Genomic DNA, 57,671 nt, shown 5'->3' with positions numbered 1-57,671 from the left:
GCCCCGCCGTCGAGGTGGACCGTCGTCCGCAGTCGCACGTCCTCGCTGGACGCGCCGGCCAGCAGCTCGTACGGCCCCTCCTCCAGCAGCCACCGGCCCTGCGCCACGTCCCAGAACTCGAAGGCGGACAGCGGGACTTCGAAGCCCAGCTCGGCCCGCTCGCCGGGCGCGAGCGTGACCCGGCGGTGCGCCAGCAGCTCGCGGCGCGGCCGGACCACCGACGGGTCCACGGCACGGGCGTAGAGCTGGGCGACCTCGTCCGCCGTGACATCACCGGTGTTGGTGACCGTGAACGACACACGCGCCGTGCCGCCCTCGACGCTCACGGCGAGGCCCGCGTAGGCGAAGGACGCGTAGGACAGGCCGTGGCCGAAGGGGAAGAGCGGTACGCCCTCGAAGTACAGGTAGGTCTGGCGGCCGCCGATCACGTCGTAGTCGAGCAGGTCCGGCAGGTCGGCGTCGGCCGCGTACCAGGTCTGCGGCAGACGTCCGGCCGGGGAGACGTCACCGGCCAGCACCCGGGCCAGGGCGGTGCCCGCCGCCTGCCCGCCGTGCGCGGTCCACAGCACGGCGGGCAGCCGCGTCACGTCCACCGCGTACGGGTACGCCGACACCAGGACCAGCACGGTGTTCGGGTTCGCGGCGCGCGCGGCGCGCAGCAGCCGCTCCTGGTGGGCGGGCAGGCCCAGGGTCGTACGGTCCTCGGTCTCCCGGCCGTTGATGTGCGGGTCGTTGCCCGCGACCACCACGACCACGTCGGCCTGCCCGGCCACCCGGCTCACCGCCTCCTCGCCCCGCTCGGCGAAGACCACCTCGAAGATCTCCGGGTCCTGCCCGGCAACCCGCACGCCGTCGGCGGCGACTGAGACGTGGCGGCCGGTGCCGAGATGCCTGAGGAGGTGACCGTTCCCGTGCGGTTCGAGCCGGAAGGTCTCCTGCACGACCCAGCCGCCGGGCTGGTCGGCGGAGGCGCGCACCCGGCCGTCGTCGGCGACCGAGAGGTAGCGCCCGTCGGGGGCGCGCAGCGTCAGCACGCCCTCGCCCCAGTCGACCAGCGCGAACTCGGTGCCGGTGGCGTCGGTGGTGAGCGGGGGCAGGTCGGTGCGGCCGGCCAGCAGGGCGGGGTCGAGGGCGCCCGCGGCGCCGCGCACCTCGTCCGGCGCCTCGGGGGCGGGCGGTACGTGCAGGAACGTACCGGCGGCGGTCTTCAGCAGGACCCGGTCCACGCCCTCCGCGAACTCCACCCGCTGCGCGCCGAAGCGCTCGTACAGGCCCTCCAGCGGAGTGGACCTGTGGATCAGGCTGCCGCTGTACCAGTCGAGCTTGCACTCGTCGGCGAGCAGGCCGACCACGGCGACGCGGGTGTCGGGGGCCAGCGGCAGCAGTTCGTCGTTCTTCAGCAGGACCAGCGCCTGCTCGGCGCTCTCCCGGGCGAGCGCCCGGTGCGCCGGGGTGTCGAACTCGCCGGTGCCCAGGTGCGGGTCGTGGTGCGGGTCGAACTCGCCGAGCCGGAAACGGACCGAGAGCTGGCGGCGGACGGCGGTGTCGATGTCGGACTCGGTCAGCAGGCCGCGTTCCAGGGCCCCGTGCAGCCGGGCGGTGATCGTCGAGCCGTCCGTGCCGTGGTCGGTGAAGCTGTCGACACCGGCCAGCAGGGAGGCGGCCGTGGCCTCCTCATGGGTGTCGAAGTAGTGTTCCAGATCGACCAGGTTGGACGGCGCGCTCGCGTCCGAGCAGACCAACAGGTCCTCCTCGGTCCAGACGCGCAGGTGTTCGCGCAGAAGCGGGGAGACGTGGTTGGGGCGGCCGTTGACCAGGTTGTAGGCGGGCATCACACCGGCCACCGCGCCCGCCTCCACGGTCTCCTTGAAGGCCCGCAGGTCGTACTCGCGCAGCACGCGCGGCCGGACCGAACTCGACGTGACGGCCCGGTCCGTCTCGTTGTTGTGGGCCAGCCAGTGCTTGAGGACCGGCGCGGTGCGCCAGTACGTCGGATGGTCGCCGCGCAGACCGCGCGTGTACGCGGTGGCGATCGCCGAGGTCAGCTTCGGGTCCTCCGAGTAGCCCTCCTCGTTGCGGCCCCACAGCGGATGGCGCAGCAGGTTCACGGTCGGCGACCAGACGTTCAGGCCGACGCGCTCGTCGCGGGCGCGCATCGCCCGGACCTCCCTGGACACCGCCTCCCCGACCCGGCGGACCAGCTCCGGGTTCCAGGTCGCGCCGAGGCCGACCGCCTGCGGGAACACCGTCGCCGGGCCCATCCAGCCCACGCCGTGCAGCGCCTCCTGGCCGGTGCGGAAGGCGGCGATGCCCAGTCGCTCGACGGCGGGCGCGAACTGGTGCAGGAAGGAGACCTTCTCGTCCAGGGTGAGCCGTGCCAGGAGATCGTCGATGCGCTTCGCGAACGGCAGATGCGAATCGCGGAAAGGCGGCGTGGGCGGCGTTGGGTCGGTCACGGGCAGTTCCCCTTGCGATGGAGCGACGAGGCGCTTTCGAAGCGCTTCGATGCTCATTCGCCCACCGGTGAGGTGTCAAGCCACTACGACGAAAGACCTTCGACTTCTCGCCGACACCTCAAGGGGTAGAGGCTGCCCGGGGGTTCCGTGACACAACCGGGGAATCTTGGAAGCGACCCTTGTGCACCCCCAGGTGTTCACTTAACCTCGCAGCAACATCGAAGCGCTTCGACTCAGCCTTCAGGGTGTCGGCGGACCGCTTCGGCTCAGCCAGTTCCACTCGAGACACCGCAGCCGACGGCCTCCCGCCGGGTGTCCTGGTGCGCCATGAAGGGTTGACGCAATGACGCCGAACGCCTCCTCCGCCTCCTCTCCCAGCCGGAGAAGCTTCCTCGCCTCGACCGCGGTCGCCGCCGTGGCCGTGGCCGGGGGGATGCCCCTGCTGACCGCCTGCGGCGGCTCGGACAGCGGCTCGGGCGGGGGCAGCAGCGCGGGCAAGGGCGCCAAGAAGCTGCTCCCGTCGTACGTGGCCAGCAACGTGGTGACCCCGGACATCCCCTCCAAGAACGGCTCCCCGATCGGCTTCACCGCCAAGCTCGACCTGGCGACCCTGAAGACCTCCGTCCCCAAGAAGCTCGGCAAGGGCGGCAAGATCACCGTCATGTCGCCGTTCTGGGGCTCACCGCCCAAGCAGAACAACGCCTACTACCAGGCGATGAACGACATGATCGGCGTCGACGTCGTCTGGCAGAACCAGGACGGCAACACCTACGACCAGAAGCTCGGCGCGGTCCTCGCCTCCAGCGACGTACCGGACGTCGTGGTCGTCCCGAGCTGGAACATGGGCGGCAAGATACCCACCGCCATCATCAGCAAGTTCGCCGACCTGGGCCCCTACCTCGCCGGGGACGCGGTCAAGGAGTACCCGAACCTCGCCGCCATCCCGACCGACGCCTGGCAGCGCTGCATCATCGGCGGCAAGCTGCGCGGCCTGCCGATGCCCCAGTCGTACGTCACCGGCATCGTGCCCCTCTACCGCAAGGACCTCTTCGACAAGCAGGGTTACCAGGTCCCGCGCTCCGCGGACGAGTTCATGTCCCTCGCCAAGGAGATCACCAACGCCAAGGCCAAGCGCTGGGCCTGCCTGGACATGAAGTGGACCGCCTGGCAGATGTTCGGTGTGCTCTCCGGCAGCGAGAAGCCGCTCGGCTGGAACCTCGTCGACGGCAAGATGATCAACCGCGTCGAGACCGACGAGTACCTCGAAGCGCTGGAGTGGACCCGCAAGCTCTTCGCCGCCGGTGTCGTGCACCCGGACGCGATGATGGGCAAGAACGCCCCCGACCCGGGCCCCAAGTTCGCGGCCGGCGAGTTCCTGATCTACTCCAACAACATCACCCAGTGGTGGGGCCGCACCGCCGAACAGGCCACCCAGAACCCCTCCTTCAAGATCTGGGGCATGGACGTCTACGGCCACGACGGCGGCGACCCGACGGTCTGGGCCGAACAGCCGGCCGGGATCTTCGCCTTCATCAACAAGAAGGCCTCGCAGTCGGTGATCCGGGACGCGCTGGCGGTCGCCAACGTCACCGCCGCGCCGTACGGCACCAAGGAGTACATGGCCACCAACTACGGTGTCCAGGGCGCCGACTACACCGTCAAGAACGGTGTGCCCGTCAAGACCAACCAGGGCAACAACGAGGTCTCCAACGCCTACGTCATGATCGCGAGCCCGGCCGCCACCGTCGCCCACCCCGACTTCCCCGACGTCGCCAAGGCACAGGTCGAGTGGCAGCAGCGGATGGGTGGTTTCACCAAGAAGTCCAGCTTCTACGGCCAGATGATCACCGAGCCGTCCCGCTACACCAACCTCAGCAACGACTTCGAGCAGCTGGAGGACGACATCACGCGCGGCCGCAAGAAGATCAGCGACATGCAGCAGGCCGTCGCCGACTGGAAGTCCAAGGGCGGCGACAAGCTGCGCGACTGGTACAAGAAGCTGCTCGACGAGAACGGCACGGCGGCGGGCTGAGGCGAGGCACGAGGCGAGGAGAACGGCCGTGTCCCACAGCACGGTGCCTCGGAGCAGGGCCGAGGCCGAGACGACGGGGAAGACCCCGGGGGCGTCCGGGGACGCCACCGGCTCCGGGAGGAAACGACACCCCGGCAAGCTGAGCCTGCGGCTCAGGTTCAGACGCGACCGTGTGCTGCTCCTGATGACGCTGCCGGCGGTCCTGCTCATCCTGGTCTTCAACTATCTGCCGATCCTCGGCAACATCGTCGCCTTCCAGGACTACGACCCGTACGTCAGCGACAACGGCATCGTCTCGATGCTGCACAGCGCCTGGGTCGCCCTGGACAACTTCCAGCAGATGTTCGGGGACTCCGCGTTCTGGAACGCGGTCAAGAACACCCTGGTGCTGTTCCTCCTCCAGCTCGTGCTGTTCTTCCCGGTCCCGATCCTGCTCGCGCTGCTGATCAACAGCGTGATCCGGCCCAGGGTGCGGGCCGTCGCGCAGGCGGTCCTGTACCTGCCGCACTTCTTCTCCTGGGTGCTGGTCATCGCCGTCTTCCAGCAGATCTTCGGCGGCGCCGGGGTGCTGTCGCAGGTGCTGCGCCGGCACGGGTACAACGGGCTGGACATCATGACCAACCCGTCCACCTTCAAGTTCCTCGTCACGGCGGAGGGGATCTGGAAGGACGCGGGCTGGGGGATCATCATCTTCCTCGCCGCGCTGGCCTCGGTGAGCCCCGACCTGTACGAGGCCGCGGCGATGGACGGAGCCGGGCGCTGGCGCCGCATGTGGCACGTCACCCTGCCCGCGCTGCGCCCGGTGATCGCCCTGCTGCTGGTGCTGCGGGTGGGGGACGCGCTGACCGTCGGCTTCGAACAGATCCTGCTCCAGCGCGACGCCGTCGGACCCGGCGCGGCGGAGGTCCTCGACACCTTCGTGTGGTGGAACGGCGTCCGCAACCAGGACTTCGGCTACGCGGCCGCCGCCGGTCTGATCAAGGGCGTGGTCAGCCTCGGTCTGGTCCTCGCCGCGAACAAGGTGGCCCATCTCATGGGCGAGCAGGGGGTGTACAAGAAGTGACCGCCGTCATCGGCAAAGCCGTCACCGACCCGTCCGAGCGGGCACCCCGCTGGTGGGAGGCCCCGCCCCGGCCGGTGTGGGAGGAGGAGCCCGGCAAGGCCGGGGTCGCGGGCAAGGGGCTCGTCCTCACCCTGGCCTGTCTGGGCGTCCTGTTCCCGCTGTGGATCATCGTCGTCACGAGTCTGTCCTCGCGCAGGACCATCGACGAGGCGGGCGGTCTGGTGATGGTGCCCAAGGGCATCACGTTCGTCGCCTACCGGGAACTGCTCAGCGGCGGCCAGGTGACCCGGGCCACGGTCATCAGCGTCCTCATCACCCTGGTCGGCACGGCGTTCTCGATGTCGGTGTCGGTGCTGTGCGCCTACGGCCTCTCCCGTATCGGTTCCCTCGGCCACCGCGGGATCCTGATGCTGCTGATGGCGACCATGTTCTTCAGCGCCGGGCTCATCCCGACGTACCTGCTCGTGCAGTCCCTGGGCCTGACCGACAGCTACCTCGCGCTGATCCTGCCCAGTGCGATCAGCGTCTTCAACATCCTGGTGCTGCGCGGCTTCTTCATGGGTATCTCGCAGGAACTGATCGACAGCGCGCGCATCGACGGGGCCGGTGACTTCCGGATCCTGTGGCAGATCGTCATACCGCTGTCCCGGGCGGTCCTCGCGGTGATCACCCTGTTCTACGCGGTGGGGTACTGGAGCGCGTGGTTCAACGCCTCCCTGTACCTGAACAACCAGGACATGATGCCGCTGCAGAACGTCATGATCCAGCTCGTGCAGAAGCAGCAGGCCCCGGTGGGGCTCGGCCAGGCGATCAAGACCGGCCAGCTGTCCGGGCTCGCGGTGCAGATGGCGGTGATGGTGATGGCGCTGCTGCCGGTGGCCGTGCTGTCGCCGTTCGTCCAGAAGCACTTCAAGAAGGGGATGCTCACCGGAGCGGTGAAGGGCTGAACTCCGGGCCGGGGTGCCACCGTCGGGGCGCCCCGTGCCCCGGCGGGACGGCAGCCGCCGGAGCCGTCACCCCAGGAGCTTCCCCCTCGCCAGTGCCACGAGGGCCCGACCGGGCCCGGCCCGTCGCAGCGCCGGGCCGTGCCGCCCGCCCCGGCGCACCAACAGCACCGGCACCAGCGCTGAGCATCCAGGACCACGAATCCAACCCACCCCGCGAGGTACCCCATGCACGCCTCCCCCCTGAGCCGCCGAGCCGTCCTCGCCGCAACGGCAGCCGTCGCGGCCGTGAGCGGCCTCCCCGCGATGCCGGGCCGAGCCCAGGCAGCCGAGGAGAACGGCAGCGCGGGCCCCGCCTACCGCTGGCGCACCGCGGTGATAGGCGGTACCGGCTTCGTCACCGGCATCCTCTTCCACCCCACCGTCCCCGGCCTCGCCTACGCCCGCACGGACATCGGCGGCGCGTACCGCTGGGACGCGCGCACCGCCCGCTGGATCCCGCTCACCGACCAGCTGGGCTGGGACGACTGGAACCTGCTCGGCGTGGAGGCCGTCGCCGTCGACCCGGCCCACCCCGACCGCCTCTACCTCGCCCTCGGCACCTACGCCCAGCCCTGGGCCGGCAACGGAGCCGTCCTGCGCTCGGCCGACCGCGGTGCCACCTGGAGCCGTACCGACCTCACCGTGCGGCTCGGCGCCAACGAGGACGGCCGCGGCACCGGCGAACGCCTCCTCGTCGACCCCCGGGACAGCGACACCCTGTGGCTCGGGACCAGACACGACGGCCTGCTCAGGTCCACCGACCGGGGCGCCACCTGGGCGGCGGCCACCGGTTTCCCGCCCACCCCCGGCGCGTCCGGGCAGGGCGTCACCTTCCTGGTCGCCGCCGGTCGTGCCCTCTACGCCGGCTGGGGCGACGCCGACGGCGGCCCGGGCGCCGCCAACCTCTACCGGACCACCGACGGCAGCACCTGGGAAGCCGTCCCCGCACAGCCCGCCGGCACCGCCGCGAAGGTCCCCGTGCGGGCCGCGTACGACCGGCACGCCCGCGAGCTGTACGTGACGTACGCCGACGCCCCCGGCCCGGGCGGCCAGTCCGACGGCAGCGTGCACAAGCTGGCCACCGGCACCGGGAAGTGGACCGAGGTCACGCCCGTGAAGCCCGGCGGGACCACCGCGGACGGCTCCGCCGACACCTTCGGCTACGGCGGTGCCGCGGCCGACGCGTGCCGGCCCGGCACCGTCGTCGTCTCCACCAACAACCGCTGGGCGGACGGCGACACCCTCTACCGGACCACCGACGGCGGCCGCACCTGGACGTCCCTGAAGGACTCCGCCGTCCTGGACGTCTCCGAGACCCCCTTCCTCGACTGGGGGAACGCCCAGCCGAAGTTCGGCTGGTGGATCCAGGCCGTGGCCGTCGACCCCTTCGACTCGCGTCATGTCCTCTACGGCACCGGCGCCACCCTCTACGGCACCCGCGACCTCACCCGCTGGTCCCCGAGGATCCGGGGCCTGGAGGAGACGTCCGTGCGCCAGCTGATCTCGCCCCCCTCCGGCGAGGCCCATCTGATCAGCGGGCTCGGGGACATCGGGGTGATGTACCACGAGCGGCTGACGGCGTCCCCCTCGCGCGGCATGGCCACGAACCCCGTGTTCGCGTCGGCGACGGGACTCGCGCAGGCCGCGGCCAGGCCGTCGTACGTCGCCCGCGCCGGCTTCGGCGACCACGGCAACGGCGCGTACTCGAACGACGGCGGCCGGACCTGGGCGCCCTTCGCGGCCCAGCCCGCCATCGCCAAGGACGCACCCGGGCCGATCGCCACCAACGCCGACGGCAGTGTGCTGCTGTGGTCCTTCGTGCACTGGGACGGCACCAAGTACCCCGCCCAGCGCTCGGCGGACAACGGCACGACCTGGTCCGAGGTCCCCTCCTTCCCGAAGGGAGCCACACCGGTCGCCGACCCGGCCGACCCGACGCTCTTCTACGCGTACGACACCGACACGGGAACGCTGTACGCCAGCACCGACAGCGGCCGGTCGTTCACCGCCCGCGCTGGCGGTCTGCCCTCCGGGGACAGCCAGTTCCAGCTGGCCGCGGCCCCGGGGCGGTCCGGTGACCTGTGGCTCAGCGTGAAGGGGAACGGGCTGTACCGGTCCACCGACGGGGGCGCCGCCTTCACCGGGGTCGCCGGCTGCCGGGCGGCGTACACCCTCGGGTTCGGCAGGGCGGCCCACCGCGGCGGCTACCCGGCCCTCTACCTCGTCGGCTCCACCGGGCCCGGCACCGCCGTGCACCGTTCCGACGACGAGGCGAGGACCTGGGTGCGGATCAACGACGACGCCCACCAGTGGGGCTGGACCGGCCAGGCCGTCACCGGCGACCCGCGCATCCACGGCCGCGTCTACCTCGCCACCAACGGCCGGGGCATCCAGTACGGGGAGCCGGTCTGATGTCCGGGCGCGAGGCGCCCTCGCTGGGCGACGCCACCCGTGGCCGCATCCTCTTCGGCGGCGACTACAACCCGGAGCAGTGGCCCGAGCGGACCTGGCACGAGGACGTCCGGCTGATGAAGGACGCCGGCGTCAACTCGGTGACCATGGGTGTTTTTTCCTGGGCAAAGCTCGAACCCCACCCCGGCGCACGGGAGTTCGGCTGGCTCGACCGGCTGATGGACCTGATGCACGAGAACGGCATCGGTGTCGTCCTCGCCACCCCCACCTCCTCCCCGCCGCCCTGGATGGGCCGTCTCCATCCCGACACCCTGCCCCGGGACGAGGACGGCCGCACCGAGTGGTGGGGCGGCCGGCAGCACTTCTCGCACTCCAGCGCCACCTACCGCCGTTACGCCGCCGCCATCACCGAGGACCTCGCCGCCCGCTACGCCGGCCACCCGGCCCTCACCCTGTGGCACATCAACAACGAGTACTGCACCTACGACTACGGCGACGAGGCCGCCGCCGCCTTCCGCCGCTGGCTGCGCGGCAGGTACGGCACCCTCGACGCCCTGAACACGGCCTGGGGCACCGCCTTCTGGAGCCAGGGCTACGACAGCTGGGACGGCATCCTGCCCCCGCGCCACGCCCACTACCTGAAGAACCCCGCGCAGGTGCTGGACTTCCGGCGCTTCACCTCCGACATGCTCCTGGAGTGCTACACGGCCGAACGCGACATCGTCGCCCGGCACACCCCGCACATCCCGGTCACCACCAACTTCATGCCGCTCTGGTTCGGTCAGGACGCCTGGCGGTGGGCCGAGGAGGAGGACGTCGTCTCCGTCGACCTCTATCCGGATCCGCGCGATCCGCTCGGTGCCCAGCACGGCGCGCTCGTCCAGGACCTGACCCGGTCCCAGGCACGCGGCCCCTGGATGCTGATGGAGCAGGCGGCCGGACCGGTCAACTGGCGGGGCGTGAACCACCCCAAGCCGCGCGGCCTCAACCGCCTCTGGTCCCTCCAGGCGGTCGCCCGGGGCGCGGACGCCGTCTGCTACTTCCAGTGGCGCCAGTCCCGGCAGGGCGCGGAGAAGTTCCACTCCGGCATGGTCAGCCACGCGGGGGAGGAGGGCCGTACCTTCCAGGAGGTCAAGCGGCTCGGCGCCGAACTCGCCCGCCTGGGACCGAAAGTGACGGAACGCCACATCAAGGCCGAGGTGGCCGTCCTGCACGACTGGCACTCCTGGTGGGCCGGCGCCCACGAGGGCCGGCTCTCCACCGAGGCCGGCCTCCCGGCCGTCCTGCACTCCTGGCACCGGGCCCTGTGGGAGTCGAACATCACCGCCGACTTCGCCCACCCCGAGCACGACCTGCGGGCCTACAAGTGCGTGCTCCTGCCGCAGCTCTACCTCCTCACCGACACCGCCGTCGACAACCTCCTCGGTTACGTCCGCGGCGGCGGCACCCTCGTCTGCGGCTTCCTCACCGGCATCGCCGACGAGGACGACCGGGTACGGCCCGGCGGCATGGACCCCCGGCTGCGCGAGCTGTTCGGCATCCGCACGCTGCACGAGTGGTGGCCGCTGGAAGCGGGGGAGAGTGTCGAGTGCGACGGCTTTCGCGCGGCCCTGTGGTCGGAGGAGATCGAGGCCGCCGACACCGTCACCGAGACGATCCCCTACAAGGGCGGGGAACTCGACGGCCTGCCCGCCGTCCTGCGCACGGACCGCGCCTGGTACCTGTCCACGCTCCCCGAACCGGAGGCGCTGCGCGGCCTGCTCGCCCGTATCACCGCCGAGGCGGGCGTCCGGCCGGTGCTCGACGGGCTGCCGGCGGGCGTCGAGGCGGTCCGGCGCGGCGAACTGCTGTTCCTGCTCAACCACGGGCGCGAGCCGGTCACCGTCGAGGTGCCCGGCACCCACCGCGACCTGCTCACCGGGACCGCCGTCACCGGCCGGACCACGCTGGGACGCTACGGAACGGCGGTACTGAAACCATGACGCGCCGAGCCCCCACGCACGAAGCCCCGGGAAAGGGATCCCCGGGACCGGAAGCCGCGACGGGCGAGGCCCCGTCGCACCCGCTCGTGCACGGGACGTGGGAGCCCGTGCCCGCCGCCCGCTGGGAGGACGGCTTCCTCAGCGGAAACGGCCGGCACGGCGCCCTCGTGTTCGGAGACCCGCACGACGTCCGGGTGATCGTCACCCATCACACCCTGGTCCGCCCGGACGGCGGCGCACCCGCCCGCCCGCCCCGGCTGGCCGCCGGACTTCCCGCCCTCCAGGACCGGTTGCTCGCCGGAGACGTCACGGCCGCCGAGTCCTTCACGGACGGCCGCCCGCTGCGATGGGTGCAGCCCTTCCACCCCGCCTTCCAGATCCGGCTGCGCCGCCCGGCCGGCGCACCGCGCGGCTACCGCCGGTCCGTCGACTTCGCCACGGGTGAGGTCACGGCCGCCTGCGACGGCTGGACCAGCCGGGTCTTCGTCTCCCGCGCGGACGACGTCGTCGTCCAGCAGGTCACCGCCCCGGACCTGGGCATCCTCCTCGACCACCGACTGCCCGGCGCGCCCCCGGGCCTGAGCGTGGGACACGGAGCCCTGCTGACCCCCGAGGGCGCCCTGCTCACCCTGCGCGCCCGCTACCCCGGCAGCGACCGCGCCTACACCGGCGTCACCCTCGTCGTCGTCACCGGCGGTACGACCGCCCTCACCACGCCCGGCGTGCGGACCGAGGGCGCGGAATCGGTCCTGCTGCTCACCCGGGTGCGCCGGCACACGGGCGAGCTGGACGTCGTACCGGAGGCCCGGCAGCTGCGGGACCTGTGGGGCGGGGAGTCGTACGAGGCTCTCCTCGCCCGCCACCTCCCCCGGCACCGCACCGCCTACGAGCGCGTCACCCTCGACCTCGCCGCCGATCCGGCCGAACGCGCCCTGCCGGGCTCCGGACTGCTCGCCCGCCCGCGCGGCGCGGCCCTGCTGGAACGGCTCTTCGCGGCCGGCCGCTACCACCTGCTGTCCGCCGCCGGACTGAACCCGCCCCGGCTGACCGGCCTGTGGACCGGCGACTGGGACACCGCCTGGTCCGGAGCGTTCACCCTCGACGCCAATCTCAACCTGCAGACCGCCTCCGCCCCGGCCGCCGCCCTCCCCGAGGTCACCGAGGCACTCGCCGGCTTCATCCGGCGCCAGCTGTCCGACTGGCGGGAGAACGCCGCCGCCGTGTTCGGCGCCCGGGGCGTCGTCGCCCCGGCGCACAGCGACGGCGAGTCCGGGTTCGCGTACCACTTCAGCCGCGAGTACCCGCTGCACCTGTGGACCGCCGGGGCCGACTGGCTGCTCAAACCGCTCGTCGACCACGACGAGATCCGCGGCGCCCACGACCCAGGGACCGCCGCCGCCCTGGCCGAGGTCGCCTCGTTCTACGAGGACTTCCTCACCCGCACCGACGAGGACGGCCGGCTGGCCGTCGTCCCCTCCTACTCGCCCGAGAACCGGCCGGCCAACGGAAGCTGGGGCGCGGTCAACGCGGCCATGGACCTCTCGGCCGCCCGCCACGCCCTGCTCACCGCGGCCCGCTACCACCCCGAACGGGCCGAGGCCTGGCGGGCGTTGGCGGACCGCCTGGCACCCCACCGGATCAACGCCGACGGGGCGTTGGCCGAGTGGGCCTGGCCGGGGCTCGACGACACCTACGACCACCGCCACCTCAGTCACCTCTACGGTGTCTGGCCGCTCGACGAGATCAACCCGTACGACACCCCCCGCCTGGCCGCCGCCGCGCACCGCGCGCTGGAGCTGAGGGGCGCCGAGAACGACTCCGCCCACGGCCATCTGCACCACGCCCTGGTGGCCGCCCGGCTCAGGGACGGCGACCGCGTCGCCCGGGCCCTCGCCCACGTCCTGGACGGCGACTTCTTCCACGCCTCCCTGATGAGCGCGCACTACCCGAACCGTGACGTCTACAACGCGGACGCCGCGCACACCCTGCCGGCCGTCCTCATCGAGATGCTGGTGCAGTCCACCCCCACTCGCCTGGTCCTGCTGCCCGCGCTCCCGGCCGACTGCCCGGCGGGCGAGCTGCGGGGCGTGTGGACCCGGTTCGGCGCCGCCGTCGACCTCACCTGGACCCCCCGGGGCGCGCGAGCCGTCCTGCGCCCCGGGCGCACCCTGCGCGTGGAACTCCACACTTCCTCCGGCGCACAGCCGCTCGACCTCGTCGCCGGAGAAGACCGCGTCCTCACCCTGGGGCCGCGGTGACCCCCACGATTCCCCCCACCCATGGAAGGGACACCATGGCAACAACCCGCACACTCGGCAGGGTCGCCAAGGCCCTGCTGGCCCCCGCCCTGGCCATCGGCGCCACCGTCGGCCTCGCCTCCGCCCCCGCCTCGGCCGCCGTCTGGAACTCCTGCGCGCAGTACGGCAACACGAGCCTGAACGGTTACACCCTGTACAACAACATCTGGGGCTCCGGCGCGGGCAGCCAGTGCATCTGGGCCAACTCCGGCACCAACTGGGGTGTCTGGGCCAACCACCCGAACACCGGCGGCATCAAGTCGTACCCCAACTCCGACAAGGTGATCAACAAGTCGATCACCTCACTCGGTTCGCTGTCCAGCAGCTACAACGTCAGCGTGCCGTCGTCCGGCGCGTACGAGACGGCGTACGACATCTGGGACACCAACCACCAGTACGAGATCATGCTCTGGATGAACAAGACGGGCCCCGTCGGCCCGCTCGGCACCTCGCAGGGCAACGTCACCCTGGGCGGCCACTCCTGGACCGTCTACAAGGGCACCAACGGCTCCAACCAGGTGTTCTCGTTCGTCCGCACCTCCAACTCCGGTTCCGGCACCGTCAACGTCCTGCCGATCCTGAAGTGGATCAAGGACACCAAGGGCTGGTACGGCAACGTGACCATCGGCGACTTCCAGTTCGGCTTCGAGATCACGTCGTCGTCCGGCGGTCTGAACTTCACCGTCAACAGCGAGAGCGTCAGCAGCAGCTGAACACCATGAAGGGCCGGTCCCCGGAGACTTCCGGGGACCGGCCCTTCTCCCGCGCTCACCGCGCGATCGACAGCTCCGCCCCGTCCCGCAGGAACAGCGGGATGCGGTCCAGCGGCGCGTCGACGGTCACGGCCGTACCGCCCTCGTAGGTCTCACCCGTCCACGCGTCCGTCCAGCGGGCACCGGCCGGCAGATACGCCGTGCGGGTCGTGGCGCCCGCCGTCAGCACCGGGGCGACCAGCAGGTCCCGGCCGAAGAGGTAGGCGTCGTCGACCGACCAGGCCGCGCGGTCCTCGGGGAACTCCAGGAACAGCGGGCGCATCACCGGCAGGCCCTCCTCATGGGCCTGCCGCATGACCGTCAGCACATACGGCTTCAGGCGCTCGCGCAGCCGCAGGTACCGCTCCAGGATCGCGCCGGCCTCCTCGCCGTACGACCACACCTCGTTCGGGCCACCGGTCATCTCCGGGCCCAGCGGCATGCCCGGGTCGCGGAAGCCGTGCAGACGCATCAGCGGGGACAGCGCGCCGAACTGGAACCAGCGGACCATCACCTCGCGGTAGGCCGGGTCGTCCGGGTCGCCGCCGTGGAAGCCGCCGATGTCCGTGTTCCACCAGGGGATGCCGGACAGGGCCGTGTTGAGACCGGCCGCGATCTGCCGGCGCAGGGTCGCGAAGTCGGTGCCGATGTCACCGGACCACACGGCGGCGCCGTAGCGCTGACTGCCCGCCCAGGCCGAGCGGTTGAGGGTGACCACCTCGTCCTCGCCGGAGGCGCGCAGGCCCTCGTAGAACGTACGGGCGTTCTCGGCGGGGTAGCTGTTGCCGACCTCCAGGCCGGGGCCCGCCCAGTAGCGCAGGTTCTCCTGGAAGCCCGGCTTCAGCTCCGGTTCGCAGGCGTCCAGCCAGAACGCCGTGATGCCGTACGGCTCCAGGTAGTTCTCCCGCACCCGCGACCACACGAACTCCCGGGCGTCCGGGTTCGTGGCGTCGTAGAAGGCCACCTGGACGGTCGAGGCGACCCCCTTGTCCGGCCAGTCCGCGTGCGCCATCGGACCGTACTGGGTGCCGATGAAGTAGCCGCGCTGCTCCATCACCGGGTGGTTCTCGGACAGCGGGGACACCGACGGCCAGACGGAGACCACCAGCTTGACGCCCATCTCGTCGAGTTCGCGGACCATGGCCGCCGGGTCGGGCCACTCCCGCGCGTCGAACTTCCACTCGCCCAGGTGTGTCCAGTGGAAGAAGTCGCAGACGATCGCGCTGAGGGGCAGCCCCCGGCGCTTGTACTCCCGGGCCACGGCGAGGAGTTCGTCCTGCGTGCGGTAGCGCAGCTTGCACTGCCAGAAGCCCGCCGCCCACTCGGGCAGCATCGGCGAACGCCCGGTCACCGCGCTGTAGTTGCGCTGGCCGTCGGCGGGGGTGCCCGCGGTGATCCAGTAGTCGATCTGACGGGCCGAGTCGGCCACCCAGCGGGTGCCGTTGCCGGCCAGTTCCACCCGGCCGATCGCCGGGTTGTTCCACAGCAGGGTGTAGCCACGGCTGGAGGACAGCACCGGGATGCTCACCTCGGCGTTGCGCTGCACCAGGTCCAGGACCAGGCCCTTCTGGTCCAGGCGTCCGTGCTGGTGCTGGCCGAGACCGAACAGCTTCTCGTCCTCGTAGGCGGCGAAGCGCTGCTCCAGGCGGTGGTGGCCGTTGCCGACGGCCGTGTAGAGGCGGGAGCCGGGCCACCAGAAGTGGGCGCGGTCCTCGGCGAGCAGCTCGGTGCGGTCGTCGGTGCGCAGGAAGCGGATCAGGCCCTCGGCGTCGACCTCCACGGTCAGCGCGCCGACCGTCAGCTGCCCCTCCCCGTCACCGGTCTTCACGGTGCTCTCGGTTGCGGGCGGGCTCTCCAGCAGGGCGCCCGGCAGTCCTTCGAGGACCGGGCCGCCGAGCCGGGCGCGTACCCGGACCGCGTCCGGGCCCCACGGCTCGACGCGTACCGTCTCCTGGCGGCCGCTCCACTCCAGCCCGCCGTCCCGCTCGCGGAACGTGCCGACGGTGGGGGACGACTGCGCCAGGCTGACCTTGGGCTGGATGTCGGCAGGCTGATTCACGGGGCGGCTCCTGAAGGAGTGCGGACATGGGGGTGCCCTGACAGGAGGGAGGGCACGGAGACGGAGAGGTGTGGTCAGGACCCGGCGGGCGCCGGTCCCGTACTCGCCCGCACGGTCAGCTCCGGGGCGATCAGCACGACCTCGTCGCTGCCGCGCCCGTCGAGCTTGGCCACCAGGTGCTCCACGGCGTACCGGCCCATCTGCTGGGCCGGGATGGCGACCGAGGCCAGCCGCACCGAGGCCTGGACGGCGACCTGCTCCGGGCAGATCGCCACCACGGACACGTCCTCGGGCACGGCCCGGCCCTGCTGGCGCAGCAGGGCCAGCAGCGGCTCCACCGCGGACTCGTTCTGCACCACGAAGCCCGTGGTGCCGGGACGTTCGTCGAGGAGCCGGGCCAGGGTGAGGGCCATCGCGTCGTACCCGCCCTCGCACGGCCGGTGCAGCACCCGGACGCCCAGCTCCCGGGCGCGGTCGCGCAGACCGGCGAGGGTGCGCTCGGCGAAGCCGGTGTGCCGTTCGTAGACCGCGGGTGCCTCCCCGATCACCGCGACATCACGGTGTCCGAGCCCCGCGAGATGCTCGACGCACAGCGCGCCGGTCGCCGCGAAGTCCAGGTCGACGCAGGTCAGGCCGGTGGTGTCGGCGGGCAGGCCGATGAGGACCGACGGCTGGTCGGTCTGGCGCAGCAGCGGCAGCCGCTCGTCCTCCAGCTCCACGTCCATCAGGATCATCGCGTCGGCCAGACCGCTGCCGGTGACCCGGCGGACCGCGTCCGGCCCCTCCTCGCCGGTGAGCAGCAGCACGTCGTACCCGTGCGTGCGCGCCGTGGTGGCCACCGCGATGGCGATCTCCATCATCACCGGCACGTACATGTCGGTGCGCAGCGGGACCATCAGCGCGATGATGTTCGACCGGTTGCTGGCCAGCGCGCGGGCGCCCGCGTTCGGGTGGTAGCCGAGGTCCCGGATGCTCTGCTCGACCCGCTGCCGGGTGGTGGCGGAGATGGACCGCTTGCCGCTGAGGACATAGCTCACCGTGCTCGCCGAGACTCCGGCGTGCTGGGCGACCTCGGCGAGGGTGACCATCCAGCTCTCCAAGCTTTGTGAAGCGCTTCGACAATGCGCATTGCTGACAGGGGCGAGTGGGGGTGCATTGACACTAGCTTCAGCCAGGGTGGGGTGTCCATAGGTTGTCGAAGCGCTTCGACAGTTTTTCCGATGGCTCGCTCCAGGGGCGGTACACGAACCGTCCCCCGGACGGGCCCGGGACGCAACACCGCTGGAGGGTGTGCCCGGCGGAGACCGGCGGGCGGGGCGATTCGGCCGTTCGGACGCGCGAGGACTGGTGGGGGCGGCCCGTTTCGGGTACCAACGATCCAGTAGCACGGGTCGGTAACGAACGGTCCGCAATCATCCCTCTTCGCGGTGAGGTGAGCCTCATGTCCGCCCCCACCACCCAACGCACCGTCACCGAGCGGGAAGCCCGCCAGGTGGCGGAGGCCGCCCGGGAACAGGACTGGCGCAAGCCAAGTTTCGCCAAGGAACTGTTCCTCGGGCGCCTCCGGCTCGACCTCATCCACCCCCATCCCCTCTCGGCCGACGAGGACGTACGACGCGGCGAGGAGTTCCTCGCCAAGCTGCGCGACTTCTGCGAGACGAAGATCGACTCGGCCCTCATCGAGCGCGAGGCACGGATCCCGGACGAGGTCATCGACGGGCTCAAGGAGCTCGGCGCCCTCGGCATGAAGATCGACACCAAGTACGGCGGGCTCGGCCTCACGCAGGTCTACTACAACAAGGCCCTCGCCCTGGTGGGCTCCGCCAACCCGGCGGTCGGCGCCCTGCTCTCCGCCCACCAGTCCATCGGCGTACCGCAGCCGCTGAAGCTCTTCGGCACCCAGGAACAGAAGGACACCTTCCTGCCCCGCTGCGCCCGCACCGACATCTCGGCGTTCCTGCTCACCGAGCCGGACGTCGGCTCCGACCCCGCCCGCCTGGCCACCAGCGCGGTCCCGGACGGCGACGACTACGTCCTCGACGGGGTGAAACTCTGGACCACCAACGGGGTCGTCGCCGACCTGCTCGTCGTCATGGCCCGGGTACCGAAGTCCGAGGGCCACAAGGGCGGCATCACCGCCTTCGTGGTGGAGGCCGGTTCCGAGGGCATCACCGTGGAGAACCGCAACGCCTTCATGGGCCTGCGCGGCCTGGAGAACGGCGTCACCCGCTTCCACCGGGTCCGGGTCCCCGCCGCCCACCGCATCGGCCCCGAGGGCGCGGGCCTGAAGATCGCCCTCACCACCCTCAACACCGGCCGTCTCTCCCTGCCCGCGATGTGCGTCGGCGCCGGCAAGTGGTGCCTGAAGATCGCCCGCGAGTGGTCGTCGGCCCGTGAGCAGTGGGGCAGGCCGGTCGCGCTGCACGAGGCCGTCGGCTCCAAGATCAGCTTTATCGCGGCCACCACCTTCGCCCTGGAGGCCGTCCTCGACCTCTCCTCGCAGATGGCCGACGAGGACCGCAACGACATCCGTATCGAGGCCGCCCTCGCCAAGCTCTACGGCTCCGAGATGGCCTGGCTGATGGCCGACGAGCTGGTCCAGATCCGCGGCGGCCGGGGCTTCGAGACGGCCGACTCCCTCCGGGCGCGCGGCGAGCGCCCTGTCCCGGCCGAGCAGATCCTGCGCGACCTGCGCATCAACCGGATCTTCGAGGGCTCCACCGAGATCATGCACCTGCTGATCGCCCGCGAGGCCGTCGACGCCCACCTCTCGGTCGCCGGTGACCTCATCGACCCCGACAAGTCCCTGTCCGACAAGGCGAGGGCGGGCGCGAACGCCGGCGTGTTCTACGCCAAGTGGCTGCCGAAGCTGGTCGCCGGGCCGGGGCAGCTCCCGTCGTCGTACCCAGAGTTCAGGCAGGGCGTCGACCTCTCCGGGCATCTGCGCTACGTCGAGCGGCACGCCCGCAAGCTGGCCCGCTCCACCTTCTACGCCATGTCCCGCTGGCAGGGCCGGATGGAGACCAAACAGGGCTTCCTCGGCCGGGTCGTGGACATCGGCGCGGAGCTGTTCGCGATGAGCGCGGCCTGTGTACGGGCCGAGCTGCTGCGCAGCCAGGGCGAGCACGGCCGCGAGGCCTACCAGCTCGCCGACGTCTTCTGCCGCCAGGCCCGCATCCGGGTCGACGAACTGTTCAACCGCCTGTGTGCCAACACCGACGACGTCGACCGCAAGGTGGTCAAGGGAGTGCTCGGCGGCGCCTACGAGTGGCTGGAGCAGGGGATCGTCGACCCGTCGGGCGAGGGCCCGTGGATCGCCGACGCGACCCCGGGCCCGAGTCAACGCGAGAATGTGCGCCGCCCGATCAGGTGAATCAGCGGTACCTGTCGCTCGGATCCCGCGTCGTCCAGGAACAGGAGTCGACCTCGGTGCCGCTCGCCTTGGTCGGCGTGGCCGTGTCGCTGGTGTTGTTCCAGACGTAGGCACGGCGGTTCTGGTACTTGTCCGACGCGGTGTCCGTGACCCGGCCGGTGTGCGTCCTATTCGGCGACGAGAACTGATAAGGCACCCTCCTGAGGGACGCGCTGTCCTCACGGCCGACGGTTGCGGCAACAATGGAGGGATGACCGACAGCCCCGCCAGTCCGGCACCCCTCGCCGACCCGCACCTCGTGTACGACCCCGTCGCCGGGGACGGTCCCAAGGACGTGGTGATCCTCGGCTCCACCGGATCCATCGGCACCCAGGCCATCGACCTCGTGCTGCGCCACCCCGACCGCTTCCGGGTCACCGCCCTGTCCGCGAACGGCGGCCGGGTCGCCCTCCTCGCCGAACAGGCGCACCGGCTGCGGGTGCGGACCGTCGCGGTCGCCCGCGAGGAGGCCGTACCGGAGCTGCGCGAGGCGCTCGCCGCGCGCTACGGCGCCGGGGAGCCGCTCCCCGGGATCCTGGCCGGACCGGAGGCGGCCACCGAGGTCGCCGCCTCCGACTGCCACACCGTGCTGAACGGCATCACCGGCTCCATCGGCCTCGCGCCCACCCTCGCCGCCCTGGAGGCGGGCCGCACCCTCGCGCTCGCCAACAAGGAGTCGCTGATCGTCGGCGGTCCGCTGGTCAAGGCACTGGCGAAGCCCGGTCAGATCATCCCGGTCGACTCCGAGCACGCCGCGCTCTTCCAGGCGCTGGCCTCCGGCACCCGCGCCGACGTGCGCAAGCTGGTCGTCACCGCCTCCGGCGGCCCCTTCCGCGGCCGCACCAGGGCCGAGCTGGCGCGGGTGACCGTCGAGGACGCCCTGGCCCACCCCACCTGGGCCATGGGCCCGGTGATCACCATCAACTCGGCGACCCTGGTCAACAAGGGCCTGGAAGTCATCGAGGCACATCTCCTCTACGACATTCCCTTCGACCGCATTGAGGTGGTCGTGCATCCCCAGTCGTATGTCCACTCGATGGTTGAGTTCACCGACGGATCCACGATCGCCCAGGCGACGCCCCCCGACATGCGCGGGCCCATCGCCATCGGTCTGGGCTGGCCCGAACGCGTCCCCGACGCGGCACCCGCCTTCGACTGGAGCACGGCCTCCACCTGGGAGTTCTTCCCGCTGGACAACGAGGCCTTCCCCTCGGTGAACCTCGCCCGGCACGTCGGGCAGCTCGCGGGGACCGCGCCGGCGGTGTTCAATGCCGCCAACGAGGAGTGCGTGGAGGCGTTCCGCGCCGGCGCGCTGCCGTTCAACGGGATCCTGGAGACCGTCACCCGGGTCGTCCAGGAGCACGGCACCCCGGTCACCGGAACCTCGCTCACCGTGCCGGACGTCCTCGAGGCGGAGACCTGGGCACGGGCCCGGGCCCGTGAACTGACAGCACAGACGGCTACCGCGGAGGCGCGTGCATGACAGCCCTGATGATGATCCTCGGCATAGTCGTCTTCGTGATCGGCCTGCTGGTCTCGATCGCCTGGCACGAGCTGGGGCATCTGTCCACCGCCAAGCTCTTCGGCATCCGGGTGCCGCAGTACATGGTCGGCTTCGGCCCGACCATCTGGTCACGGCGCAAGGGCGACACGGAGTACGGCATCAAGGCCATCCCGGCCGGCGGCTACATCCGGATGATCGGCATGTTCCCGCCCGGCGAGGACGGCCGGATCACCGCGCGCTCCACCTCGCCCTGGCGGAGCATGATCGAGGACGCCCGCTCGGCCGCCTTCGAGGAGCTGAAGCCGGGCGACGAGACCCGCCTGTTCTACACGCGCGCGCCCTGGAAGCGCGTCATCGTGATGTTCGCGGGCCCCTTCATGAACCTGGTCCTCGCGGTCGCCCTGTTCCTGACCGTCCTCATGGGCTTCGGCATCTCGCAGCAGACCACCACCGTCTCCTCGGTCTCCCAGTGCGTCATCGCCCAGAGCCAGAACCGCGACACCTGCAAGAGCGGCGACGCGGCCTCCCCGGCCGCCGCGGCCGGACTGAAGGCCGGCGACAAGATCGTCTCCTTCGACGGGGTGCGCACCGACAACTGGAACCGGCTCTCCGACCTCATCCGCGCCACCCCCGGCAAGCAGGTCCCGATCGTCGTCGAACGCGGCGGCCACCAGCTGACCCTGCACGCGAAGATCGCCTCCAACCAGGTCGCCAAGAAGGACTCCAGCGGCCAGATCGTCCAGGGCCAGTACGTCACCGCCGGCTTCCTCGGCTTCAGCGCCGCCACCGGCGTCGTACGCCAGGGCTTCGGCGAGTCCCTGACCTGGATGGGCGACCGGCTCGGCGAGGCCGTCGACTCCATCGCGAGCCTGCCCGGCAAGATCCCGGCCCTGTGGAACGCGGCCTTCGACGGCGCCCCGCGCCAGCCCGACTCCCCGATGGGCGTGGTCGGCGCGGCCCGCGTCGGCGGCGAGATCTTCACCCTCCACATCCCGCCCACCGAGCAGCTGGCCATGGCGCTGATGCTGGTGGCCGGCTTCAACCTGTCCCTCTTCCTCTTCAACATGCTCCCGCTCCTCCCGCTCGACGGCGGACACATCGCGGGCGCCCTGTGGGAGGCGCTGCGGCGGAACCTGGCGAAGGTGCTGCGCCGGCCCGACCCGGGCCCGTTCGACGTCGCGAAGCTGATGCCGGTGGCCTATGTGGTGGCGGGCATCTTCATCTGCTTCACCCTGCTGGTCCTGGTGGCGGACGTCGTCAACCCGGTGAAAATCACCTAGTGCTGTGACCGGAAAGGTTTGCCGAGAAGCTCGCGGCGTCCGGTGCTGGGGGCACCTCCCACGCGGTTCAGGCAGTGGGGGAGCATCGCAGGGCGGAGCGTCCGCCCGCGTACTGGATGTACTCGGGTGATGCGACAACGCGGCGTGGGGGTACCCCCGGCCGAAGGCTGGGGGAGTGCCGTGCCGGGCGTCGCGAGCCGGGGAACCCTTCCGGTCGCAGCACTAGCCGTGCGACGTTCGAGGCGGCCCGGCAGCGCGTGCTCCGGGCCGCCATCCATTGGGTGGGTTTGCCGGACGGGATGTGCCCGGGCTCGGGCCGGTGCCGTAATCTCGAAGCCTGGAGCCCGCCGGTTACGGGACCGGACCTTGATCCACGACTTGGGGTTGCACAGCAGATGACTGCGATTTCTCTCGGCATGCCGTCCGTTCCGACCAAGCTCGCCGAGCGGCGGAAGAGCCGGCAGATCCAGGTCGGATCCGTGGCGGTCGGCGGGGACGCGCCCGTCTCGGTGCAGTCGATGACCACGACCCGTACGTCCGACGTCGGCGCCACCCTGCAGCAGATCGCCGAACTCACCGCGTCCGGCTGCCAGATCGTCCGTGTGGCGTGTCCCACGCAGGACGACGCGGACGCCCTGGCCACGATCGCGCGGAAGTCGCAGATCCCGGTGATCGCGGACATCCACTTCCAGCCGAAGTACGTGTTCGCCGCGATCGAGGCCGGCTGCGCGGCCGTGCGCGTGAACCCGGGCAACATCAAGCAGTTCGACGACAAGGTCAAGGAGATCGCGCGCGCCGCGAAGGACCACGGCACCCCGATCCGGATCGGCGTCAACGCCGGCTCGCTGGACCAGCGCCTGCTGCGGAAGTACGGCAGGGCGACGCCGGAGGCGCTCGTCGAGTCCGCCCTGTGGGAGGCCTCCCTCTTCGAGGAGCACGACTTCCGGGACATCAAGATCTCCGTCAAGCACAACGACCCGGTCGTGATGATCGAGGCGTACCGGCAGCTCGCCGCCCGGTGCGACTACCCGCTGCACCTCGGCGTCACGGAGGCCGGCCCCGCCTTCCAGGGCACGATCAAGTCCGCCGTCGCCTTCGGGGCGCTGCTCTCCCAGGGCATCGGCGACACCATCCGCGTCTCCCTGTCGGCCCCGCCGGTCGAGGAGGTCAAGGTCGGCAACCAGATCCTGGAGTCCCTCAACCTCAAGCAGCGCGGCCTGGAGATCGTCTCCTGCCCGTCCTGCGGGCGTGCCCAGGTCGACGTCTACAAGCTGGCCGAGGAGGTCACGGCAGGCCTGACCGGCATGGAGGTCCCGTTGCGGGTGGCCGTCATGGGCTGTGTGGTCAACGGCCCCGGCGAGGCCCGCGAGGCGGACCTCGGCGTCGCCTCCGGCAACGGCAAGGGCCAGATCTTCGTCAAGGGCGAGGTCATCAAGACCGTCCCCGAGTCGAAGATCGTGGAGACCCTCATCGAGGAGGCCATGAAGCTGGCCGAGCAGATGGAGGCGCAGGGCGTCCCGTCCGGCGAGCCGTCGGTGTCGGTCGCCGACTGACCCACGGCACGAGTCGCCGGCCGCCCGGGCCGTGCCGGAGCGGGTGAACGGGCCCTGCGCCCGCGCCCGCTGCGGCGTTCTCGCGGGGGCGGCGCCGCGCGGCGTCGGCAGGTACAGTGCGGAGATCAGCACAAACCCCTCCGGATGAGGCCCCGCATTTGTTGACGCAGACCACCTCACGGGTGCTCGAACCGAGTGACCTGGACGCCGCGCTCGCCGTCCTCGACCGCGAGCCGGTGGCGAACGCCTTCGTGACGTCCCGGGTCCAGGTCGCCGGCCTCGACCCGTGGCGGCTCGGCGGCGAGATGTGGGGCTGGTACGAGGACGGCATGCTGACCTCCCTGTGCTACGCGGGCGCCAACCTGGTCCCCATCTGCGCGGGTCCCCGGGCCGTACGGGCCTTCGCGGACCGGGCGAGAAGGGCCGGCCGCCGCTGCTCCTCCATCGTCGGCCCCGCCGAACCCACCGCCCAGCTGTGGCGCTTGCTGGAGCCGCACTGGGGCCCGGCCCGCGAGGTCCGCGCCCACCAGCCCCTCATGGTCACCGACCGCATGCCCGCCGGCATCGCCCCGGACCCCTACGTCCGCCGCATCCGCAAGGACGAGGTGGAGACGATCATGCCGGCCTGCGTGGCGATGTTCACCGAGGAGGTGGGCGTCTCCCCGCTGGCCGGGGACGGCGGCCTCCTCTACCAGGCACGGGTGGCCGAACTCGTCGGCGCCGGGCGCTCGTTCGCCCGCCTCGACGACAGCGGCCGGGTCGTCTTCAAGGCGGAGATCGGCGCGGCGACGCCCCAGGCCTGCCAGATCCAGGGCGTGTGGGTGGCCCCGGAGTACCGGGGCCTGGGCCTGGCCGCCCCGGGCATGGCGGCGGTCCTGCGCTACGCGCTCACGGACATCGCCCCGGTGGCCAGCCTGTACGTCAACGACTTCAACACCGCCGCGAGAAGGACGTACAGGAGGGTCGGCTTCCAGGAGGCCGGCGCCTTCATGAGTGTGCTGTTCTAGCCCCCTGTAGTCTCCCCGCATGGACTTCGTGATCGGTCCCCTGGACCTCTCGTCCCACGTGGACGAGGCACTCGCCGTCCAAGCCCTCGCTTTCGGGCTCGGCCCCGACGAGGTGGCCGTCCGCCGCCAGATCGTCCTGCGCCACATGCAGTACCCGGGCGCCCGAGCCCTCGGCGCCACCAGCGACGGACGACTCGTCGGATTCGTCTACGGCATGCCCAACGACCGCACCCACTGGTGGTCCACCGTGGTGGAGCCGTACCTGCGCGCCCTCGGCAACGACGACTGGCTCGACGACACCTTCGTGATCACCGAACTGCACGTCCACCCCCACCACCAGAACCGCGGCATCGGCAGATCCCTGATCACCACCATCACCGACGACGCCGGCGAACCCCGTTCGATCCTCTCCGCGATCGACACCGACAGCCCGGCCCGCGGCCTCTACCGCTCCCTCGGCTACCAGGACCTCGCCCGCCGGGTCCACTTCCCCAGCGCCCCCAAGCCGTACGCGGTCATGGGCGCCCCCCTGCCCCTGCGCCGCGGTTAAGGATTTCCGGGCACGGCGGCCCCCCGGCTAACCTCCTAGCCACCACCCTTTCCCCGGCAGGAGTACGAGAACCATGGCGAACGCACCGGTCCAGCGCATGTCGAGGTTGATGGCGAAGACGCTGCGCGACGACCCGGCGGACGCCGAGGTCCTCAGCCACAAGCTGCTCGTCCGCGCCGGCTACGTCCGCCGTACCGCCGCCGGCCTGTGGAGCTGGCTGCCGCTGGGCAAGAAGGTCCTCTCCAACGTGGAGCGGATCGTCCGCGAGGAGATGGACGCCATCGGCGCCCAGGAGGTGACGCTCCCCGCCCTGCTGCCGCGAGAGCCGTACGAGGCGACCGGCCGCTGGGACGAGTACGGCGCCGAACTGTTCCGCCTCCAGGACCGCAAGGGCGGCGACTACCTCCTCGGCCCCACCCACGAGGAGATCTTCACCCTGCTGGTGAAGGACCAGGCCTCCTCCTACAAGGACCTGCCGGTCACCCTCTACCAGATCCAGAACAAGTACCGCGACGAGGCCCGCCCCCGGGCCGGCATCCTGCGCGGCCGTGAGTTCCTGATGAAGGACTCCTACTCCTTCGACCTCGACGACGACGGCCTCGCCCAGTCGTACGCCCTGCACCGCCAGGCCTACCAGCGGATCTTCGAGCGCCTCGGCCTCGACTACCGCATCTGCGCCGCGACGGCGGGCGCGATGGGCGGCTCCAAGTCGGAGGAGTTCCTGGCCCCGGCCGCGGCCGGCGAGGACACCTTCGCCGACTGCCCGAACTGCGACTTCGCCGCCAACACCGAGGCGATCACCTACGAGCTGCAGACCCGGGACGCCTCCGGCCTGCCGGCCGCCGAGGAGATCCCCACCCCCGACACCCCGACCATCGAGACCCTCGCCGCCCACCTCGGCGTCCCGGCCTCCGCCACCCTCAAGAACCTCCTCGTGAAGGTCGACGGCGAGATCGTCGCCGTGGGCGTGCCCGGGGACCGCGAGGTGGACATGGACAAGGTGGAGGCGCACTTCGCGCCGGCCGCCGTGGAGTTGGTGACCGCCGAGGACTTCGTCGGCCGGCCCGACCTGGTCCGCGGCTACGTCGGCCCGCAGGGCCTGGGCGACAAGGTCACCTACATCGCCGACCCGCGGGTGGCCCCCGGCACCGCCTGGATCACCGGTGCCAACAAGGAGCACACGCACGCCAGGAACGTCGTCGCGGGACGTGACTTCGAGGTCGACCGGTACGTCGACGTCGTGGTCGTGCGGGAGGGCGACCCCTGCCCCAAGTGCGGCACCGGCCTCCGGCTGGACCGCGCCATCGAGATCGGCCACATCTTCCAGCTCGGCCGCAAGTACGCCGACGCCCTCAAGCTCGACGTCCTCGGCCAGAACGGCAAGCCGGTCCGGGTGACCATGGGCTCCTACGGCATCGGCGTCTCCCGCGCCGTCGCCGCCCTCGCCGAGCAGACCGCCGACGACAAGGGCCTGGTGTGGTCCAAGGAGGTCGCCCCGGCCGACGTGCACGTAGTCGCCGCGGGCAAGGCCCTGCAGACCGAGCTGGCCCTCGACGTCTCCGAGCAGCTGCGCGCCGCGGGCCTGCGGGTCCTGGTCGACGACCGGGCCGGCGTCTCCCCGGGCGTGAAGTTCACCGACGCCGAACTCATCGGCGTACCGCAGATCCTCGTCGCCGGCCGCCGCTCCGCCGAGGGCGTCCTGGAGCTGAAGGACCGCAGGACCGGTGAGCGCGAGGAACTGACCGTCGAGGAGGCGATCACCCGCCTGACCGCGGAGTGAGCGCCGTGACCGGTGCCGGGCACCCCCGCGGCCTTCGGGCGTGGGGGTGCCCCCGGGCGACCGGTCCCTCCCGACCCGCAAGCCTTCCGGGGTACTAGAGCCAGCCGGCGAACTCCAGCAACAGCTCGGCGTCCCGCTCACGGCCGACCCGGCGGGCCCGTACCCCCGACTCCACCGCCCGGAACAGCGTCCAGCCGCGCAGCCGCTCCTGGTCCAGCTCCAGGGACTCCGCGAGCCTCTTCACCCGCCGCCGGGTGGTGGCCGCGCCGGACGGCGCCGCGATCAGGTCCTCCACCCGGTCGCGCACCAGCCGCGCCAGATCGAAGGCGCACTCGCCGACCACCGGGTCGGGCCCCACAGCCAGCCACGGCATCCGCTCCCCGGACAGGACCTTGCTCTGCCGGAACGTCCCGTGCAGCAACCGGTCCTCCGGCGGCGCGACGAGCAGTTCCTCGCGGGCCGCGAGCGCCGCCTCGGCCAGCGGCGCCACCTCGGGATCGGACTCGGCACCCGCCCGTATCGCCGCCGCCTGCCGCCCCGTCCGCTCGGCCACGGTCTCGAAAGAGTGATCACCCGGCGGCTCGACCCACAGCCGGCGCAGCGTCCCCGCCGCCTCCAGCAGCGCCTTCGCCTCGGGCAGCGACCGCACCGAGACGTCCGGATGCAGCCGCTCCAGCAGCAGCACCCCCGCGCCGGCCTCCCCGGCCTCGGCCTCCAGCAGCTGGACGGCACCGAGCCCGCCCCAGTGGGCCAGCGCCGCCCGCTCGCCCTCCGGCCGGGCCCGGCGGGGAGCGAGCTTCAGCACCGCCGGGGTGCCGTCGGCCCGCCGTACCAGCACGACCAGGCTGCTGCGGCCACCCGGTACCTGGATCCGCTCCACGGTCAACTCGCGCAGCGCGACGGCCTGCCGTGCCGTCTCGGGCAGCTTCTCCAACCAGTCGTCACCGTCCGGTGTCTCACCGAGCGCCCGCACCAGGCGCTGCGGCGGTTCGAAAGCCATGCGCGAGTCGTCCCCTTCCCTGCGTCCTCACGTTCCCTGCGGAGCCACGGAGGCGGAGGCCGACGACGCCGTCGTACCGGCCGCACCGGCCTCCTCGCCGGAGCGCTCCGCGAGACCAGGGAAGGCTACGCTCTCCCCGCTCCAGCGCACCGCCCGGACCGCGGCCTCGCGCAGGGCGGCCGCCGCCGCGCCGCGCCGCTCGCCCGTCGCCGCCCGCACCAGGTCCGAGTACACATCGGCCACCCGCTCCTCCAGTACGGCGGCCAGCCGCACCGCCGTGGCCGCGTCCGGCACCGGGAACGGCAGCGCGTACCCCGCGCTCGCGGCGACCGGCTCGCCCCCCAGGTCGCGCACCTCGCGCGCCAGCGCGTCCCGGCGCGCCCGATGTGCGTCGTACGCCTCCTGTGCCTGCGCGCGCCCGGCCGCGCCGACCCGTCCGCCGACGACTCCGTACCCGTACACCGCCGCGTGCTCCGCCGCCAGCGCCGCCTGCAGCGCCGTCAGTTCGCCGCTCCCGGCCTTGCCGCTCACCTGGCCCCCTCCGTCAGCAGGAACGCGTGCGCCGCTCCGGCCGCCGCCACGGAGGCCAGCAGCCGCGCCAGCTCACCCGGCACCCCCAGCAGAGCCCGCGCCCGCCGGTCGGCGAGGCCCCGCTCGGCAGCGGCCAGAGCGGCGAGGGCGTCCTTCTCGTTCACCGGGACGGACGGCACGGACGGCACGGAGGGGGCGGACGGGGCGTCCGACCCTGAGCCGGTCGCCGACGCGGTGGGCGTCCCGCCCGCCCCGAAGGCCGCCACGTGCGCCGCCACCTGCGCCCGCAGCGGACGCAGCCGGCCCGCCAGCGGCGGGTGCGCGGCGAGCACGGCGTCGTACCGGTCCAGCAGCCCGGCGCTGTCCCGGGCCGCACGCGCGCGTACCCGGGCCACGGCCGAAGGGCCGTCGGGCGAACCCGAGTCGGAGCCGGGGCCGGCGGAGCAGCCCACGAGGAGAGCGGTCCCCGCGGCCGAGGCCAGCAGGGATCTTCTGCGCGGCCCCGAGGGGGTGCGCGACGGCGGGGGGTACGGCACTGCAGACGTCCTCGGAGGCACTCGTACGAACGGAAGGGCGGCACGCCCGTGATCACCGTACCCGCGCCCCCGTCCGGCGGCACTCAGCGGCACCGCCCGCGCACGGGTGGACGGCAACACCCCTTGCGACCGGATACCCTTTGACCAGACACGCGACCCATCCCACAACAGCACACGCGGCCGAGGAGTCACCCGGATGAGCACCACCCAGAGCGAGAGGCTGCGGGAACTGCTGGAACCGCTCGTCACGTCCCAGGGGCTGGATCTCGAGGAGATCGCCGTGGACTCCGTCGGCCGCAAGCGGGTGCTGCGCGTCGTCGTCGACTCCGACACCGGCGCCGACCTGGACCAGATCGCCGATGTGAGCCGTGCGCTCTCGGCGAAGCTCGACGAGACCGAGGCGATGGGCGAGGGCGCGTACGACCTGGAGGTCGGCACCCCCGGCGCGGAACGCCTGCTCACCGAGCACCGGCACTATGTGCGCGCCGTGGACCGGCTGGTGAGGTTCCAGCTGACGGAGGGCGGCGGCGAGCTGGTCGCCCGGATCCTGGGCGTCGACGACGAGGGCCTCGACGTGGAGGTGCCCGGCGTCAAGGGCCGCAAGGCCACCACCCGCAGACTCGCCTTCGACGGGATCGAACGCGCGCGGGTACAGGTCGAGTTCAACCGCAAGGGCGACAAGGCCGACAAGGGTGACAAGGCCGAGAAGGACATGAAGGAAGAGGAGGAGGCGTAGCCGTGGACATCGACATGAGTGCCCTGCGGGGCTTGGTTCGGGAGAAGGAGATCTCCTTCGACCTGCTGGTCGAGGCGATCGAGTCGGCCCTCCTCATCGCGTACCACCGCACCGAGGGAAGCCGCCGTCACGCACGCGTGGAGCTCAACCGGGAGACCGGGCATGTGACCGTGTGGGCGAAGGAGGACCCGGAGGACCTGGAGGAGGGCCAGGAGGCCCGCGAGTTCGACGACACCCCGTCCGGGTTCGGCCGTATCGCCGCCACCACCGCCAAGCAGGTGATCCTGCAGCGGCTGCGCGACGCCGAGGACGACGCGACGCTCGGCGAGTACGCCGGCCGCGAGGGCGACATCGTCACCGGTGTGGTCCAGCAGGGCCGCGACCCGAAGAACGTGCTGGTGGACATCGGCAAGCTGGAGGCCATCCTGCCGGTGCAGGAGCAGGTGCCGGGGGAGACCTACGCGCACGGCCTGCGGCTTCGGTCGTACGTCGTCCGGGTGGCGAAGGGCGTCCGGGGTCCCTCGGTCACTCTTTCGCGTACCCACCCCAATCTGGTGAAGAAGCTCTTCGCGCTGGAGGTGCCGGAGATCGCCGACGGGTCCGTCGAGATCGCCGCCATCGCCCGTGAGGCCGGTCACCGCACGAAGATCGCCGTCCGGTCCACCCGTTCGGGCCTGAACGCCAAGGGTGCCTGCATCGGCCCCATGGGCGGCCGGGTGCGCAACGTGATGGGCGAACTGAACGGTGAGAAGATCGACATCGTCGACTGGTCGGACGACCCGGCGGAGATGGTGGCGAACGCGCTGTCACCCGCCCGGGTGTCCAAGGTCGAGGTCGTCGACATGGCCGCCCGGTCCGCCCGGGTGACCGTGCCGGACTACCAGCTGTCGCTGGCGATCGGCAAGGAAGGGCAGAACGCCCGGCTCGCGGCCCGGCTGACCGGCTGGCGGATCGACATCCGGCCGGACACCGAGCAGGCCGGGGAATAGATCCCGGCCGCAGGCCGCTCAGATCACGACAGTTATATGCACGACAACCGTTCGATCCCTGCCCCAAAGGGGTGAGGTCGGTGCGGGGAGGTAGACTTAACAGTGTCTGGCCGGACGCACGCCGGAGTATGCCCTGAGCGCACCTGTGTGGGGTGCCGGGAGCGAGCGGCCAAGACCGAGCTGCTGCGCATCGTGGCGATCGAGGACGCATGCGTCCCCGATCCTCGCGGTACGCTGCCCGGCCGGGGTGCGTACGTGCATCCCGCACTGGTCTGTCTCGACCAGGCGGTGCGCCGCCGGGCGTTCACGCGGGCGTTGCGCGCCCCGGGAGCGCTCGACACAAAGGCGTTGCGCCAGTACGTCGAGCAGACGACAGTTGCTGAGCAGGCAACACCGTAAGAAGCGTCGCGCGGAACCCCGTGCGGCCCTGGTACCCCGCGAGTTGGAAGTAGGTCGAGATTGCGATGAGCACTCGATGAGCACGCGATGAGTACGCCCATGAAGTAGCGACGGTCCGGACGCAACCCGGACCTAAAAGGAGCGAAGTGGCTAAGGTCCGGGTATACGAACTCGCCAAGGAGTTCGGTGTGGAGAGCAAGGTCGTCATGGCCAAGCTCCAGGAACTCGGTGAATTCGTCCGATCGGCGTCTTCGACGATCGAGGCGCCCGTAGTACGCAAACTGACTGACGCCCTCCAGCAGGGCAGCGGTGGCGGCAGGCCCGCCTCCGCCCGCAAGGCCGCCCCGGCGAAGCCGGCGGCCCCCTCTCCGGCGCAGGCCGCCCGTCCGGCCGCCCCGCGCCCGCCGGCTCCCAAGCCGGCCGCCGCCGAGCGGCCCGCGGCTCCCGCCGCGCCGGTCACTCCCGGCCCCCGTCCCACCCCGGGCCCGAAGCCCGCGCCGCGGCCCGCCCCGGCGTCCCCGGCTCCGACCACGCCCGAGTTCACGGCCCCCCCGGCGGCTCCCGCCGCGCCGGCCGCCTCCGGCGGTTCCGGCCCCCGTCCCGGCGCTCCGCGTCCGGCCGGCCAGGCACCCCGTCCGGGCGCCCAGCGTCCCGCCGGTCCCGGCCAGGGCGGCCAGGGCCGCGGTGACCGGGGCGACCGTCCCGGCGCTCCGCGTCCGGGCGGCCAGGCTCCGCGTCCCGGCGCCCGTCCGGCGGGTCCCCGTCCGGGCAACAACCCCTTCACCTCCGGTGGCTCGACCGGCATGGCGCGTCCGCAGACGCCCCGTCCGGGCGGTGCCCCGCGGCCGGGCGGCCCCGGCGGTCCCGGTGCTCCCGGCGGCGCTCCGCGTCCCCAGGGCCAGGGCCAGGGCGGTCCCCGTCCCCAGGGCGCGGCGGGCGGCCCCCGTCCGCAGGCTCCGGGCGGTCCCCGCCCCACCCCGGGCGGCATGCCCCGTCCGCAGGGCGGCCCCCGTCCCGGTGGCGGCCCCGGTGGCCCGCGTCCGAACCCCGGCATGATGCCGCAGCGTCCCGCTGCCGGCCCGCGTCCCGGCGGCGGTGGCCCCGGCGGCCGTGGCCCCGGTGGCGGCGGTCGTCCCGGTGGCGGCGGCGGTCGTCCGGGCGGCGGCGGCTTCGCCGGCCGTCCCGGTGGCGGCGGTGGCGGCGGCTTCGCCGGTCGTCCCGGCGGTCCCGGTGGCGGTGGCGGCGGCTTCGCCGGCCGTCCCGGCGGTCCCGCGGGCGGTGGCGGCGGTGGCCGTCCCGGCTTCGGCGGCCGTCCCGGCGGTCCCGGTGGCCGTGGTGGCACGCAGGGCGCCTTCGGTCGTCCCGGCGGTCCCGCGCGTCGCGGTCGCAAGTCGAAGCGGCAGAGGCGCCAGGAGTACGAGGCCATGCAGGCCCCGTCGGTCGGCGGCGTGATGCTGCCTCGCGGCAACGGCGAGTCCATTCGCCTGTCGCGCGGTGCCTCCCTCACCGACTTCGCGGAGAAGATCAACGCCAACCCGGCGTCGCTCGTCGCGGTCATGATGAACCTCGGCGAGATGGTCACGGCCACGCAGTCCGTCTCCGACGAGACGCTGCAGCTCCTCGCGGGCGAGATGAACTACACGGTTCAGATCGTCAGCCCCGAGGAGGAGGACCGTGAGCTGCTCGAGTCCTTCGACATCGAGTTCGGCGAGGACGAGGGCGACGAGGAGGACCTGGTGGTCCGTCCGCCGGTCGTCACCGTCATGGGTCACGTCGACCACGGTAAGACCCGACTGCTCGACGCCATCCGCAAGACGAACGTCATCGCGGGCGAGGCCGGCGGCATCACCCAGCACATCGGTGCCTACCAGGTCTCGACCGAGGTCAACGACGAAGAGCGCAAGATCACCTTCATCGACACCCCGGGTCACGAGGCGTTCACCGCCATGCGTGCCCGTGGTGCGAAGTCGACCGACATCGCGATCCTCGTGGTGGCGGCCAACGACGGTGTCATGCCGCAGACGGTCGAGGCCCTGAACCACGCCAAGGCGGCCGACGTGCCGATCGTGGTCGCGGTCAACAAGATCGACGTCGAGGGCGCGGACCCGACCAAGGTGCGCGGTCAGCTGACCGAGTACGGCCTGGTGGCCGAGGAGTACGGCGGCGACACCATGTTCGTCGACATCTCCGCCAAGCAGGGTCTGCACATCGACAGCCTCCTGGAGGCCGTGGTCCTCACGGCCGACGCCTCGCTCGACCTGCGGGCCAACCCGGCCCAGGACGCGCAGGGCATCTCGATCGAGTCCCGTCTCGACCGCGGCCGCGGTGCCGTGGCGACGGTCCTCGTCCAGCGAGGCACGCTGCGGGTCGGCGACACGATGGTGGTGGGCGACGCCTACGGCCGCGTCCGCGCCATGCTCGACGACAACGGCAACAACGTCGCCGAGGCCGGTCCCTCGACGCCGGTCCAGGTCCTGGGCCTGACCAACGTCCCGGGTGCGGGCGACAACTTCCTGGTGGTGGACGAGGACCGTACGGCCCGTCAGATCGCCGAGAAGCGCGCCGCCCGTGAGCGCAACGCCGCGTTCGCCAAGCGCACGCGCCGCGTGTCGCTGGAGGACCTGGACAAGGTGCTCAAGGCCGGCGAGGTCCAGCAGCTGAACCTGATCATCAAGGGCGACGCGTCCGGATCGGTCGAGGCCCTGGAATCCTCCCTGCTCCAGCTGGACGTCGGCGAAGAGGTCGACATCCGCGTCCTGCACCGCGGCGTCGGTGCGGTCACGGAGTCCGACATCGACCTGGCGATGGGCTCCGACGCCATCGTGATCGGCTTCAACGTCCGCGCGGCCGGCCGCGCGGCGCAGATGGCCGAGCGCGAAGGCGTGGACGTCCGGTACTACTCGGTCATCTACCAGGCGATCGAGGAGATCGAGGCGGCCCTCAAGGGCATGCTCAAGCCGGAGTACGAAGAGGTCGAGCTGGGCACGGCGGAGATCCGCGAGGTCTTCAAGTCGTCCAAGCTGGGCAACATCGCCGGTGTCCTGGTCCGGTCGGGCGAGGTCAAGCGCAACACCAAGGCGCGTCTCATCCGCGACGGCAAGGTGGTCGCGGAGAACCTCACCATCTCCGGCCTGCGCCGCTTCAAGGACGACGTCACCGAGATCCGCGAAGGCTTCGAGGGCGGTATCAACCTCGGAAACTTCAACGACATCAAGATCGACGACGTCATCGCGACGTACGAGATGCGGGAGAAGCCGCGCGCGTAAGCGCTCGGGCTTCCGAGACGGTCCGGTCCGGGGCCGGTCGACGGAGAGTAATTTCCGTCGATCGGCCCCGGCCGTTCGTTGTACGGTTCTGATGTTCCCGCCGATCGTTCGGCGGGCCCGTCAATCCCGTTCCGGCGGGTCATCCGGTGACATCTATGTATGTGGGGACGCTGTCCTTCGACCTCCTGCTCGGCGACGTTCGGTCGCTGAAGGAGAAGCGCTCCGTCGTCCGTCCGATCGTGGCCGAACTCCAGCGGAAGTACGCCGTGAGCGCCGCGGAGGTCGACCATATGGACCTCCACCGCAGGGCCGTCATCGGCCTGGCGATGGTCTGCGGCGACGCGGGGCACCTGAGCGACGTACTGGACCGGTGCGAGCGGCTGGTCGCCGGCCGCCCCGAGGTGGAACTGCTGTCCGTGCGACGGCGCCTCCACGGCGACGAAGACTGATTTTCGAACACAGCACAGGAAGAACGGGAGACGACCAGTGGCCGACAACGCGCGGGCCAAGAGGCTGGCGGACCTCATCCGAGAGGTGGTGGCCCAGAAGCTGCAGCGTGGGATCAAGGACCCGCGACTCGGCTCACACGTCACCATCACGGACACCCGGGTCACCGGAGACCTGCGGGAGGCGACCGTCTTCTACACGGTGTACGGGGACGACGAGGAGCGGGCGGCAGCGGCCGCCGGACTGGAGAGCGCCAAGGGCGTGCTCCGCTCCGCGGTCGGCGCGGCGGCGGGCGTGAAGTTCACGCCGACGCTGACGTTCGTGGCCGACGCCCTGCCCGACACCGCCCGGACCATCGAGGAACTCCTCGACAAGGCGCGCGCCTCCGACGAGAAGGTGCGCGAGGTCTCGGCGGGCGCCACCTACGCCGGTGGCGCGGACCCGTACAAGAAGCCGGACGACGAGGCGGACGGCGAGACGGACGGCGACGTCGCGGAATGACCCAGAAGCACACCGCGCCCGACGGCCTTGTCATCGTCGACAAGCCGTCGGGCTTCACGTCGCACGACGTGGTCGCCAAGATGCGCGGCATCGCCCGCACCCGCCGCGTCGGCCACGCCGGCACCCTCGACCCGATGGCGACCGGCGTGCTCGTCCTCGGCGTCGAACGGGCCACCAAGCTGCTCGGGCACCTCGCCCTCACCGAGAAGGAGTACCTGGGCACCGTCCGGCTCGGCCAGACGACGGTCACCGACGACGCCGAGGGCGAGATCACGGGGTCGGTCGACGCCTCGAAGGTCACCCGCGACGCCATCGACGCCGGCATCGCCAAGCTCACCGGCGCCATCATGCAGGTGCCGTCCAAGGTCAGCGCCATCAAGATCGACGGCGTGCGCTCGTACAAGCGGGCGCGCGAGGGCGAGGACTTCGAGATCCCGGCCCGCCCGGTGACCGTCTCCTCCTTCAGGGTGTACGACGTCCGGGACGCCGTCGCCGAGGACGGCACCCCGGTGCTCGACCTGGTGGTGTCGGTGGTCTGCTCCTCCGGCACCTACATCCGCGCCCTCGCCCGCGACCTGGGCGCCGACCTCGGCGTGGGCGGCCACCTCACCGCGCTGCGCCGCACCCGCGTCGGCCCGTACAAGCTGGACTCCGCGAAGACGCTGGACCAGCTCCAGCAGGAGCTGACGGTGATGCCGATCGCCGAGGCGGCCGCGGCCGCGTTCCCGCGCTGGGACGTGGACTCAGGGCGGTCCCGGCTGCTCGTCAACGGCGTACGCCTGGAGATGCCCGAGGAGTACGCGGGTGCCGGCGCGGTCGCCGTCTTCGACCCCGAGGGGCGCTTCCTGGCGCTGGTCGAGGAGCAGAAGGGCAAGGCCAAGAGCCTGGCCGTGTTCGCCTGACCGGGAGCGGGCCGGGGTGCGGCCGTGATGCCTGCCCGTGGAGCGGCGGCCACGGGGTGCTGCCTTTTGCCCGCCGCTCCACGGTCCCCCCCTCGGTTCCCCCACCCCTAGGGTGTATCCAGTGGCCCCCGGCTATTCACCCGACCGAGCAGGCGCTCGGAGTGAACCGGGGGAGCGGAAGGGGGCGCTTTCGCCGCACGATCTGTCCCAATGATCACTCCCCGCCTACCGTCGGAACCGGCGCACGAATGTACGGGTGTACGGGCGGGAGGCACAGACGATGACGGGACGGGGCCCGCGAACCGGGAGCGGTCACCGCCCGGCGCAGGAGCGGGCGGATCGTGCGGCGGATCGTGCGGGCGCGGGAGAGCGGCGGAACGGTGCCCCTGGATGGGCGGACCACCCCGGGCAGGACCGCGACCGCGTCGAAGAGCGGCAGCACGGCCTCGGGCAACCGCCGGACCGCGTGGCGCAGCAGGGCCACGACCGTCTCGTGCAGATCCGTGATCTGGCCGGGCGGCCCCGTGGTGTCGGCTTTCTCGCCGACCACCGCGGCACCCTCCTCACCAGCCACGAGGCCGTCGACGGTCTGCCCCGGCTCGTCCTGCACACCACCGGCGGCCGCACCTGTGTGGTGACCGCCGACGCCGTCACCCCGCTGCCCGCCCTGGACCTGGCCATCGTCCGGACCGAGGGACTCGGGGTGGACCCCCTCCCGCTCACCGTGCGCGAGCGCGTCGAGACCGGCACCTACGTGCGGATCCCCGCCGGCTGCTGGCGCGAGGCGCGGGTGCTGGGCGCGACCCAGGTGACGTACACCGCCACCGACCGATTCCATCTCCTCCAGGACGCCCTGGAGCTGGCGATCGGCACCGCGGGGCGGGACGCGCTGCGGCTGGGCGGCGGCGCGGCCGGAGGGCCCGTGCTGGACGCGGAGACCGGCGCGGTGCTCGGTGTCCTCGGCACCGCCCTCCAGTCCGGCCAGCGCGACGTCGGATTCGCGGTGCCGCTGCGCCCCGCCGCCGGCCCCCTCGCCGAACTGCTCACCCGCAACGCCGCCACGGTGCCCGCCTACGGCGTGGACCTCAACCTGGCCGGCCTCCTGGAGCTGACCGCCACCTCGGTCGGCCAGGACGGCCCGCCCGGCGCCCTCGACGGCTGCGTCGGCCGGCTCGGCGCGGCCGGCCTCGGCCCCCTGGAGCCCGTCGAACGGCCCGATGTCCTGCGGGAGTTGACGGCCTTCGCGGCCGGCGACGCCCCCGTGCTCGGCCTCGTCGGCGCCCCGGGGAGCGGCCGTACGACGGAACTCGCCGCCCTCGCCGCCCGCCGCCACCGGAACGCCCTGCCCACCCTGTGGCTGCGCGGCGCCGACCTCAGGGACACCGACGGCTCGGTGGCCGACGCGGTACGCCGCACCCTGGACCGCGCGGTCCGCATCGTCGCCGCCTCCCGCCCGCCCCGCCCCACCGACCCCACGGACCCCGTCGGCCTCGGCGACCTCGGTGATCTCACCCCGGAGCGTCTGACCCGCCTCGCCGAGCGGTCCGGACATCCCCTCCTGCTGCTCCTCGACGGCCCCGAGGAGATGCCTCCCGTGCTCGCCCACCGGCTGTCCGAGTGGACCGAGGGCACGGCGGCCTGGCTCCGCGAGACCGGCGCGCGGCTGGTGGTGGCCTGCCGTGAGGAGTACTGGGAGCGGGCCGGGGCCGAGTTCCCGGCGGACCTGCTGCACCCGGCCGCCGGCGGCGCGCCGCCCTGCGTGCGGCTGACCGACCTCGGCCCCGAGGAGGCCCGCCGGGCCCGCTCCCGGTACGGCATCCCCGACGGCGCTCTCGCCGACCGCGACGCCCGGCACCCGCTCACCCTCCGGCTCCTGTCGGAGGTACGCGCAGCCCTCCTGCCCGGGGCCCCGGCCACGGCGCCCGCCGACCGGCACGAGGTCTTCTCCGCCTACCTCGACCTGATGTGCCTGCGCGTCGCCGTCCGCCTCGCCGCCGAGAACGGCCTGCGCGGCACCGCCGTACGCAGGCTGGCGGCGCGGGTCGCCGGACAGGTCCACGAGGCCGCCCGGCGCAGCCTCGGCCCCGGACAGGGCGAGCTGGACCGGGAGTCCTTCGAAGCGGTGTTCCCCTGGGGACCCGCGCCCGCCCGGCTCGGCGGCGGCTCCGGCTGGGCGTCCGCCGTCCTCACCGAGGGGCTGCTGGTCCCGGCGGGCGGCGGCTACCGCTTCGCCCACGAGGAGCTGGCCGACTGGATCCAGGGCACCCACCTCGACCTTGACGAGGCCCTGCACGCCCTGGTCCACCGCCCCCGCACCCCCCAGGACGCCCACCCCCTGCCCGTGCCGCACCACCGCATCGGCCCCGTCGTCCAGGCCCTGCTCCTGCTGGGCCGCCAGCAGGGCGCCCACCGACTCGCCGCCCGACTGGTGGAGTTGATCGAGGCCCTGGACCTGGATCCGGACTCCTGGTGGGCCGCCCGCCTGCTCGCCGAAGTGCTGCGCCGGCTCCCCGACCCGGGCCCCTACACCGGCGTGCTGCGACTGCTCGCCGACCGCATCGTGGGCCGGCGCCGCGCACGGCTTCCGGTACCGGCCGAGTTCGGCCCCGGCTTCTGGGCGACCCTGCCGATCCCGGACACCCAACGCTTCGACCTGCTGCGCCGACTGGTCCTGGCGGACGAGGCACCACCGGAGGAGGACGGCTCCGAGGGCGCTTCCGACGCGCAGGCCGGCTCGGGGCCGGGGCTGATCCGCTCCGGGGCCGGCCGGGATGTCGGCTCCGGCCCCGGCCCCGAGTTCTGCCCCGGCGGTGGCCCGGACGCGGTACCCCGCTACCTCGACACCGTCGCCGCGCTGCTCGCCGCCCGGCCCACGGCCGTGCAACCGCAGCTGACCCGGTGGTTCGACGACGAGCGGCCGTTGCCCGCGATGCCGCACGCCACCGTGGCGACGGCCGCGCAGGCGCTGCTGCACACCCACCGTCACCAGGCCCTGGACAACCTGACCGAGGTGCTGGTGACCAGTGCGCACCGGCGCGGCGACGAACTGCTCGCCGTGCTCGCCGAGGAGGAACCGTCGGCCGTCTGCCGGGCCGTCGACCGGTGGGCCCACGACGAACGCCCGGCCCGACGGGTGGCGGCGATGGCCTACGGGCTGCGCGCCGCGCCCCACGTCCGCACCGAGGCCGACCGCGGACTGCTGCGCTACGCCGCCCTCGCCCTGCTCGCCCGCCCCGCCGACTGCAGCCTGCACGGCGGCGCCCTCGCCCTCCTGGTCCGCGACCCGCACACCCGCGCCCGCCATCTCCCGCAGGCCCTGCGGCACTTCGCCGACGGCGACCCGCAGCTGCCGCCGAACACCCTGGTCCCGGCCCTGTCCACCCACCCCGAGCAGGTCCTGGAAGCCTTCCGCGCCCGGCTGCGGGGACCGGACGCAGCGGCCGCGCTGTGCACCCTGGCCGACGTCACCACCACACCGGCACTCACCCATCGGGTGGCCGCCCTGGCCGGCGAGGCCGTCACACTGCGCCCGGAGACCGCCGGGCACCTGGCCGCGTACGTCGACCGCCGCCTCGACCAGGGTCCCACCGCCCGTGCCGTACTCCAGCCCCTGGTCACCCGCCTGCTGGCCGGCGGTCCGGAACCGGTCCGGGCGGCCCTCGCGACCGTGCTCGCCGCCCCGGGCGCCCCGGCCTCCCGCCCCCTGCGCCGCGAACTCCTGGAGTTCCTGCTGACCCACGAGCGGGAGCCGGCCGTGCTGGACGCCGTACTGCACGCCGCCGCGCGGACCGGGGACGGCGGCGACGAGGAGACCCGGGCCCTGGTCCACCGCACCGGTCTGCTGCTCGTCCGCACCCCGGACGGCGCCACCCGCTTCGACCGCGGCCTGGTCGAGCTGGGCCGGCACGTCCCCGGCTTCGCCGCCCTGGTGGCCCGCTGGCTGACGGACAGCCCGCAGGACTGGGTCGCCGTGGTGGGCCCCAGCACCCGGAGAATGATCGGAGACCTGGCCGGAGTGCGCGTCCCGGCGTGACGCGGCGGGCCCGTGCCCGGACGTGCGCCGGATCACAGCGTCCATGCCGATGCGGGCCCGGAGCACCCGGCATGGCACCCTTAGAGCTGCGTAAGAGGTCAACGGTAGACACGGACACGGGTTCGAGGAGCGGTCACAGTGCAGCGCTGGCGTGGCTTGGAGGACATCCCCCAGGACTGGGGGCGCAGCGTCGTCACCATCGGCTCCTATGACGGAGTCCACCGCGGCCACCAGCTGATCATCAAGCACGCCGTGGACCGCGCCCGCCAGCTGGGCGTCCCCGCCGTCGTGGTCACCTTCGACCCGCACCCCAGCGAGGTCGTCCGCCCCGGCAGCCACCCGCCGCTGCTGGCCCCGCACCACCGCCGCGCCGAACTGATGGCCGAGCTGGGCGTCGACGCGGTCCTCATCCTGCCGTTCACGACCGAGTTCTCGAAGCTGTCCCCGGGCGACTTCGTGGTCAAGGTCCTGGTCGACAAGCTGCACGCCAAGGCGGTCGTCGAGGGCCCGAACTTCCGCTTCGGCCACAAGGCCGCCGGGAACGTGGAGTTCCTCGCCGAACAGGGCAAGGTCTACGACTTCGAGGTCGAGGTCGTCGATCTGTACGTGCGTGGTGAGGCGGGCGGCGGCGAGCCGTTCTCCTCGACCCTGACCCGTCGCCTGGTCTCCGAAGGCGATGTCGAGGGCGCCCGCGAGATCCTCGGCCGCCCGCACCGGGTGGAGGGCGTGGTCGTCCGCGGTGCCCAGCGTGGCCGCGAACTGGGCTTCCCCACAGCCAATGTGGAGACCCTCCCGCACACCGCGATCCCGGCCGACGGCGTCTACGCCGGCTATCTGCACGCGCAGGGCGAGGTGATGCCGGCCGCGATCTCCGTCGGTACGAACCCGCAGTTCGACGGCACCGAGCGCACGGTCGAGGCGTACGCCATCGACCGCGTCGGCCTCGACCTGTACGGCCTGCACGTCGCCGTCGACTTCCTGGCGTACGTCCGCGGTCAGGCGAAGTTCGAGTCGCTGGACGCGCTGCTGGTGCAGATGGGCGAGGACGTGAAGCGGTGCCGGGAACTGGTGGCCGCCGACACGTGACGGCGTAGGGCGCCGATGCGCCCGATGCGCCCGAGGGGTACGACGCCGAAGGGCGGCCGGTGCGGATGAGCACCGGCCGCCCTTCGCTGTGCCGCCGCTCTACCGCTGCGGGGGCGGCCCCTGCGGGGGGTAGGGCTGCTGCGGGGGATACGGCTGGCCGGGGGCCTGCGGGTAGGGCTGCTGCCCCGGCGCCTGCTGCTGGGGCTGTTGCGGGGGCGGGCCCTGCGGGGGGTACGGCTGCTGGTGGGGCTGGCCCTGCTGCGGCGGGTACGGCCCGCCCGGGGCCTGTCCGTACAGCTCCGGGCCGGGCGCCTGGGGCGGAGCCTGGTACTGGGGACCCGGGATCGGCCGACCCGGCATGGGCGGGGCGGCCACCGGCGGCGGGTTGCCGTCGCTGGTCCACAGGCCGTGCATCTGCTGGTGTCGTACGAAGTCCTCGGCGACCATGGCCGCGAGGTTGAAGTACGCCTCCCGCACCTTCGGCCGCATCATGTCGAGGTCGACCTCGGCACCGGCGGCGAGGTGCTCGTCGAAGGGCACGACCACAACCCCCCGGCAGCGCGTCTCGAAGTGGCTGACGATGTCCTCGACCTTGATCATCTTGCCGGTCTCGCGCACCCCGGAGATCACCGTGATGGACCGCGAGACGAGGTCCGCGTAACCGTGCGCCGACAGCCAGTCGAGCGTCGTACTGGCACTGCTCGCACCGTCCACCGACGGCGTGGAGATGATGATGAGCTGGTCGGCGAGGTCGAGCACACCACGCATGGCGCTGTAGAGCAGACCGGTGCCGGAGTCGGTGAGGATGACCGGGTACTGCTTGCCGAGCACGTCGATGGCGCGCCGGTAGTCCTCGTCGTTGAAGGTGGTCGACACGGCGGGGTCGACGTCGTTGGCGATGATCTCCAGGCCGGACGGCGCCTGGGAGGTGAACCGCCGGATGTCCATGTACGAGTTGAGGTACGGGATCGCCTGGACGAGGTCACGGATGGTGGCCCCGGTCTCCCGGCGCACCCGGCGGCCGAGCGTACCGGCGTCCGGGTTGGCGTCGATCGCGAGGATCTTGTCCTGGCGCTCGGTGGCGAGGGTGGAGCCGAGGGCGGTGGTGGTGGTCGTCTTGCCGACACCGCCCTTGAGGCTGATGACCGCGATCCGGTAGCAGGACAGCACGGGCGTGCGGATCAGCTCCAGCTTCCGCTGCCGCTCGGCCTCCTCCTTCTTCCCGCCGATCTTGAACCGCGACCCCGCTGCCGTGGGCCGCCCGCTCTTCGCCTTCTGCTTCTTGTTGTTGAGCAGCCGGTCGGAGGACAGCTCGACCGCCGCCGTGTAACCGAGCGGTGCGGCACCGGGGTTGGTCGGCTGCCGCTGGTCGTGCTGGATCGGCTGCGGCCATGCGGCACCGGCACGCGGGTCCACGGGACCCTGCGGAGCCTGCGGGGCTTGAGGCGGCTGCGGCTGGGCACCGTCGGGCTGTCCCTGCTGCGGGAAGCCGTAACCGCCGGGCTGCGCCTGGGGGTGGGGATGGGGAGCCGCCGGCATCCCTGGCTGGGGGAAACCGTAGCCGCCCTGCGGGTCCTGCGCCGGGGGTACCGGAGGGGTCTGCTGGGCGGCGGGGCCCGGCAGGGGGGAGTCGTAGCCGAACTGGGGGCCGGGCGCGGGCGGGTTGGGCGCGCCGGGCGGCGGGAAGCCGTAGCCACCCTGCGGGTTGGGCGTGGGCGGGGCCGGCTGGGAGGGTGCGGGTGCGGCGGGGGGCTGGGTGCCGGGGGCACCGGGAGGGGGGAAGCCGTAGCCGTTCTGGGGGTGGGGCACCGGTGCGGGCGGCGGGAAGCCGTAGCCGTCCTGCGCGTTCGGAGCCGGGGGTTGTGGGGCCGTCGGGGCGCCGGGGGCGTACGGCTGGCCGGGCTGCGGCGCGGGGGGCTGGTTCCAGGCGGCGGGCGCGGCCTGCGGTGCCTGGGGCTGGAAGGGCGGCTGCTGTCCGGGCACGGCCGCAGGGCCCTGCGCGGCCGTCGGCTGCGGCTGTCCGGGCGCTGCCTGCGGTTGCGGCGGCGTCGACTGCGCGGGCCACTGGTCCGCCGCCGCGGGGGCGGCCGGCTGGTACGACGGAGGCAGCGGCGGCAGCCCGTTCTGCGGCGCCGGCGCCGGCGGGGGCGTCCAGGCGGCGGGCGCGTCCTGGGGCATCGGGGGAGCGGTGGATACGACGTCCTCCGGCTGGGCCGACGGTGCGGGCACCGCGTCCTGCGGCTCGGGGGGTGCCGTGTCGCCGGGCTCCGGTGCCGTGGGCGGGGTGTCCTCGGCCTTCGGGGCGTCGGGCTCGGCGTCGGCGGAGGCGCCGTCGGCCTCGGCCGCGTCCGTCACCTCGGCCTCCTGAGTCCCACCCGCTTCGCCGGCGCCCGCCGAAGCGGGCGCGTCGCTGTCCTCGTGAAGCGACGAGGCGTCCTCCTCAGCCGGGACCCCGGCAACCGGGACCTCCTCAGCCGGGATCTCCGCAACCGGGACCTCCCCAGCCGGGGCATCCTCGGCCAGGGCCACCTCTGCCTCTGCCTCTGCTTCTGCCTCTGCGACTGCGTCCGTCTGCGTCTCTGCCGTCTGTGTCCCCGCTGCTGCTTCGGCGGGCACCGACTCCGGCGCGGCGCCGGTCGCCGCGACCTCGTCGCCAGGGTTGTCACCGGCCTCGACGGCCTGCTCGGTGGCGGCGGCTGCGGCCTCACGCTCCGCGATCTCGGCCATCTCACGCTTCAGCGCGACGGCGGAGAACCGCATCGTCGCCCCGCTCTCCAGGTCACCGTTGGCGGCGTCCTGCGCCTGCGGGGCGGCTGCCTGCGGCTGCTGGAGCTCGAATCCGCCGCCCACCGGCAACCTCGGCACCGCCCCCGGGCTCCCGGCAGACGGCGTGGGCGGACCGAACGGAGCCCCCGGACCCGCAACCGGAGCCGGCGGAGTGAACGGCGCAACCGGCGCCTGGGCGGGCGGCGCGGGCGGTGCCTGCGGCGCGGGCGGCGTGAACGGCACCCCCGGAGCCGAGCCCCCGGCCGACTGCGTGGCGTGCGGAGGAGGCGTCAGACCCGGGAGGGGAGCCCCCACCGGGAACGGCGAGCCGGCCCCACCGGAAGCCCCCGCTGCCGGCTGAGCGGCGCCGGAACCGGCACGACCCGCACCGGCATCCCCGGGTCCACCGGAGCCCGACGCCTCGGAGACCCCGGAGGCCCCCTGCGACCCGGGTGCCTCAGACCCTCCGGACGCGTTCTGCGTGTACCAGGCGGGCGGCGCGTAGTCGATGGTGAACTCGCCGGTGGTCTCGATGCCGGACTCCGCGTCGGGCTGGTCATCGCCGGGTGTGGCCCAGCCCCCGCGGATCCCGTCCCGATCGCTGCTCACAGTTCCTCCTGGTGTGGTCGAGCACCCTCATGCCGTGCCGGGCCGACCATGTCGTCGTTCAAGTCGTCCGTATTCGTTCGAGGTAGTCCGATCCACCGGCTCTCCCCCTGGGCCGCCGACACCTGGTCCACGGGTTCTGGCATCGCGCCCCCTCCCAGCCTAATCACCACTTGCCGCGCCTCGGCAGGCCCGTCCGCCTCTCAGCACTGGCACACCAGGTCACATCCCGTCCAGAAGTGACGTACAAGACCCTCGTTCTGGTATGCGATACCTCAACAAACCGGACAAGAAAGGTCAGTTCACTCCGCCGACCAGCCGTCCACCACGCGTCGGCCGCCAACTCCAGCGGTACGAACCGTTGCAGCCGGAACGGTCCCCTTGCCCCGGCCGCGTCCCCTCCGGACCGGGCCCCTCAAACCCCCCTGCGGCAGCCCCTGTCGACACCATGCATAGTAGGGGCCGGGTCTGACATCGAAGGCGGTGACGGTGCCCGCGGGTGCGGACGGGGAGCCTGCTCATGACGCAGATCCGGGTGCGGCCCACGACCAGGCCGTCACAGTTGTCGACCGTGCCGGAGAACGGCGAGAAGTCGTAGAACCCCGCCCCCGGCGAAACCCGTGTCCTGACACTGGGAGACGGACGTTCGAGGGCCGCTCGGTCCAGATGGTCGTCCGCCTCCGCATGAGCGGAGGCGACCTGCTCATCTACCGCAGCAGCAGCGACACCGCGCAAGCCGCCGCCGTGGTCCCCGTAACTCCTCCGGGACTGAAGCACTGAAAAGGGGGCGGCACCTGTCCGTGCCGCCCCCTCCCCTCGAAGCCTTGTCTCCCGGCCCCTCTACCGTGCGTCCGCCTCCGCCGCCGGGAGGCCTCCGTTGTGCGACGCGGGCTCCAGGTCGAACTCTCCGTCCCGTGCCCCGAGGACGAACGCCCGCCACTCCGCCTCCGTGTACCGCAGCACGGTGTCCGGGTCGAGCGAGGAGCGCATGGCCACGGCGCCTTCGGGAAGGTAGGCGATCTCGACCCGCTCCTCGTGCTCCTCGGTCCCCGGCGCGCTGTGCCACTCGACACCGGAGATGTCGAGGGCGTACAGCTCGTCCCTCTCACGCTCCTTGCGCGCCTTGATCTCCTCAGCCGTCTCGGCCATGCGGCAGCGTCCCCTTCCCGACTTCCTGAACTCTTCGGCCTACGAATGACCCCGACGGCAAGCGTAGCCGTACCGGCACTGCCGGTTACGCCCTTCACCGTCCCCCGGCTCCCTCCAGCGGTCAGGACCGCCCGTGAGCACTGGTACCCTGGCTGACGGCCGTTTGTGTACGCACCCCCGGACCTTCCGCAGGCATCCCCTGCAGATCCCGGAGGCCGCGCCCAGCGGATCCCCGCCTCCCGAGTAACGGAAGCTTCCCCGAGACGCAGACCGGGGGCACTCGGTGGCCACACACAGACCAATGAGGAGTACGCGTGTCGCTCGACGCCGCTACGAAGAAGCAGATCATCACCGAGTTCGGTACCAAGGAGGGCGACACCGGCTCCCCCGAGGTCCAGGTCGCCATGCTGTCGCGCCGGATCTCGGACCTGACCGAGCACCTCAAGGTCCACAAGCACGACCACCACTCCCGTCGTGGTCTGCTGATCCTCGTCGGTCAGCGCCGTCGCCTGCTGCAGTACCTGGCGAAGAAGGACATCACGCGCTTCCGTACGCTGGTCGACCGCCTCGGCATCCGCCGTGGTGCCGCGGGCGCCAAGTAAGACGCCGTGAAGGGAGCGGTTCCCGAAACCATCGGGGGCCGCTCCCTTTGCCGTACGTGCGGAACGTACGACCGCACGGGCGGAAACATGCGGAGTGTCACTCACGCTTTGTAGTGTGGTAGCACAACGCAATACGCACGACACAGAACGCAGGACACAGAACGAGGAGAAGCGCACCTCGCCGCCGCCGGTCCTCGGTAGTGGCCCCCGGGGGAAGTGAGCCCCGGGTGCTTCGATCGAAGACCGGCCCGCACCGCACGGCGCGCTTCTCCGCCACCGTCCCCCCGCCACACGGGCGAGGCGGGACAAAAGACGACATGTAACGGAGAAAACGCTAGTGGAGAACGAGACCCACTACGCCGAGGCCGTCATCGACAACGGTCCCTTCGGCACCCGCACCATCCGCTTCGAGACGGGCCGCCTGGCCAAGCAGGCCGCCGGCTCCGCCGTGGCGTACCTGGACGACGACACCATGGTGCTGTCGGCCACCACCGCCTCCAAGAACCCCAAGGACCAGCTCGACTTCTTCCCCCTGACGGTGGACGTCGAGGAGCGGATGTACGCCGCCGGCAAGATCCCCGGCAGCTTCTTCCGCCGTGAGGGCCGGCCGAGCGAGGACGCGATCCTCACCTGCCGCCTCATCGACCGCCCGCTGCGCCCCTCCTTCAAGAAGGGCCTGCGCAACGAGATCCAGGTCGTCGCCACGATCATGGCGCTCAACCCCGACCACCTGTACGACGTCGTGGCGATCAACGCCGCGTCCGCGTCGACGCAGCTGGCCGGCCTGCCCTTCTCCGGCCCGATCGGCGGCGTCCGCGTCGCCCTGATCAACGGCCAGTGGGTCGCGTTCCCGACGCACACCGAGCTCGAGGACGCCGTCTTCGACATGGTGGTCGCCGGCCGCGTCCTGGAGGACGGCGACGTCGCGATCATGATGGTCGAGGCCGAGGCCACCGAGAAGACCATCAAGCTGGTCGAGGGCGGCTCCGAGGCGCCCACCGAGGACGTCGTCGCCGCCGGCCTGGAGGCCGCGAAGCCCTTCATCAAGGTGCTCTGCAAGGCCCAGGCCGACCTCGCGTCCAAGGCCGCCAAGCCGACCGGCGAGTTCCCGATCTTCCTGGACTACCAGGACGACGTCCTGGAGGCCCTCACGGCCGCCGTCCGCCCCGAGCTGGCCCAGGCGCTCACCATCGCCGGCAAGCAGGAGCGCGAGGCCGAGCTGGACCGCGTCAAGGGCCTGGCCGCCGAGAAGCTCCTGCCGGAGTTCGAGGGCCGCGAGAAGGAGATCTCCGCCGCGTACCGCTCGCTGACCAAGACCCTGGTCCGTGAGCGCGTCATCAAGGAGAAGAAGCGCATCGACGGCCGTGGCGTGACGGACATCCGTACGCTCGCCGCCGAGGTCGAGGCCATCCCGCGGGTCCACGGCTCGGCCGTGTTCGAGCGTGGCGAGACCCAGATCCTGGGCGTCACCACCCTCAACATGCTCCGCATGGAGCAGCAGCTGGACACCCTCTCCCCGGTGACCCGCAAGCGCTACATGCACAACTACAACTTCCCGCCCTACTCCACCGGCGAGACCGGCCGCGTCGGCTCCCCCAAGCGCCGCGAGATCGGCCACGGCGCGCTCGCCGAGCGCGCCCTGGTCCCGGTCCTGCCGACGCGCGAGGAGTTCCCCTACGCGATCCGCCAGGTCTCCGAGGCGCTCAGCTCCAACGGCTCGACGTCCATGGGCTCGGTCTGCGCCTCCACCATGTCGCTGCTGAACGCCGGTGTGCCCCTGAAGGCCCCGGTCGCCGGTATCGCCATGGGCCTGATCTCCCAGGAGATCGAGGGCGAGACGCACTACGTCACCCTCACCGACATCCTCGGTGCCGAGGACGCCTTCGGTGACATGGACTTCAAGGTCGCCGGCACGAAGGACTTCGTGACCGCCCTCCAGCTCGACACCAAGCTGGACGGCATCCCGGCCTCCGTCCTGGCCGCTGCCCTCAAGCAGGCCCGCGACGCGCGTCTCCACATCCTCGACGTGATGATGGAGGCCATCGACCGGCCCGACGAGATGTCCCCGAACGCCCCGCGGATCATCACGGTCAAGATCCCGGTCGACAAGATCGGTGAGGTCATCGGCCCCAAGGGCAAGATGATCAACCAGATCCAGGAGGACACGGGCGCCGAGATCACGATCGAGGACGACGGCACGATCTACATCGGTGCCGCCGACGGCCCGGCCGCCGAGGCCGCCCGTGCCACGATCAACGGCATCGCCAACCCGACGATGCCCGAGGTCGGCGAGCGCTACCTGGGTACGGTCGTGAAGACCACCACCTTCGGCGCGTTCGTCTCCCTGCTGCCCGGCAAGGACGGTCTGCTGCACATCTCGCAGATCCGCAAGCTGGCCGGCGGCAAGCGCGTGGAGAACGTCGAGGACGTGCTCGGTGTGGGCCAGAAGGTCCAGGTCGAGATCGCCGAGATCGACTCCCGCGGCAAGCTCTCCCTGATCCCCGTGGTCGAGGGCGAGGACGGTTCCGACGAGACGAAGAAGGACGACGCCGACCAGTGACGTCCCGTAGCTCCAAGGCGACGGCCCGCACCTCTTCGGAGGCGCGGGCCGTCGCCCGTACCCAAACCCTCATCAAGGGCACCCACGGCATCGGCACGGTCCGCAAGACCACCCTCCCGGGCGGCCTGCGCATCGTCACCGAAACCCTGCCCTCGGTGCGCTCGGCGACCTTCGGTATCTGGGCGCACGTCGGCTCCCGCGACGAGACCCCCTCGCTCAACGGCGCCACCCACTACCTGGAGCACCTGCTCTTCAAGGGCACGCAGCGCAGGAGCGCCCTGGACATCTCCTCCGCCATCGACGCCGTCGGCGGCGAGATGAACGCGTTCACGGCCAAGGAGTACACGTGCTACTACGCGCGCGTGCTCGACACCGACCTGCCCCTGGCCATCGACGTCGTCTGCGACATGCTGACCGGCTCGCTCATCCGCGAAGAGGACGTCGACGTCGAGCGCGGCGCGATCCTCGAAGAGATCGCGATGACCGAGGACGACCCGGGCGACTGCGTGCACGACCTGTTCGCGCACACCATGTTCGGCGACAACGCGCTGGGCCGCCCGGTCCTCGGCACGGTCGACACCGTCAACGCCCTCACCGCCGACCGCATCCGCCGCTTCTACAAGAAGCACTACGACCCGACCCACCTGGTGGTCGCCGCCGCCGGCAACATCGACCACACCAAGGTCGTACGACAGGTCCGCGCGGCCTTCGAGAAGGCCGGCGCCCTGCGGAGCGCCGTCGCCGAGCCCATCGCCCCGCGCGAGGGCCGCCGTACGATCCGCACCTCGGGCCGCGTCGAACTGCTCGGCCGCAAGACCGAACAGGCGCACATCGTCCTCGGCATGCCCGGCCTGGCCCGCACGGACGACCGCCGCTGGGCCATGGGCGTGCTCAACGCGGCCCTCGGCGGCGGTATGTCCTCCCGCCTCTTCCAGGAGGTCCGGGAGAAGCGCGGCCTCGCCTACAGTGTGTACTCGTACACCTCGGGCTTCGCCGACTGCGGCCTGTTCGGCGTGTACGCCGGCTGCCGCCCGAGCCAGGTGCACGACGTGCTCCGGCTTTGCCGGGACGAACTCGACCGCGTCGCCGAGAACGGCCTGTCGGACGACGAGATCGGCCGCGCCGTCGGCCAGCTCCAGGGCTCCACCGTCCTGGGCCTGGAGGACACCGGCGCGCTGATGAACCGTATCGGCAAGAGCGAGCTGTGCTGGGGCGAACAGATGTCGGTCGACGACATGCTGGCCCGGATAGCCGCGGTCACCCCGGACGAGGTCCGCTCGGTCGCCCGCGACATCCTGGGACAGCGCCCGTCGCTGTCGGTCATCGGCCCGCTGAAGGACAAGCAGGCCTCCCGCCTGCACGAAGCCGTCGCCTGACACCCGTCTCCGGTAAGGAAGCAAGGAACATGAGCAAGCTGCGTGTGGCGGTCCTCGGGGCCAAGGGACGCATCGGCGCCGAGGCGGTACGTGCCGTCGAGGCCGCCGAGGACATGGAGCTGGTCGCCGCGCTCGGCCGGGGCGACAAGCTGGAGAGCCTGACGGACGCCGGCGCCCAGGTCGCGGTCGAACTGACCACCCCGGCCTCGGTCATGGACAACCTCGACTTCTGCGTACGCCACGGCATCCACGCGGTGGTCGGCACGACGGGCTGGACCGACGAGCGCCTCGCCCGGCTCGAGGACTGGCTGGCCCGGTCTCCGCGGACCGGTGTGCTCATCGCGCCGAACTTCTCCATCGGTGCCGTCCTGACCATGAAGTTCGCACAGATCGCCGCCCCCTACTTCGAGTCGGTCGAGATCGTCGAACTGCACCACCCGAACAAGGTCGACGCCCCCAGCGGCACCGCCACCCGCACCGCCCAGCTCATCGCCGAGGCCCGCCGCCGGGCCGGCACCGCGCCCGCGCCGGACGCCACCGTGACCGCCCTGGACGGCGCCCGGGGCGCCGACGTGGACGGCGTCCCGGTGCACGCCGTCCGGCTGCGGGGCCTCCTGGCGCACCAGGAGGTGCTGCTGGGCGGCGAGGGCGAGACCCTCACCGTGCGCCACGACTCCCTGCACCACAGCAGCTTCATGCCGGGCATCCTGCTCGGCGCGCGCCGCGTGGTGAGCACTCCGGGCCTGACCTTCGGCCTGGAGCACTTCCTGGACCTGGGCTGACACGGGACCCGCTGACATGCGCGCGAAGATCTCCTACGCCATCACGGCCGCCGTCCTGCTGTTCTACTTCGTCCTGGTGGGCAGCCGCGGCGTCATGCTCATCCAGTCCGGCACGGTCCTGACCGTCACCTTCGGGACCGCGGTGCTGATCCTGCCGGTGATCGGCCTGTGGTTCCTGTGGAAGAGCACCCAGTTCGTCCGCAAGGCCAACGCCCTCGCCGCCGAACTCGACGCCGAGGGCGGTCTGCCCGTGGACGAGCTGAGGCGCACCCCCGGCGGCCGTATCGACCGTGACTCGGCCGACGAGGTCTTCGCCAAGCGCAAGGCCGAGACGGAGGCGGCCCCCGACGACTGGCGCAGCTGGTTCCGCCTCGCCGTCGCCTACCACGACGCCCGCGACACCCCGCGCGCCCGCAAGGCGATGCAGCGGGCGATCGCCCTGCACGACGGCAGGCCCGTCCGGGCCTGAGCCGCGCGAAGGCAGAGAAGGGGACGGTTCGCGCGTTCGCGAACCGCCCCCTTCTCTGCCGTGTGCCCGAAGGGCCCGGGTCAGCGGCGCCGGGACTCGGCCGCCCACGCCTCCACCGCGTCCGCCGCACGGTCGAAGGCCGACAGCCGGCCCACGAAGTCCAGGCCCTGCGTGGTCAGCAGCGGCACCGTCTCCCCGGCCGGACGGTCCTTGCGCACGAGGGCCAGCGCCTGCCCCTGCACGGTGCGCGGCAGACCCAGCCAGCGCACCGGCTGCTGCGCGGTGCGCACCGAGGCGACCCGCTGCCACGGGACCGTGCTCGTCACCAGGAAGTGCACCCGGCGCACCCCGCGCCCGCTCACCCACACCCCCATCCGCAGCATGCGCAGCGTGCCGACGATGATCGCCAGCGCGACGCCGAGCACCACCGAGGCGGAGGACAGCGAGCCGGTCAGGGCGATGAGAACCGCCGCGAACAGCACGAACGAGGCGAGCAGCAGCCCCAGGGCAGCCGCGCCCACGCGCCACGGCCCGGGCCGGTAGGGGCGCCGCCAGCGGTCACGGTCGTCGTAGGGCAGCGCGCTGTCGGGTGCCGCCTCGAAGCTGCGGTCGGCCGTCAGGAAGGGCAGGGGCACGGCTGGTCCTCACTCAATCCATGCATGGGCTGTGCCCGTGAGGCTATCCGGCCGTGTTCCCGCTCACCAGCCGTGGGGGCCCGGAAGGGTCAGTGCCCCTGGGAGGCCTGTGACTGCTGGGCCTGCGAGGCCGCTGGGCCGGCCGGGGTCGACAGCGCCGGCATGCCGAGGACCAGCGAACCCACGAGACCGGCGACGATGGTGAGCCCCAGCAGCCAGCTGCCGGCCATCTGGCCGAAGGACGCCCGCTGCCGGGGTGGGGGAGTGACATTACTGCGGAACCTGTCGGCTTCTGCGAGGAAGGCGAAGGGTACGGGCTCGCGCCGCCGGAACATGGGCTCGGCCTCTCCTTTCGGGGGTGAAACACGTCGAACCAGTGGGCCTCACCAACACAGACGATCGAGTGACACAAAAGGTGCCCATAACCGGAAATCACCTGTGCCGGGCGCTGCCCAGGTGCGGCCGGGTGCCCCGTACAGTGGGCGCGAACCCGAGAAGTGATGGAAGGACCCTGCGAGTCGTGACCGACACCCCCGCCGACGACCTCAAGCCCAGCTTCCGGAGTGATGTCACCGTCGAGCTGGTCAAGCACAGCGCGGCGGACTCCGACGTGCTGTGGGCTGCCCGCGTCTCCACCGCCGGCGAGCAGTCCCTGGACGAGCTGCAGAAGGACCCGGAGCGCTCCAAGGGCCTGATCAACTACCTGATGCGGGACCGGCACGGCAGCCCGTTCGAGCACAACTCGATGACGTTCTTCATCAGTGCTCCGATCTTCGTCTTCCGCGAGTTCATGCGGCACCGGGTGGGATGGTGCCTGCCGGGGGACGCCATGATCCGTGTCGGCACGAGCAAGAACGGCGAAAACGGCGAAGCCAAACGCATCGCGGACGTCTACCGGGACTGGAAGATCGGTGTGTCCGACTCCATGCTGGCCGACACCGTGAACCTGGAGACCGGGCTGGCGGAGAAGGCGCCCATGGTCGACGTCTTCGAGTCCGGCGTGAAACCGATCCTCAAGGTGTCGACGACGAACGGCAACGCCCTGCGGTGCACCGCGGACCACCGCGTATGGACGCCCGACGGCTGGGTCCGCGCCGGCGACCTGCGCGTCGGTGACCGGGTCGGACGACTGGGCCGCGTGGAGGCCGGAGAGCGGGCGGGCATCCCGAAGCGCCTGCGCGAGGGCATCCAGATCTGGACCACCGAGCAGCGAGCCGAGCTGATCGCGCCCAGGGATCTCTGCTACATCTGCGAAGAGAAGTTCGAGGCCGAGGACCTGGAGCTGGATCACGTCGTCCCGGTGGACGCCGACCTGACCAAGGCACTCGACGTCTCGAACCTGCGACCGGCCTGCAAGCCGTGTCACCAGCGGAAGACCGACGGCGAAGGCGCGCCGGCCGGAGTGCTCCGTCGTGCCCTCCAGGACGGTGTGCGGTGGGAGGGCGTTCTCTCCGTCGTCCCCGACGGGGAGGAGATGACCTACGACATCTCCATGCCGCCGCCGCACCACAACTTCATCGCGGACGGTTTTGTCGTACACAACTCGTACAACGAGGAGTCCGGCCGCTACCGCGAGCTCCAGCCGGTCTTCTACATTCCCGGCGAGGACCGCAAGCTGGTTCAGCAGGGACGTCCCGGCAGGTACGAGTTCGTCCACGGCACTCCCCAGCAGCAGGGGGCCGTCACCGCCGCGATGGAGGAGTCGTACCGGCAGTCCTACGCCGCGTACCAGGAGATGCTGGCGGCCGGCATCGCCCGCGAGGTCGCCCGCGCCACCCTGCCCGTCGGGCTCTTCTCCTCCATGTACGCCACCTGCAACGCCCGCTCCCTGATGCACTTCCTCGGCCTGCGCACCCAGCACGAGCTGGCCAAGGTGCCGTCCTTCCCGCAGCGGGAGATCGAGATGGTCGGCGAGCGGATGGAGGCCGAGTGGGCCCGGCTCATGCCGCTCACCCACGCCGCCTTCAACGCCAACGGCCGGATCGCACCGTAGCGCGGCACACATGTACGGGTCAGCCAGGTGAAGTGTCCGTATTGCGGCATTTGGAGAAGTTCATCTAGCCTGATCAAACGGACCCGGCACTGCTTGAACCCCCGAGCAGGCAGTGCCGGGTTCCATATTTGTCCGGACTTTCCGGGGGCCCCGAGGGCAGACCACGTTCTGGGCACCGAGTAGCGTGTTACCCATGGCTCCGACCTCGACTCCGCAGACCCCCTTCGGGCGGGTCCTCACCGCCATGGTCACGCCCTTCACGGCGGACGGCGCACTCGACCTCGACGGCGCACAGCGGCTCGCCGCCCACCTGGTGGACGCAGGCAACGACGGCCTGATCATCAACGGCACCACCGGTGAGTCGCCCACCACCAGTGACGCGGAGAAAACGGACGTCGTACGAGCGGTCCTCGAGGCGGTCGGCGACCGGGCCCACGTCGTGGCCGGTGTCGGCACCAACGACACCCATCACAGCATCGAGCTGGCCCGTGCCGCCGAGAAGACCGGCGCGCACGGCCTGCTGGTCGTCACCCCGTACTACAACAAGCCCCCGCAGGAGGGCCTGTACCGGCACTTCAAGGCCGTCGCCGACGCGGCCGGGCTGCCGGTCATGCTCTACGACATCCCCGGCCGCAGCGGCGTCCCGATCAACACCGAGACGCTGGTCCGGCTCGCCGAGCACCCGAGGATCGTCGCCAACAAGGACGCCAAGGGCGACCTCGGCCGCGCCAGCTGGGCCATCGCCCAGTCCGGCCTCGCCTGGTACTCCGGCGACGACATGCTGAACCTGCCGCTGCTCTCCGTGGGCGCGGTCGGCTTCGTCTCGGTCGTCGGCCACGTGGTCACCCCCGACCTCCGGGCGCTGGTGGAGGCCTTCGTCTCCGGCGACGTTCAGAAGGCGACGGAGATCCACCAGAAGCTGCTCCCCGTCTACACCGGCATGTTCCGCACCCAGGGCGTCATGACCACCAAGGCCGCGCTCGCCCTCCAGGGCCTGCCCGCCGGACCCCTGCGCGCGCCCATGGTGGAGTGCTCGCCCGAGGAGATTGCCCAGCTCAAGATCGATCTTGCCGCCGGCGGGGTACAGCTCTGACAACGGACTTCACAACTGAATACGCAGGACTCCGGTGCCTGCACCTACAACGACAACTGCTTCTGCACGAACGTCACGCGCGCCACGTGCCCACCGGTACGTGGCGTGTGTGGTTGAGGAGAGTCTTTTGAGTCATCCGCATCCTGAACTCGGCCCGCCCCCGCCGCTCCCCGAGGGGGGCCTTCGGGTCACTCCGCTCGGCGGCCTCGGTGAGATCGGCCGGAACATGACGGTCTTCGAGTACGGCGGCCGTCTGCTGATCGTCGACTGCGGCGTGCTCTTCCCCGAGGAGGAGCAGCCCGGAATCGACCTGATCCTGCCGGACTTCTCGTCCATCAGGGACCGCCTCGACGACATCGAGGGGATCGTCCTCACGCACGGCCACGAGGACCACATCGGCGGTGTCCCCTTCCTGCTCCGCGAGAAGCCGGACATCCCGCTGATCGGCTCCAAGCTGACCCTCGCCCTGATCGAGGCCAAGCTCCAGGAGCACCGCATCCGCCCGTACACCCTTGAGGTGGCGGAGGGGAACCGCGAGCGCATCGGCCCCTTCGACTGCGAGTTCGTCGCGGTCAACCACTCCATCCCGGACGCCCTCGCGGTCGCCATCCGCACCCCGGCCGGCATGGTGGTGCACACCGGCGACTTCAAGATGGACCAGCTGCCGCTGGACAACCGTCTGACCGACCTGCACGCGTTCGCACGGCTGAGCGAGGAAGGCATCGACCTCCTCCTCAGTGACTCCACCAACGCCGAGGTACCCGGCTTCACGCCGCACGAACGGGACATCTCCAACGTCCTGCGCCAGGTCTTCGCGACCGCCCGCAAGCGGATCATCGTGGCGAGCTTCGCCAGCCACGTCCACCGGATCCAGCAGATCCTGGACGCGGCGCACGAGTACGGCCGCCGGGTCGCCTTCGTCGGCCGCTCCATGGTCCGCAACATGGGCATCGCCCGGGACCTGGGCTACCTGAAGGTGCCACCGGGACTGGTCGTCGACGTCAAGACCCTCGACGACCTGCCGGACCACGAGATCGTCCTGGTCTGCACGGGCTCGCAGGGCGAACCGATGGCGGCGCTGTCGAGGATGGCGAACCGGGACCACCAGATCCGCATCGTCGACGGCGACACCGTGATCCTGGCGTCCTCCCTGATCCCCGGCAACGAGAACGCGGTCTACCGCGTGATCAACGGCCTGACCCGCTGGGGTGCCAACGTCGTCCACAAGGGCAACGCCAAGGTGCACGTGTCCGGCCACGCCTCCGCGGGCGAACTGCTGTACTTCTACAACATCTGCCGGCCGAGGAACCTGATGCCGGTCCACGGCGAATGGCGCCACCTGCGCGCCAACGCCGAGCTGGGAGCCCTCACCGGTGTCCCGCACGACCGCATCGTCATCGCCGAGGACGGCGTGGTGGTGGACCTGGTCGAGGGCAAGGCCAAGATCTCCGGCAAGGTCCAGGCGGGTTACGTGTACGTCGACGGTCTCTCGGTCGGCGACGTCGGTGAGCCGGCCCTGAAGGACCGCAAGATCCTCGGCGACGAGGGCATCATCTCGGTCTTCGTGGTCGTGGACGCCTCCACGGGCAAGATCACCGGCGGTCCGCACATCCAGGCCAGGGGATCCGGCATCGAGGACGCGGCCTTCTCGGACGTCGTCCCGAAGATCAACGAGGCGCTGGAACGCTCGGCCCAGGACGGTGTCGTGGAGCCCCACCAGCTGCAACAACTCATCCGCCGCACCCTCGGCAAGTGGGTCTCGGACAACTACCGGCGCCGGCCGATGATCCTCCCGGTGGTCGTGGAGGTCTGACCTCGCTCGGCCGGTCCTACGGCCGCTGAGACGCGTCAACCCGGGGCGGGGCGCCTCGATTTGCATCGAGGCGCCTCGCTCCAGTACGTTTACGGCTCTGCCCGACCGGGAACCCAGGTACTTCATGCGCCTGATCCGGTCACCCGGACCGGGTGGAAATCCGACTCAGAATCTCTGATAAAGTCGGAACCGCCGGAAAGGGAAACGCGAGAGCGAAAACCTGGAAAGCACCGAGGAAATCGGGTCGAGAAAAGATCTGATAGAGTCGGAAACGCA

Annotated in this window: 41 protein-coding genes and 2 pseudogenes (1 of these 43 running past the window's edge); 32 read left to right on the top strand and 11 right to left on the bottom strand. The window is 71.7% G+C overall.

Annotated features, from left to right (window positions below; all coding sequences use genetic code 11):
• Nucleotides 1-2,456, bottom strand: the 5' portion of a protein-coding gene (locus ACFYMM_RS22200; RefSeq protein ID WP_388389140.1) for a glycoside hydrolase family 3 C-terminal domain-containing protein. 379 nt of this gene lie to the left of the window's left edge; the window shows 2,456 of its 2,835 coding nt (coding positions 1-2,456); it begins with the start codon at nt 2,454-2,456; its stop codon lies off the left edge, out of view.
• A gap of 343 nt (nt 2,457-2,799) precedes the next feature.
• On the opposite strand from ACFYMM_RS22200, the gene ACFYMM_RS22195 reads away from it, so the two are divergent.
• The 7 genes from ACFYMM_RS22195 to ACFYMM_RS22165 all read left to right on the top strand — a co-directional run bounded on the left by ACFYMM_RS22195 (nt 2,800) and on the right by ACFYMM_RS22165 (nt 13,941).
• Nucleotides 2,800-4,488, top strand: coding sequence for an extracellular solute-binding protein (locus ACFYMM_RS22195; protein ID WP_388389138.1), 1,689 nt, complete (start codon nt 2,800-2,802; stop codon nt 4,486-4,488).
• A gap of 28 nt (nt 4,489-4,516) precedes the next feature.
• The gene (locus tag ACFYMM_RS22190; protein ID WP_388389136.1) at nt 4,517-5,551 is read left to right on the top strand and encodes an ABC transporter permease; all 1,035 of its coding nucleotides are present in this window, start codon (nt 4,517-4,519) and stop codon (nt 5,549-5,551) included.
• Nucleotides 5,548-6,498 carry a carbohydrate ABC transporter permease gene (locus ACFYMM_RS22185; RefSeq protein WP_388389134.1) on the top strand — a complete coding sequence of 317 codons (951 nt, stop codon included), beginning with the start codon at nt 5,548-5,550 and terminating at the stop codon, nt 6,496-6,498. The genes ACFYMM_RS22190 and ACFYMM_RS22185 overlap by 4 nt, the downstream gene beginning before the upstream one ends.
• 225 nt (nt 6,499-6,723) lie before the next feature.
• The gene (locus ACFYMM_RS22180) at nt 6,724-8,949 is read left to right on the top strand and encodes a 1,4-beta-glucanase (RefSeq protein ID WP_388389132.1); all 2,226 of its coding nucleotides are present in this window, start codon (nt 6,724-6,726) and stop codon (nt 8,947-8,949) included.
• The gene (locus tag ACFYMM_RS22175) at nt 8,949-10,931 is read left to right on the top strand and encodes a beta-galactosidase (RefSeq protein ID WP_388389130.1); all 1,983 of its coding nucleotides are present in this window, start codon (nt 8,949-8,951) and stop codon (nt 10,929-10,931) included. The genes ACFYMM_RS22180 and ACFYMM_RS22175 overlap by 1 nt, the downstream gene beginning before the upstream one ends.
• Nucleotides 10,932-11,017: 86 nt before the next feature.
• The gene (locus tag ACFYMM_RS22170) at nt 11,018-13,189 is read left to right on the top strand and encodes a glycoside hydrolase N-terminal domain-containing protein (RefSeq protein ID WP_388389127.1); all 2,172 of its coding nucleotides are present in this window, start codon (nt 11,018-11,020) and stop codon (nt 13,187-13,189) included.
• Nucleotides 13,190-13,224: 35 nt separating this feature from the next.
• Nucleotides 13,225-13,941 (top strand): hypothetical protein, encoded by a 717-nt coding sequence (locus tag ACFYMM_RS22165; RefSeq protein WP_388389125.1) that lies wholly within the window; start codon nt 13,225-13,227, stop codon nt 13,939-13,941.
• Between the two features lie 55 nt (nt 13,942-13,996).
• Here ACFYMM_RS22165 and ACFYMM_RS22160 read toward each other — a convergent pair whose 3' ends face one another.
• Both ACFYMM_RS22160 and ACFYMM_RS22155 read right to left on the bottom strand, forming a co-directional pair.
• Nucleotides 13,997-16,039 (bottom strand): TIM-barrel domain-containing protein, encoded by a 2,043-nt coding sequence (locus ACFYMM_RS22160; RefSeq protein ID WP_388389123.1) that lies wholly within the window; start codon nt 16,037-16,039, stop codon nt 13,997-13,999.
• Nucleotides 16,040-16,113: 74 nt separating this feature from the next.
• Nucleotides 16,114-17,127, bottom strand: coding sequence for a LacI family DNA-binding transcriptional regulator (locus tag ACFYMM_RS22155; protein ID WP_388389121.1), 1,014 nt, complete (start codon nt 17,125-17,127; stop codon nt 16,114-16,116).
• A 353-nt stretch (nt 17,128-17,480) separates the two neighbouring features.
• Between ACFYMM_RS22155 and ACFYMM_RS22150 the strand changes: the two genes are divergently transcribed.
• A complete protein-coding gene (locus tag ACFYMM_RS22150; RefSeq protein WP_388389119.1) occupies nt 17,481-19,412 on the top strand; it encodes an acyl-CoA dehydrogenase family protein in 1,932 nt (643 codons plus the stop codon).
• Between the two features lies 1 nt (nt 19,413).
• Here ACFYMM_RS22150 and ACFYMM_RS22145 read toward each other — a convergent pair.
• Nucleotides 19,414-19,575: pseudogene (locus tag ACFYMM_RS22145) on the bottom strand (lamin tail domain-containing protein); the annotation flags it as partial.
• Between the two features lie 87 nt (nt 19,576-19,662).
• Between ACFYMM_RS22145 and dxr the strand changes: the two are divergent.
• The 6 genes from dxr to ACFYMM_RS22115 all read left to right on the top strand — a co-directional run bounded on the left by dxr (nt 19,663) and on the right by ACFYMM_RS22115 (nt 27,125).
• Nucleotides 19,663-20,934 carry a 1-deoxy-D-xylulose-5-phosphate reductoisomerase gene (gene dxr, locus ACFYMM_RS22140; protein WP_388389117.1) on the top strand — a complete coding sequence of 424 codons (1,272 nt, stop codon included), beginning with the start codon at nt 19,663-19,665 and terminating at the stop codon, nt 20,932-20,934.
• Between the two features lie 8 nt (nt 20,935-20,942).
• Entirely contained in the window at nt 20,943-22,235 is a 1,293-nt protein-coding gene (locus ACFYMM_RS22135) for a M50 family metallopeptidase (protein ID WP_388389560.1), read from the top strand.
• Between the two features lie 395 nt (nt 22,236-22,630).
• Nucleotides 22,631-23,788, top strand: a complete 1,158-nt coding sequence (gene ispG, locus ACFYMM_RS22130) for a flavodoxin-dependent (E)-4-hydroxy-3-methylbut-2-enyl-diphosphate synthase (RefSeq protein ID WP_388389115.1) — start codon at nt 22,631-22,633, stop codon at nt 23,786-23,788.
• 158 nt (nt 23,789-23,946) lie between these two features.
• The gene (locus ACFYMM_RS22125) at nt 23,947-24,795 is read left to right on the top strand and encodes a GNAT family N-acetyltransferase (RefSeq protein WP_388389113.1); all 849 of its coding nucleotides are present in this window, start codon (nt 23,947-23,949) and stop codon (nt 24,793-24,795) included.
• Nucleotides 24,796-24,814: 19 nt separating this feature from the next.
• Nucleotides 24,815-25,345: a GNAT family N-acetyltransferase gene (locus tag ACFYMM_RS22120; protein WP_388389111.1), complete on the top strand. Its 531-nt coding sequence runs from the start codon at nt 24,815-24,817 to the stop codon at nt 25,343-25,345.
• A gap of 73 nt (nt 25,346-25,418) precedes the next feature.
• Nucleotides 25,419-27,125: a proline--tRNA ligase gene (locus tag ACFYMM_RS22115; RefSeq protein ID WP_388389109.1), complete on the top strand. Its 1,707-nt coding sequence runs from the start codon at nt 25,419-25,421 to the stop codon at nt 27,123-27,125.
• A 94-nt stretch (nt 27,126-27,219) separates the two neighbouring features.
• Here ACFYMM_RS22115 and ACFYMM_RS22110 read toward each other — a convergent pair whose 3' ends face one another.
• The 3 genes from ACFYMM_RS22110 to ACFYMM_RS22100 are packed head-to-tail and all read right to left on the bottom strand — an operon-like array spanning nt 27,220 to nt 29,192.
• Nucleotides 27,220-28,125 (bottom strand): aminoglycoside phosphotransferase family protein, encoded by a 906-nt coding sequence (locus tag ACFYMM_RS22110; protein ID WP_388389108.1) that lies wholly within the window; start codon nt 28,123-28,125, stop codon nt 27,220-27,222.
• 27 nt (nt 28,126-28,152) lie between these two features.
• Entirely contained in the window at nt 28,153-28,656 is a 504-nt protein-coding gene (locus ACFYMM_RS22105) for a DUF4439 domain-containing protein (RefSeq protein ID WP_388389106.1), read from the bottom strand.
• Nucleotides 28,653-29,192: a hypothetical protein gene (locus ACFYMM_RS22100; RefSeq protein ID WP_388389104.1), complete on the bottom strand. Its 540-nt coding sequence runs from the start codon at nt 29,190-29,192 to the stop codon at nt 28,653-28,655. The genes ACFYMM_RS22105 and ACFYMM_RS22100 overlap by 4 nt, the downstream gene beginning before the upstream one ends.
• A 196-nt stretch (nt 29,193-29,388) precedes the next feature.
• Between ACFYMM_RS22100 and rimP the strand changes: the two genes are divergently transcribed.
• The 9 genes from rimP (at nt 29,389) to ACFYMM_RS22055 (ending at nt 41,551) form a co-directional block, all read left to right on the top strand.
• Nucleotides 29,389-29,928, top strand: a complete 540-nt coding sequence (rimP, locus tag ACFYMM_RS22095; protein WP_388389102.1) for a ribosome maturation factor RimP — start codon at nt 29,389-29,391, stop codon at nt 29,926-29,928.
• Nucleotides 29,929-29,930: 2 nt separating this feature from the next.
• A complete protein-coding gene (gene nusA / locus ACFYMM_RS22090; RefSeq protein ID WP_388389099.1) occupies nt 29,931-30,917 on the top strand; it encodes a transcription termination factor NusA in 987 nt (328 codons plus the stop codon).
• 102 nt (nt 30,918-31,019) lie between these two features.
• A complete protein-coding gene (locus tag ACFYMM_RS22085) occupies nt 31,020-31,316 on the top strand; it encodes a YlxR family protein (protein ID WP_384658671.1) in 297 nt (98 codons plus the stop codon).
• A 146-nt stretch (nt 31,317-31,462) separates the two neighbouring features.
• Nucleotides 31,463-34,582, top strand: a complete 3,120-nt coding sequence (infB, locus tag ACFYMM_RS22080) for a translation initiation factor IF-2 (RefSeq protein WP_388389097.1) — start codon at nt 31,463-31,465, stop codon at nt 34,580-34,582.
• 155 nt (nt 34,583-34,737) lie between these two features.
• On the top strand, nt 34,738-35,031 hold the full coding sequence (locus tag ACFYMM_RS22075; protein WP_388389095.1) for a DUF503 domain-containing protein: 294 nt from the start codon (nt 34,738-34,740) through the stop codon (nt 35,029-35,031).
• 37 nt (nt 35,032-35,068) lie between these two features.
• Nucleotides 35,069-35,530, top strand: coding sequence for a 30S ribosome-binding factor RbfA (gene rbfA / locus ACFYMM_RS22070; protein WP_388389093.1), 462 nt, complete (start codon nt 35,069-35,071; stop codon nt 35,528-35,530).
• Nucleotides 35,527-36,432: a tRNA pseudouridine(55) synthase TruB gene (gene truB / locus ACFYMM_RS22065; RefSeq protein ID WP_388389091.1), complete on the top strand. Its 906-nt coding sequence runs from the start codon at nt 35,527-35,529 to the stop codon at nt 36,430-36,432. The genes rbfA and truB overlap by 4 nt, the downstream gene beginning before the upstream one ends.
• Nucleotides 36,433-36,712: 280 nt before the next feature.
• Nucleotides 36,713-40,465 (top strand): trypsin-like peptidase domain-containing protein, encoded by a 3,753-nt coding sequence (locus ACFYMM_RS22060; RefSeq protein ID WP_388389089.1) that lies wholly within the window; start codon nt 36,713-36,715, stop codon nt 40,463-40,465.
• A gap of 138 nt (nt 40,466-40,603) precedes the next feature.
• A complete protein-coding gene (locus ACFYMM_RS22055) occupies nt 40,604-41,551 on the top strand; it encodes a bifunctional riboflavin kinase/FAD synthetase (RefSeq protein WP_388389087.1) in 948 nt (315 codons plus the stop codon).
• 99 nt (nt 41,552-41,650) lie between these two features.
• Here the strand turns inward: ACFYMM_RS22055 and ACFYMM_RS22050 are convergent, their stop codons facing one another.
• Together ACFYMM_RS22050 and ACFYMM_RS22045 are read right to left on the bottom strand one after the other, a co-directional pair.
• The gene (locus ACFYMM_RS22050; RefSeq protein WP_388389085.1) at nt 41,651-44,926 is read right to left on the bottom strand and encodes an SCO5717 family growth-regulating ATPase; all 3,276 of its coding nucleotides are present in this window, start codon (nt 44,924-44,926) and stop codon (nt 41,651-41,653) included.
• Between the two features lie 837 nt (nt 44,927-45,763).
• A complete protein-coding gene (locus ACFYMM_RS22045; RefSeq protein WP_388389083.1) occupies nt 45,764-46,072 on the bottom strand; it encodes a DUF397 domain-containing protein in 309 nt (102 codons plus the stop codon).
• A gap of 314 nt (nt 46,073-46,386) precedes the next feature.
• Between ACFYMM_RS22045 and rpsO the strand changes: the two genes are divergently transcribed.
• The 5 genes from rpsO (at nt 46,387) to ACFYMM_RS22020 (ending at nt 51,861) form a co-directional block, all read left to right on the top strand.
• Entirely contained in the window at nt 46,387-46,674 is a 288-nt protein-coding gene (gene rpsO, locus ACFYMM_RS22040; protein ID WP_388389081.1) for a 30S ribosomal protein S15, read from the top strand.
• 337 nt (nt 46,675-47,011) lie between these two features.
• Entirely contained in the window at nt 47,012-49,234 is a 2,223-nt protein-coding gene (locus ACFYMM_RS22035) for a polyribonucleotide nucleotidyltransferase (RefSeq protein ID WP_388389079.1), read from the top strand.
• Nucleotides 49,231-50,610, top strand: coding sequence for a M16 family metallopeptidase (locus tag ACFYMM_RS22030; RefSeq protein WP_388389077.1), 1,380 nt, complete (start codon nt 49,231-49,233; stop codon nt 50,608-50,610). Before ACFYMM_RS22035 ends, ACFYMM_RS22030 begins: the two co-directional genes overlap by 4 nt.
• A gap of 29 nt (nt 50,611-50,639) precedes the next feature.
• Complete coding sequence (gene dapB / locus ACFYMM_RS22025) at nt 50,640-51,392, top strand: 4-hydroxy-tetrahydrodipicolinate reductase (protein ID WP_388389075.1); 753 nt, start codon at nt 50,640-50,642, stop codon at nt 51,390-51,392.
• A 16-nt stretch (nt 51,393-51,408) separates the two neighbouring features.
• The gene (locus ACFYMM_RS22020; protein WP_388389073.1) at nt 51,409-51,861 is read left to right on the top strand and encodes a hypothetical protein; all 453 of its coding nucleotides are present in this window, start codon (nt 51,409-51,411) and stop codon (nt 51,859-51,861) included.
• An 80-nt stretch (nt 51,862-51,941) separates the two neighbouring features.
• Here the strand turns inward: ACFYMM_RS22020 and ACFYMM_RS22015 are convergent, their stop codons facing one another.
• Together ACFYMM_RS22015 and ACFYMM_RS22010 are read right to left on the bottom strand one after the other, a co-directional pair.
• Complete coding sequence (locus ACFYMM_RS22015) at nt 51,942-52,496, bottom strand: hypothetical protein (protein WP_388389071.1); 555 nt, start codon at nt 52,494-52,496, stop codon at nt 51,942-51,944.
• Nucleotides 52,497-52,585: 89 nt separating this feature from the next.
• On the bottom strand, nt 52,586-52,831 hold the full coding sequence (locus ACFYMM_RS22010) for a hypothetical protein (protein WP_388389069.1): 246 nt from the start codon (nt 52,829-52,831) through the stop codon (nt 52,586-52,588).
• 23 nt (nt 52,832-52,854) lie between these two features.
• On the opposite strand from ACFYMM_RS22010, the pseudogene ACFYMM_RS22005 reads away from it, so the two are divergent.
• From ACFYMM_RS22005 to ACFYMM_RS21990, 4 genes and pseudogenes are all read left to right on the top strand, one after another.
• Nucleotides 52,855-53,289 (top strand): annotated as a pseudogene (locus ACFYMM_RS22005) (FAD-dependent thymidylate synthase); the annotation flags it as partial.
• A complete protein-coding gene (gene thyX / locus ACFYMM_RS22000; protein ID WP_388389558.1) occupies nt 53,287-54,489 on the top strand; it encodes an FAD-dependent thymidylate synthase in 1,203 nt (400 codons plus the stop codon). The pseudogene ACFYMM_RS22005 and the gene thyX, both read left to right, overlap by 3 nt.
• Nucleotides 54,490-54,682: 193 nt before the next feature.
• Nucleotides 54,683-55,582, top strand: coding sequence for a 4-hydroxy-tetrahydrodipicolinate synthase (gene dapA / locus ACFYMM_RS21995; protein ID WP_388389067.1), 900 nt, complete (start codon nt 54,683-54,685; stop codon nt 55,580-55,582).
• A gap of 127 nt (nt 55,583-55,709) precedes the next feature.
• On the top strand, nt 55,710-57,395 hold the full coding sequence (locus tag ACFYMM_RS21990; protein WP_388389065.1) for a ribonuclease J: 1,686 nt from the start codon (nt 55,710-55,712) through the stop codon (nt 57,393-57,395).
• The last annotated feature ends 276 nt before the right edge of the window (nt 57,396-57,671 follow it).

It is taken from the genome of Streptomyces sp. NPDC006739, from assembly GCF_042869815.1.
Lineage (GTDB): Bacteria > Actinomycetota > Actinomycetes > Streptomycetales > Streptomycetaceae > Streptomyces.
The sequence above is the reverse complement of the archived record's forward strand: the minus strand, read 5'-3'. Positions and strand labels throughout refer to the sequence as shown.

Bases quoted from the DNA above. Each gene is read 5' to 3' on its own strand.
- ACFYMM_RS22195 (WP_388389138.1), top strand. From the start codon at position 2,800: ATGACGCCGAACGCCTCCTCCGCCTCCTCTCCCAGCCGGAGAAGCTTC.
- ACFYMM_RS22180 (WP_388389132.1), top strand. From the start codon at position 6,724: ATGCACGCCTCCCCCCTGAGCCGCCGAGCCGTCCTCGCCGCAACGGCA.
- ACFYMM_RS22175 (WP_388389130.1), top strand. From the start codon at position 8,949: ATGTCCGGGCGCGAGGCGCCCTCGCTGGGCGACGCCACCCGTGGCCGC.
- ACFYMM_RS22165 (WP_388389125.1), top strand. From the start codon at position 13,225: ATGGCAACAACCCGCACACTCGGCAGGGTCGCCAAGGCCCTGCTGGCC.
- ACFYMM_RS22155 (WP_388389121.1), bottom strand. From the start codon at position 17,127: ATGGTCACCCTCGCCGAGGTCGCCCAGCACGCCGGAGTCTCGGCGAGC.
- ACFYMM_RS22150 (WP_388389119.1), top strand. From the start codon at position 17,481: ATGTCCGCCCCCACCACCCAACGCACCGTCACCGAGCGGGAAGCCCGC.
- dxr (WP_388389117.1), top strand. From the start codon at position 19,663: ATGACCGACAGCCCCGCCAGTCCGGCACCCCTCGCCGACCCGCACCTC.
- ACFYMM_RS22135 (WP_388389560.1), top strand. From the start codon at position 20,943: ATGATGATCCTCGGCATAGTCGTCTTCGTGATCGGCCTGCTGGTCTCG.
- ispG (WP_388389115.1), top strand. From the start codon at position 22,631: ATGACTGCGATTTCTCTCGGCATGCCGTCCGTTCCGACCAAGCTCGCC.
- ACFYMM_RS22120 (WP_388389111.1), top strand. From the start codon at position 24,815: ATGGACTTCGTGATCGGTCCCCTGGACCTCTCGTCCCACGTGGACGAG.
- ACFYMM_RS22115 (WP_388389109.1), top strand. From the start codon at position 25,419: ATGGCGAACGCACCGGTCCAGCGCATGTCGAGGTTGATGGCGAAGACG.
- ACFYMM_RS22110 (WP_388389108.1), bottom strand. From the start codon at position 28,125: ATGGCTTTCGAACCGCCGCAGCGCCTGGTGCGGGCGCTCGGTGAGACA.
- rimP (WP_388389102.1), top strand. From the start codon at position 29,389: ATGAGCACCACCCAGAGCGAGAGGCTGCGGGAACTGCTGGAACCGCTC.
- ACFYMM_RS22075 (WP_388389095.1), top strand. From the start codon at position 34,738: ATGTATGTGGGGACGCTGTCCTTCGACCTCCTGCTCGGCGACGTTCGG.
- truB (WP_388389091.1), top strand. From the start codon at position 35,527: ATGACCCAGAAGCACACCGCGCCCGACGGCCTTGTCATCGTCGACAAG.
- ACFYMM_RS22060 (WP_388389089.1), top strand. From the start codon at position 36,713: ATGACGGGACGGGGCCCGCGAACCGGGAGCGGTCACCGCCCGGCGCAG.
- ACFYMM_RS22045 (WP_388389083.1), bottom strand. From the start codon at position 46,072: ATGGCCGAGACGGCTGAGGAGATCAAGGCGCGCAAGGAGCGTGAGAGG.
- dapB (WP_388389075.1), top strand. From the start codon at position 50,640: ATGAGCAAGCTGCGTGTGGCGGTCCTCGGGGCCAAGGGACGCATCGGC.
- ACFYMM_RS22020 (WP_388389073.1), top strand. From the start codon at position 51,409: ATGCGCGCGAAGATCTCCTACGCCATCACGGCCGCCGTCCTGCTGTTC.
- ACFYMM_RS22010 (WP_388389069.1), bottom strand. From the start codon at position 52,831: ATGTTCCGGCGGCGCGAGCCCGTACCCTTCGCCTTCCTCGCAGAAGCC.
- thyX (WP_388389558.1), top strand. From the start codon at position 53,287: ATGCGGCACCGGGTGGGATGGTGCCTGCCGGGGGACGCCATGATCCGT.
- dapA (WP_388389067.1), top strand. From the start codon at position 54,683: ATGGCTCCGACCTCGACTCCGCAGACCCCCTTCGGGCGGGTCCTCACC.